Genomic DNA, 57,056 nt, shown 5'->3' on the forward strand with positions numbered 1-57,056 from the left:
GGCAGCCGCTTCTCGATGTCCTTCAGGGCTTTGGTACGGGACTTGGCGAAGTCTCGGATGATCTGCTGCTGCGGCACCGAGGCACCGTCGCGGAGCCACTGCGTCCCGGCGCGGGCTTCGGTGAGCATCTTGTCGAGCTGGGCTGGTCCGCACGTAAGCCTGTCGTCCGGGTGCGCGCGGTTGTGGGCGTGCACCGCGCGGGACTTGGCCACGCACTCGTTCCACACCCAGCGACAGCGGTCCCACTCGGCGAGCAGGGCGGTGCGTGCGGTCGACGACACACGCAGGCGGTAGGTGTACCGGGCATGCCCAGTATCCCCCAGAGCCTTCCATCGTGTCGTCATGGTGTCATTATATCACTGGATATACATCACAAATCCACTATTCTGGGGTCATGGATGAAGAGAAGCGCATCACGCTCCGACTGCCCGCCGACCTCCACGAGTGGCTGGCCGCCGAGGCCAAGTCCGCCCGTAGGTCCCTCAACTCCGAGATCGTCTACCGCCTGGAGGCCGAGCGCGACACCGCCGCATCTGACGCCGAATCGACCTGACTGCGTTTCGATTTCCCCTGCCCTGCTCCACAGGAGTCCGATTCCTCCCCGGCCTGAAGACCGGGGCATCCTCGGAGGAACCCGGTGACTGTTTCCCTGGAGGTCTCCGGCCTCGCCTTCGCCTACCCCGACGGCCATCAGGCCCTGTTCGGCGTGGACTTCTCGATCGAGCGCGGTGAGCGGGTCGCGCTGCTCGGGCCGAACGGCGCCGGGAAGACGACCCTCGTGCTGCACCTCAACGGCATCCTCGGCGGCGGCACGGGCACGGTGACGGTGGCCGGACTGCCCGTCGGCAAGCGGCACATGGCGGAGATCCGCCGCAAGGTCGGCATCGTCTTCCAGGACCCCGACGACCAGCTGTTCATGCCGACGGTGCGTGAGGACGTGGCGTTCGGGCCGGCCGCCGCCGGGATCAGGGGCGCCGAGCTGGAGGAGCGGGTGGACCGGGCGCTGGCACGGGTCGGCATGGCGGAGTTCAAGGAGCGCCCGCCGCACCACCTGTCCTTCGGCCAGCGGCGCCGGGTGGCCGTGGCGACCGTGCTGGCGATGGAGCCGGAGATCCTCGTCCTGGACGAGCCGTCCTCCAACCTCGACCCCGCCTCGCGCCGCGAACTCGCCGACATCCTGCGCTCGCTGGACGTGACCGTGCTGATGGTCACCCACGACCTGCCGTACGCGCTGGAGCTGTGCCCCCGCTCGCTGGTGCTCAGCGACGGGGTGATCGCGGCGGACGGGAAGACGGCGGAGCTTCTCGGCGACGACGAGCTGATGCGCGCCCACCGTCTGGAGCTGCCCTTCGGTTTCGACCCGCGTTCGGTGACGGCGGGCCCGGACCGTCCGTGACAATGGGCGCGTGACGAACGAGGAACCCCAGAGCTCCCTGCTCCTCGACGAGCAGCTGTGCTTCGCGCTGTACGCCGCCCAGCGCGCGGTGACGGCCGCGTACCGCCCGATCCTCGACGAGCTCGGTCTCACCTACCCGCAGTACCTGGTCCTGCTGGTGCTGTGGGAGCGGGGCGAGACCACGGTGAAGGAGCTGGCCGAGGCGCTGCGACTCGACTACGGGACCGTGTCGCCGCTGCTGAAGCGGCTGGAGGCGGCGGGGCTGGTGCGCCGGGAGCGCTCGGCGCGGGACGAGCGCTCGGTGCTCGTCGCGTGCACGGCGCGCGCGGAAGAGCTGAAGGAGCGGGCGACGGGCGTCCCCGGCGCGCTTCTGGAGTCGACGGGGCTCGATCTGGCGGCGGTCGCGCGGTTGCGCGAGGAGTTGTGGCAGCTCACCGAGAAGGCGCGCCCTCACCTGTAGTTACCCCCGGTCACTACCCCCTGGTAACCAAGCACCTCCCTACCGGCCGGTACCTTGTGCACGATGTAATTGGGGAGGAAGTGTGGGGGAGGTCCACGCCGTGACCGAGGGCGCCGAAGTCGACAGCCGTCCGACGAAGATCATGTATGTCGCCGAGGCGACCGCGCACGGCGGCCGGGACGGCTATGTCACCAGCCAGGACGGCCAGATCGAGCTGAAGGTGGCGATGCCCCCGGAGATGGGCGGCGACGGCAACGGCACCAATCCCGAGCAGCTGTTCGCGGCCGGCTACAGCTCCTGCTTCCACAACGCCCTGGTCCTCGTCGGCCGCCGGGCGGGCTTCGACCTGACCGGCTCCACGGTCGCCGCGAAGGTCGGCATCGGCCCCAACAAACAGCGCGGTTACGGCCTCGCCGTCGCCCTGAGCGTCTCCCTGCCGATCCTCGACGCGGACATCGCGGCCAAGCTGGTGGACGCGGCCCACGAGGTCTGCCCGTACTCCAACGCGACCCGCGGCAACATCGACGTAACGATCCTGCTCGGCTGACGGAACCAGGGAATCGCAGGCTGTTCCCGGGTGTTGCCCGCACTGTCGGAGGCGATCGGGAGGGGTGTGCGGACGTGGACGTGAACGGCGTGAACGGCACAGTGGCCGAGGGCTTCGAGCCGGTCAGGGAGGCGTTCGCGGGCAACTTCGAGCTGCTCGGCGACCGGGGCGCGGCGGTGACCGTCTACCGGGACGGGCACAAGGTCGTCGACCTGTGGGGCGGCACGCGGGACGTCGACGGCACGGCCGCCTGGGAGCGGGGCACCGCCCAGATCGTGCGCTCGGCGACCAAGGGCGTCGCCGCCGCCGTACTCCTGCTGCTGCATCAGCGCGGGGAGTTGGACCTGGACGCCCCGGTGGGCGTGTACTGGCCCGAGTACAAGGCGGCGGGCAAGGAGCGCACCCTCGTACGGCATCTGCTCGCGCACCGGGCGGGCGTGCCGGTGCTGGACCGGCCGTTGACGCCGGCCGAGGCCGCCGACCCGGCGCTCGGCGCGGAGGCGGTCGCGGCGCAGTCACCGGTGTGGGAGCCGGGCACCGACCACGGCTACCACGCGCAGACGTACAGCTGGCTGACAAGTGAGCTGGTCCACCGGGTGACCGGCCGCCCGATCGGGGAGTGGATCGCGACCGGGATCGCCGGGCCGGTCGGGGCCGACCTGTGGTTGGGGCTGCCCGCGGGCGAGGCGGGGCGCGTGGGCCGGGTGGGCCAGGTCGAGGCACCGGTGCGGCCGGGCGCGCTGCGGACCCGCCCCAAGCGGGCGGTCTCCGAGGCCTACGCCGACCCCGAGTCGCTGACCCGCCGCGCGTTCGCCGCGATCACCCCGCTGCCCGACGAGAACGACCCCGCGTATCGGGCGGCCGCCCTGCCCGCCTCCAACGGCATCGCGACGGCGGAGGGCCTGGCCCGCTTCTACGCCTCGCTCATCGGCGAAGTGGACGGCGGCGCACGCCTGTTCACCCCCGCGACCGTCGACCTGGCGCGCGGCGAGCAGTCGGCCGGCCCGGACCGCGTCCTGGTCGTCGGCACCCGCTTCGGCCTGGGTTACATGCTTCACGGCAGCGCCTCCCCCCTCCTCTCCCCCGGCTCGTTCGGCCACCCCGGACGAGGCGGCGCCCTCGGCTTCGCCGACCCGGACTCCGGCATCGCGTTCGGCTATGTGACGAACGGCTTCCGCAAGAGCGTGACGGCGGATCCGAGGGCGCAGGCGCTGGTACGGGCGGTGCGTGCCTCGCTCGCGTGAGACGCTGTGACGCTTTTCAGACGTTGATCGAGTGCGAGGTCCGGCCCGACGCCGAGTCGATCTCGTCGTGCGCCTTGGTCAGCAACCGCATCGCGAGATCGTTGAGCGCGCGGGCCCCGGCGATCTCCTCACCGACCCTCGGCTGATTGGAGTCGGTGCGGTGCCGCGTGGCGTGCCCGTGGGCCCGTACCTCGCTCCCGTCGGGCAGACGCACGAGCGCGGCCGCCCGCGTGTGCTGGTCGTCCTCCTGGAACTCCAGCTCGACATGCCATCCCACTGTGGTGTGCATCATGACGATCACCTCCGGAACACCTGTTTCCAGGGTGCTCCTGCCGTCGAGCGGACGCACCCACGCGTGCGGACGGCGGCGACTGATTTTTTGTCACCCCGCGCGCAGCATCAGCCCGATCCCGAGCACCAGCAGCCCCGCCGCCAGGATCCTCGGTGTCCCGAACCGCTCCTTGAAGAACACCGCCCCGATGGCCGCGCCCACGATGATCGACGATTCCCGCAGGGCCGCGACCGGCGCGAGTGCCGCCCGGGTCTGCGCCCACAGGACGAGCCCGTACGCGGCCACGGACAGCGCGGCGCCGAGCAGCCCGACCGCCGCGAAGGGACGCAGCGTGGCGAGGGTGTCCCCGCGCCAACGGCAGAGGGCGTACGCCGGGACGGCGAGGCCCTCGACGGCCATCAGCCAGGCGATGTACCCGGCCGAGGACCCCGAGGCGCGCACCCCGAGCCCGTCCACGACGGTGTACGAGGCGATGGTCAGCCCCGTCGCCGCCGCGGCCCCGATCGCGGCCCAGTTGGGCGGCTGTCCGCGCAGCCCCCAGAGGGCGACACCGGTGAGCCCGGCGCAGGACAGCGCGATGCCGGCGGCGGCCCAGCCGTCGGGCACCTCGTGGGCGAAGAGGGCGGCGAGCAGGGTGACGACGAGGGGTGCGGAGCCGCGCGCGATGGGATAGGCCTGCCCGAAGTCGCCGAGCCGGAAGGACCGCATGAGCAGCACGAAGTACACGATGTGGATGAAGGCGGAGCCGATGAGGTACGGCCACGCCCGCGCCGCCGGGACCGCCACGAACGGCACCATGGCGAGCCCGATCAGTGTGCCGCCCCCGGCGATCAGCGTGAAGCCGGCCAGCTTGTCGGTGATGCGGTGGGCGAGGGCGTTCCAGCCGGCGTGCGTGACCGCGGCGAGCAGGACGGCCGCGGCGACGGTCGGGGTCACGAGGCCCGCCCGTACACGGCCTCGACGGCGGATGTCGTCATGCTGAAACAGTAGCCATGTACATTGCCGCCGTGAGCCCCGCATCCCCCGGCGCGACCCCCGGCCACCTCGTCTGGCGCCTCGCCACCAAGTGGCGGACCTCCGTCGACCGGGCCCTCGCGCCGCTCAGCCTCACCCACGCCCAGTACGTCCTCCTCGCCTCCCTGGACGGGATGGAGCGGGAAGGCCGGCAACCCGGTCAGCGGGAGCTCGGTGATCACACCGGGCTCGAAGCGCTGTACGTGTCCAAGCTCGCCCGGTCGTTGGAAGCGGCGGGGCTGGTGGAGCGTAACCGGGACGCGGATGACACCCGGGTCGTACGGCTGGCCCTCACCGAGGAGGGGCGCGCGAAGGTCAGGCCGGCCATCGACGCCGTACAGGTGCTGCTCGATCAGCTGCTCGCTCCACTGGGCGGGCTGGACGACCCGCGTACCACGGACTTCAAGCGCACCCTCGTGGCCCTTCTGGACACTCCCCTCGGCTGAGGAGCCGGGCGTGAAAGAAGCCGGTGAAGGCAGCCCCGTCCCCACGGAAGCCCTCACCGGCCGGTCCTTCGTCGCGCCCTGTGCGCCGGGCGCCGAGTCGGTCAGGCGCCGACCAACTCCTTGTCGCGGTCCTCGTCCTGGGTACGCAGGCCCTCGCCCTCGACGTCGACGTTGGGCAGGACGCGGTCCAGCCACTTCGGCAGCCACCAGGCCTTCTTGCCGAGCAGCGCCAGGACCGCCGGGACGATCGCCATGCGGACGACGAACGCGTCGAAGAAGACAGCGATCGCGAGGCCGAAGCCAATCATCTTGATCATGGACTCGCTGGAGGAGATGAACCCCCCGAAGACGGCCATCATGATGACCGCGGCCGCGGCCACGACCCGGGCGCTGTGCCGGAAGCCGGTCACGATGGCCTGGCCCGGCGTCTCGCCGTGGACGTACGCCTCCCGCATCCGGGTCACGAGGAACACCTCGTAGTCCATCGCGAGACCGAAGACCACGCCCACCATGAAGATCGGCATCATCGACATGATCGGGCCGGTCTGTTCGACGCCCAGCAGACCGCTGAGCCAGCCCCACTGGAAGACCGCGACCACGGCACCGAGCGCGGCGAGCACGCTGAGCAGGAAGCCGAGGGCCGCCTTCAGCGGGACCAGGATGGAGCGGAACACCGCGATCAGGAGCAGGAACGCCAGGCCCACCACCAGAGCCAGGTACGGGATCAGCGCGTCGTTGAGCTTCTGCGAGAAGTCGATGTTCATCGCGGTGGTGCCGGTGACGAGAACCTTGCTCTCCGTGTCGGCACGGACGTCGGCGCCCTTGTCACGGATAGCGTGCACCAGGGACTCGGTCTGCGTCGAGGACGGCTTGGAATCCGGGATCACAGTGATCGTCGCGGTGTCGCCGGCCTTGTTGAAGACCGCCGGGGTCACCGTCGAGACGTCCTTCAGGCCCTTGATGTCGTCGGCCACGGTGGTCGCCGCCGCCTTGGGGTCGTCGCTGTCCTTGGCGTCGACCACGATCATCAGGGGGCCGTTGAAGCCGGCGCCGAACCCTTCGGAGAGCAGGTCGTAGGCGCGGCGCTGCGTCGTGGAGGTGGGCTGTGAGCCGTCGTCGGGCAGACCCAGTTCCAGTTGGGCGGCCGGGACGGCCATCGCGCCGAGGCCGACCACGCCGAGCAGCAGGACGGCGGCCGGACGGCGGACCACGAAGCTCGCCCAGCGCTCGCCCAGACCGGGCTTCCTCGGGGCGTCGGTGTCGTCCTTGCGGCGCTTCTCGCCCGCCGCCTTGACGCGCCGGCCGGCGTATCCGAGCAGGGCCGGGATCATGGTCAGCGCGATGAGGACCGCGACCAGGACCGTGCCCGCCGCCGCGAGGCCCATCTTCGTCAGCATCGGGACACCGACGACCGACAGTCCCGCGAGGGCGATCACGACGGTGAGGCCCGCGAAGACCACCGCCGAGCCGGCGGTGCCGGTGGCACGGCCGACCGCCTCCTCGCGGTCACGGCCGTCGGCCAGCTCGCCGCGGTAGCGGGAGACGATGAACAGCGCGTAGTCGATGCCCACCGCGAGGCCGATCATCAAGGCCAGCGTGGACGTGGTGTCGCCGAGGTCGAGTGCCTTGGCGAGGGCGGTGATGGTGGAGACCCCGATGCCGACGCCGATGATCGCCGTCAGCAGCGGCAGTCCGGCCGCGACCAGCGATCCCAGGGTGATGACGAGGACGACCGCGGCGATGGCGAGGCCGACGATCTCCCCGGCCACCCCCGGTTCGGCCCCGGCCTGCAGGGCGTCACCGCCGATCTCGACGGTGAGCCCGGCGTCCCGCGCCTTCTGCGCGGTGTCCTCGAGGACTTCGCGGGAGGAGTCCTTCAGCTCCATGCCGGAGACCTTGTACTTCACCGAGGCGTACGCGACCGAGCCGTCCTTGCTGACGGCGTGGGCCTGGTAGGGGTCGGCGACGGAGACGACCTCGGAGCCGTCGGCCAGCCCCTTCACCGTCTCCTCGACGGTCGCCTTGTTCTCGGCGTCGGTCATCTTCTCGCCCGCGGGCGCCTTGAAGACGACGCGTGCGGTGGCGCCGTCGGCGCTCATGCCGGGAAAGCGCTGCTCCAGCAGGTCGAAGGCCTTCTGGGCTTCGGTACCGGGGATGGAGAAGGACGTGTTGCCGGCGGCGGGGGCGCTCGCCGCGCCGACGCCCGCGAGGGTCAGCAGCGCCACCCACAGCAGGGCGACGACATGCCTTCGCCGGAAGGCGAGCCGGCCGAGTTTGTAGAGGAACGTGGCCACGAGGGCGTACTCCCGGTCAGGTCGTAGTGGGTCAGGGCAGGGGTGATCAACCCGGCGGGAAGGCAGGGGTGATCGGCCCGACGACGTGAGCGGTGACGTCAGGTGGGCGACCGCGGGGACGGTCGGACTGGGGGAGGGTCAGCTGGTGCGGACGCCGAGGGCGGGGAGGATGACGGCGTCGATGTACGAGGTGAGGAAGGCCTGCGTCGGCGGCTGGTCGTCGAGCAGCGCCCGGGTGGCGAAACCGCCGACCATCATGTGCAGCAGGAAGTCCAGGGCGGGACAGTCCGCGGCGACCTCGCCCCGGTCGATGGCCCGCTGGATCACCTGGCGGAATCCGCCCATCTCCGGTTCGACGAGCTGCGCGCGGAAGGCCTGCCGGAGGTCCGGATTGTTGTGCATCGCCATGGCGATGCCGCGCATCAGCGCCGAGTTCTGCTCGATGGCGCAGTCGTCCTCGCGCGTCATCAGGGTGTGCAGGTCGCCCCGGAGCGTGCCGGTGTCGATGTCTTCGACGGGTCCCGGCTTGTTGTGCCTGAGCGCCTTCACCACGAGTTCGGCCTTGCCGCCCCACTGGCGGTAGAGCGTGGCCTTGCTGGAGCGGGTCCGGGCGGCGACGGCGTCCATGGTGAGGGCGTCGTAGCCGACTTCGCGGAGCAGGTCGAGCACGGCCCTGTAGAGCTCGGCCTCGCGCTCGGGCGTGATGCGACTGCGACGCGTTGTCGCGACCTCAGTCATGACTCACCTTCCTGCTGCGTCCGGGGTCCCGGGTTGGTACTCCATGAAGATACCCCGCCCGCCAACGAAACGAAACGGTTTCGTACGTGTGCTGGATCACTGAGGTGAAGAGCCCATAAGTTGACCCGTCCGTTCCGCCGGAAAAGCATGGGGAGGTGAGCTATCTGCGCATGCCGCACCTGAACGGTGACCTGCTGTGCTTCGTCGCCGAGGACGACCTCTGGCTGACCACGCTCGACGACCCCGGCCGCGCCTGGCGGCTGACCGTCGACCGCACCAAGGCCGGCCACCCCCGCTTCTCCCCCGACGGCCGCCACCTCGCCTACACGAGCTGGCACAGCCTCGCCCCCGAGATCCACCTGGTGCCGGTCGACGGCGGCCCGGGCCGCCGGCTCACCCACTGGGGCAGCCCCGACACCCAGGTCACCGGCTGGACACCCCCCGACGCGGAGGGCAACGCCGACATCCTCGCCGTCGCCTCCCACGGCGAGCCCTTCTCGTACTTCACCTGGGCCTACAAGGTCACCACCGACGGCGACCCCGGCCGCAAGCTGCCCTGGGGCCCCGCCTCCGACATCCAGGTCGCCGACATCGCGGGCGAGCGCAAGACCCTGCTGCTCACCGGCACCCCACCGCACGAACCCGCCTCCTGGAAGCGCTACCGGGGCGGCGCCACGGGCCGGCTGTGGCTGCACGGCGAACGGCTCCTCGCCGGCCTCGGCGGCCATCTGCACTCCCCCCTCTTCGTCGGCGGCCGGATCGCCTTCCTCTCCGACCACGAAGGCGTCGGCAACCTCTACTCCTGCGCCCACGACGGCTCCGACCTGCGCCGACACACCGACCACGACGCCTTCTACGCCCGGCACGCCGCCAGCGACGGCACGCGCGTGGTCTACCAGTGCGCCGGCGACCTGTGGATCGTCGACGACCTGTCCCCCGAGTCCGTGCCGCGCCGGCTCGACGTCCGGCTGAGCGGGCCGCGCGCCGGGCGCCGCCCCCACCAGATCCCGGCCGCGCAGCACGTGGACGGCCTGTCGGTGGACGAGACAGGACGGGCCAGTGCCGTCGTCGTCCGCGGCAGCCTGTACTGGCTGACCCACCGCGACGGTCCCGCCCGCACCCTCATCGACACCCCCGGCGTCCGCATCCGGCTCCCGGAGATGCTCGGCGCCCGTGGCCAGGTCGCCTACGTCACCGACGCGGACGGCGAGGACGCCGTCGAGATCGCCCAGCTGCCCCGCGCGACCGGCGCCCGCGAGCCGCGCCGGCTGGCCCGCGGAAAGCTGGGCCGGGTCCTGGAGCTAGTCTGCGACCCCCAGGGCGAGCGACTCGCCCTCGCCTCCCACGACGGGCGGCTGCTGCTGCTCGGTACGGACGACGAGTCCGACGGCGAGGTGACCGAGCTGATCCGGTCGATCAACGGACCGGTGCGCGACCTCGCCTTCTCCCCGGACGGGGCATGGCTGACCTGGTCGCACCCGGGGATCGGACGGTCGCTGCGCCAAATCAAGATGGCGCGCGTCTCCACGGCCCCCGACGACGACTCCCTGGTGGTCGACGTCACCAACGGCCGCTTCGAGGACGAGAACCCGGTCTTCACCAGGGACGGCCGCTACCTCGCCTTCCTCTCCTGGCGCGGCTTCGACCCGGTGTACGACGTCCACACCGGCGACCTCTCCTTCCCGCTCGGCTGCCGCCCCTACCTGGTGCCCCTGTCCTCCGCGACCCCCTCCCCCTTCGCCCTGAACCCCGAGGGCCGCCCGGCCGCGGGCGGCCTGGACCCCGCCGAGGACGGAGAGGGCGGCGACGGCACGGTGACCGTGGAGGTGGAGGGACTGGAGAGCCGGGTGACACCGTTCCCGGTCGCCGCCTCCAAGTACTCGGCGCTGTACCCGGTCGCGGGCGGCGGGCTGGTCTGGTTGCGCTGGCCGATCTCGGGCGCGCTCGGGGAGACCTTCGCCAACCCGGACGACACCACCGGCCGCCCGACCCTGGAGGGCTTCAACATCACCAAGGCGAAGAAGTCCGAACTCGTCGAGCACCTCGACTGGTTCGCGGTCAGCGGGGACGGCACCCAGCTCGTCGTGGTCGACGAGGGCGACCTGCGGGCCGTACCGTCCACGGAGTCCGGCGACTCCGACAGCACCGTCTGGATCGACCTGCGACGCATTCTCCACCAGGCCGACCCGGGCGCCGAGTGGCGCCAGTCGTACGAGGAGGCCGGGCGACTGATCCGCGCCTACTTCTGGGACCCCGGGATGTGCGGCATCGACTGGGACGCGGTCCTCGACCAGTACCGGCCACTCGTCGAACGGGTCGCCTCCCCCGACGAGTTCGCCGACCTGCTGCGTGAGGTGCTGGGCGAACTGGGCACCTCCCACGCCTACGTCAGCGCCGCCCGCCGCAACGAGGGCCCGCAGCACTACCAGCGCCGACAGGGCCTCCTCGGCGCCAACTTCGTCCGCAGGGACGGCCGATGGGCCGTCCGCCGCATCCTGGCCGGCGACTCCTCCGACTCCAAGGCCCGCTCCCCGCTGGCCGGCACCGGCATTCGCGAGGGCGCGATCCTCACCCACGTGGACGGACGCCCCGTGGACCCGGTCACCGGCCCCTACCCGCTGCTCGCGGGCGCGGGCGGTACGACCGTGGAGCTCACGTTCGCCCCGGCGGACGGCGAGAACGGGCCCCCTCGCCGGGTGGCAGTGGTACCCCTCGTCGACGAGCGGCCGCTGCGCTACCAGGACTGGGTCGCCAAACGCCGTGCTGTCGTACGGGAGTTGAGCGGCGGCCGCTGCGGCTACCTGCACATCCCGGACATGGGCGGCTCCGGCTGGGCCCAGTTCAACCGCGACCTGCGCATGGAGGTCTCCCGGCCCGCGCTGATCGTGGACGTACGCGGCAACGCGGGCGGCCACATCAGCGAACTCGTCGTCGAGAAACTCACCCGCACCATCCTGGGCTGGGACCTCACCCGCGACGCCCAACCGGTGTCCTACACATCGAACGCCCCGCGCGGCCCCGTCGTCGCCCTCGCCGACGAAGCGACCTCCTCCGACGGCGACATGATCACCGCCGCCTTCAAACTCCTCAACCTCGGCCCCGTCGTGGGCCAGCGCACCTGGGGCGGCGTCGTCGGCATGACCGGACGCCACCAGCTCGGCGACGGCACGGTGATCACCGTACCCATGAACGCGGCCTGGTTCGACGCGTACGGCTGGTCCATCGAGAACAAGGGCGTCGCCCCCGACGTGGAAATCCTCCGCACCCCCCTCGACTGGGCCGAGGGCCGCCACGCCCAACTCTCCGACGCGGTCTACCTGGCCCTGGAACTCCTGGACTCCAACCCCCCGGCCACCCCACCCGACCACCACAACATCCCGAACAGAGCAAGACCAAAGCTCCCCCCGCGCCACTGAGGACGTGGGGCGACCTGGCGGCTCGGGGCGCCGGCAACTCCCTCAGGGGCGCGGGGAACTGCGCGACAAGCCCCCACAAACCCGCACCCGACAACGCGTCCCCCAATCCCAAGCAAAACGTGGGGCACCCTCACAAGAAGAGAGGGCACCCCACGCTTCACGGCTCAAGCCGAGCGCAGCGGCTAAGCGTCGTAGTCCTGCGCGAAGCGCTCCTCGTCCTCGCGCTGGTGCCGCTCGCGCTCACTGTCCTCCTCGCGGCGCCCGCGCTCGGGACGCTCACCGCGCTCCGGACGCTCGCCGCGCTGACCGGCACGCTCCCTGGCCTGGTCCATCTTCTCCCGGCCCTGCTCCTGCCGCTGCTCGGACTTCTCCTGGAACTTGTCCTTCATGCCCATGTGGGTTCACTCCCGTAGTGGGTGTCGGCTTGGCCCCTGGGTGGGACCTCGACCAGATTCACACGCCACGACTACCCACGCATTTCGATCAACTACGCTGCGTAGCGCGGGCCTCCTCATCGGCCGCCCCACCTGCGCCGACGAGTCCCGTACGCATCCCCTGAAGGCGGGGCGCGAACCGCTTCATCTCCCGCTGGCCGACCGTCCCGATGATGCCGGGGAGGTATCCGCGCACCCCCTGCATCCCGCGCAGCCACCACTGCCCGTACACATGGCTCGACCGCCGCTCGATCCCCGCCACGAGCCGGTCCACCGCGGGCCCCAGCGGATAGGTCTTGCCGGCCGGCCACGGCAGCCGCTGCCGCAGCTCCCGCATGACGTCCTCGCGGTCGGCCCCGCGCACCATGTCGGTGTCGGTCCACGACAGGTAACCCACGCCCACCTTCACGCCCTTGTAGCCGACCTCGGCGCGCAGACTGTGCGCGTACGCCTCCACGCCCGACTTGGACGCGCAGTACGCCGTCATCATCGGCGCCGGGGTGATCGCGGCGAGGGAGGCGATCTGGAGCAGGTAACCCCGGCTCTCCGTGAGCACCGGCAGGAACGCGCGGGCCGTCACCGCCGAGCCGATGAGGTTGACCTCGATCACCCGCCGCCACGCCTCCGGGTCGGAGTCGGCGAAGGGCCCGCCGGTCGCGACGCCCGCGTTGGCAACCACGATGTCGACCTTCCCGAACCGTTCCTTGACCTCGCCGGCGACCCGGGCCATCGCCTCGTGGTCGGTGACGTCGGCGTACCAGTGGGCACTGTCCGTGTGCAGCCGCTCGGAGACCTGCTTGAGCGCGTCCGGCTCCAGACCGACCAGCGCCACCATCGCGCCGCGCGCCGACAGCTTGCGGGCCAGCAACTCACCGACCCCGCGCGCCGCACCGGTGACGACCGCGACCTGCCCTTCGAGGCTCACCCTGCTCATGCGCCCTCCTTGATCCCTACGTAGGTGGTGCCGAGTTCGCGGACGATACGGGTCACCGTGCCGGGCGCCTCGACGGGTGTCATGTGGCCGGCCCCGGGGAGCTCGGTGAGCCCGACGCAGCGCGGCAGCGCGGCCACCAGCGCGCGGGCTTGCACCGGTGGCGTCAGCCGGTCTGCCGTGCCCACGACGACCGCCGTCGGCACGGTCAACTCCCGTACCGCGTGATCGAGGTCGAGCAGTTCGAGCACGGCCGCCCAGGCATGGCGGACTCGGCGCGGGCAGGCGTGCACGATCCGCGCGCACGCCTCGACCATGTGCGGGGCCGAACCCGGGCCCATGGTCCCGTACTTGAGGATCCGCCTGGCCAGGGGCGTGACCGGGCCGAGCGGCGCCCTCGACCCGAGGATGTGCCGGGTCAGCCAGGTCCGCAACCGCCCGGCCCGGATCGGCACCACGGTCGACTCGGCGACCAGCGCCGAACTGCCCGTGCTGCACAGCAGGACGGCCGCCGCGTGCTCCCGGAAACCGGGCCGCGCCGCGGCCGCCATCACCGTCATGCCGCCCATGGAGTGACCGGCGATCACCGCCTTCTCCCCCGGCGCGAGCGTCGCGTCCAGGACGGCCACCAGGTCGTCGGCCAGCGCGTCCGTGCTGCACACCGGGCTCACCGGGCTGCGTCCGTGGCCGCGCTGGTCGTAGGCGACGACCCGGTGGTCGACGGCCAGGTCACGGATCTGGGCCGCCCAGAACGCGGTCGAGCAGGTCCAGCCGTGCGCGAGGACGACGGCGGGCGCGCCTTCGGGGCCGTGCACCTCGACGTGCAGCAGGGCACCGTCGACGGAGACGGCGGTGAGCTCACGGGTGGGAGTGGGCGGGGCGTAGGGACCGGAGGAGACGGCGGAGAAGCGGCTCACGCGGTCACCGCTTCCCGGGGAACGGACACGCGCAGCACCTCGTACTCCGTGAGGTCCACCCGCCGGGTGGCCCGGCGGAACTCGCTCGTCGTCCCGGGCCAGATCGTCGTGTTGCGCCCACTGGCGTCCAGGTACCAGCTGGTGCAGCCGCCGGTGTTCCACACCGTGCGCTTCATCCGCCCCTGCACCCGCTGGTTCCAGGCGCGCACCGCGCCGGGGCGGGCGTCGAGGGCGGCCCGGCCGCCGAGGACGTCCAACTGCCGTACGAAGTCGGCCATGTAGTTCAGCTGGGACTCGATGATCAGGATCATCGAGGAGTTCCCGAGGCCGGTGTTGGGCCCGATGATCGACAGCCAGTTGGGGAAGCCGGCCGCCGAGGCACCGCGCAGGGCCTGCATGCCGTCCCCGCCCTGCCACGCCTCCGCGAGGGTGCGCCCATCCGCGCCGACCACCCGCTCGGCGATCGGCATGTCGGTGACGTGGAAGCCCGTGCCGAAGACGATGACGTCGGCCTCGGCCTCGCTGCCGTCGGCGGCGACGAGGGTGGAGCCGCGGACCTCGGCGAGACCACTGGCGACGACGTCGACGTTGGGCCGGGTGAGCGCCGGGTAGTACGTGCTCGACAGCAGGATCCGCTTGCAGCCGATGCGGTAGTCGGGGGTGAGCTTGGCGCGCAGGGCCGGGTCCTTGATCGCGCGGGCCATGTTCCCCCTGGCGAGTCGCTCCACGAAGCCGAGTGAGTCGGGGTGCTTGGTGAACGCCTGAACCTGCGCCTCCCGGATGCCCCACAGCAGCCCGCGCCGCAACCGGGTGGTCAAGGGCAGCCGGCTGTGCACCCACCGCTCGGCCTCGCCGATCGCCCGGTCCACGCGGGGCATCACCCACGGCGGGGTCCGCTGGAAGAGGGTGAGGCGGCCGACCTCGGGCTGGATGGACGGCACGATCTGGATCGCGGAGGCCCCGGTCCCCACCACGGCGACCCGCTTGCCGCGCAGGTCGTGGTCGTGGTCCCAGCGGGCGGAGTGGAAGACCTTGCCGGGGAAGGAGTCGAGGCCCGGGATGTCCGGAATCCTCGGGTCGGACAGCGGCCCGGTGGCGGAGACGACGACGTCGGCGCAGAGATTGCCGCTGCTGGTCTCGATGTCCCAGCACAGCCGTCCCGCGTCCCAGGTCATCCGCTTCACCTCGGAGTCGAAGCGGAGGTGCGAGCGCAGCCGGAAGACGTCGGTGACGTGCTCCAGGTAGGCGCGGATGTGTTCCTGGCCGGAGAAGGTGCGCGGCCAGTCCGGGTTGGGCGCGAAGGAGAAGGAGTACAGGTGGGACGGCACGTCACAGGCGCACCCCGGGTAGCTGTTGTCCCGCCAGGTGCCGCCGACGCTGCCGGCGCGTTCGAGCACGACGAAGTCCGTGACGCCCTCGCGGCGCAGCCGTACGGCGGCCCCGAGCCCCCCGAACCCGGACCCGATCACCGCCACCCGCACATGCTCGGTCATCCCGCCGCCTCCTTGCCCTGTGACTCTGCCAGTGAACGCTGGCGCAATGGGAGCGTAGGGCAGCGCCGTACCGATGGGTAGGGGTCGTGCGAGGGAAAGTAACCGGCGGTACGCGCCCAGAGACAGGCCCTAGGCTGCTGACGTGGCAGAAGACGGCGAACGACGCGAGTACCGCATGGAGGAGCTGGCCCGGCTGGCCGGCATCACGGTGCGCACCCTGCGCTTCTACCGCGAACGCAAACTGATCCCGCCGCCCCGCCGCGAGGGCCGTATCGCCTGGTACGACGACCACCACCTGGCCCGCCTGCGCACCATCTCCGCGCTGCTGGAACGCGGCCACACCCTGAACGGCATCGCGGAGTTGGCGGAGGCCTTCGACCACGGCCGGGGCGTCGGCGACCTCCTGGGCATGGACGTCCCCACCGAGGAGATCCCGGTCCGCCTCACCCCCGAAGAACTCGCCGACCACTACGCGGGCGAGGTCACCCCGGAGAACCTCGCCGCCGCGATGGAGCTCGGCTACCTGGGCATCGACGGCGAGGAGGTCGTCCACATCAGCCGCCGCCTCCTGGACGTCTCCTCCGCCCTGGTCCGCGAGGGCATCCCCCTCGCCGACATCCTCACCGCCGGCCGCCACGTCCGCGAACACGCCGACGCCCTCGCCGAACTCTTCACCGACCTCATCCTCCGCCACGCCCCCGAGGACGACGTCCAACGCCTCCGCCCCCTGGCCCGCAGCGTCATGGAGGCGGAACTGTCCCTGGCCCTGGACCGCAGGATGCGCAAGGCGCCCTAGAGGCCGTACACCACGGTGACCGGCGCGTGGTCGGACCACCGCTCCGCGTGCGTGGCCGCCCGCTCCACGAACCCCTTGACCGCCTTGCCGGCGAGACCCGGCGTGGAGAGGTGGTAGTCGATCCGCCATCCCGAGTCGTTGCCGAAGGCCCGCCCCCGGTACGACCACCAGGAGTACGGGCCCTCCGCGTCGGGGTGGAGAGCGCGGACCACGTCCACGTAGCCGCCCGCCTCCGGGGTGAGGACCTGGGTCAGCCACTCCCGCTCCTCCGGCAGGAAGCCGGAGTTCTTGGTGTTGCCGCGCCAGTTCTTGAGGTCGGCCTGCTGGTGGGCGATGTTCCAGTCGCCGCAGACGAGGACCTCGCGGCCGTCGGCGGCGGCGCGTTCGCGCAGGTCCTTGAGGTAGGCCTGGAACTCGCCCATGAAGCGGACCTTCTCGTCCTGGCGTTCGGTGCCGACTTCGCCGGAGGGGAGGTAGAGGGAGGCGACCGTGACGCCGGGCAGGTCGGCCTCGACGTAGCGGCCACTGTCGTCGAACTCGGCGGAGCCGAAGCCGACACGGACGGCGTCGGGTTCGCGACGGGTGTAGAGGGAGACGCCGGCGCGGCCCTTCGCGGCGGCGGGGGCGTGTACGACGTGCCAGCCCTCGGGCGAGCGGACGTGCTCGGGCAGCTGCTGCGGCTCCGCGCGCACCTCCTGAAGACACAGCACATCGGCGGAGGTGTCGGCGAGCCACTCCACGAAGCCCTTCTTCGCGGCGGCCCGCAGCCCATTCACGTTCACAGTGGTCACAGTCAGCACCAGCGGCACGATACAGGGGTCCCGGAGTCAGACTGGACAGTGTCCGGACTTCGAATCAGTACAGATGTACGATGATGCGCATGCATATACGCCGGGTCCCGTTCGACCACCCCGACGCCGTGAAGCTCAACGACGCCGTCCAGGCCGAGTACCACGTGCGCTACGGCGACGGCGGCGACGCCACCGTGCTCGCGCCCACGGACTTCGAGCCGCCGAACGGCGTGTACCTCATCGCCTACGACGAGGCGGGCCGGCCCGTCGCGACCGGCGGCTGGCGGCGCCAGGACGCCAACGGCGAGGGCAACGAGGACGGCGACGCCGAGCTCAAGCGCATGTACGTGATCGACGACATGCGCGGCCGCGGTCTCGCCCGGCGCGTCCTGGCCGCCCTGGAGGAGGACGCCCGCGCCGCCGGCCGCCTGCGCATGGTCCTGGAGACCGGCACCCAGCAGCCCGAGGCCATCGCCCTCTACAGCTCCAGCGGCTACGAACCGTGCGTCAAGTTCGGCTACTACCGCCACTACGAGGGCAGCCGGTGCTACGCGAAGCCGCTCAGCTCCTGAGGTAGGCGAGCACGGCGAGCACCCTGCGGTGCACGTCGTCCGCCGGTGGCAGGTCCAGCTTGGTCAGGATGGACCCGATGTGCTTGCCGACGGCCGCCTCCGACACCACCAGTTCCCGAGCGATCGCCCCGTTGGACTTCCCCTCCGCGACCAGCGCCAGCACCTCCCGCTCGCGCGGGGTGAGCCGGGCGAGCGGATCCCGGCGGCGGCGCAGCAGCTGTCGTACGACCTCCGGATCGACGACCGTGCCCCCGGCCGCGACCTCACGCAGGGCGTCCACGAACTCCTCGACCTGGCCGACCCGGTCCTTGAGCAGATAGCCGACGCCGGTTCCGTCGCCGGAGTCGAGCAGTTCGGCGGCATACGCCCGCTGTACGTACTGGCTGAGCACCAGCACCGGCAGCCCGGGCCGCTCCTCGCGCAGCCGTACGGCCGCGTGCAGCCCCTCGTCCTGGAACCCGGGCGGCATCCGTACGTCCGTCACGACGACGTCCGGCTCGTGCGCGGCGACCTCGGCGCGCAGCGCGTCGGCGTCGCCCACGGCGGCCACCACCTCGTACCCGAACCGGGTGAGCAGCGCGATGAGTCCGTCCCGCAGCAGCACGCTGTCCTCGGCGAGGACTACGCGGAGCGCTCGGCCCGCCCCGTCCTGGCCTCGTCCATCGGTTCTCCCCCCATTGGCCCGCAAGGCATCTCCACACGCAGCACGGTCGGTCCGCCCGGCGGGCTGGACAGCGCCAGTCTCCCATCGAGCACCGACACCCGGTCGGCGAGTCCGGTGAGGCCGCTGCCGCGGGCGCCGTCCGCGCCGCCGCGTCCGTCGTCGCGGACCTCGACCCGCAGCCGCCCCCGCTCATGGCGTCCCCGCACCCAGGCCCGCTCGGCGCCGCTGTGCCGGGCCACGTTGGCGAGGGCCTCGCAGACCACGAAGTACGCGGCGGCCTCCACCGACTCGGGCAGCCGCCCCGGCAGTTCTACGTCCACCTCGACCGGTACCGGCGAGCGGTCGGCGGCGTCGGCGACGGCGGCCTCCAGGCCGTAGTCGGCGAGGACCTTGGGATGGATGCCGTGGATCAGCTCGCGCAGTTCGGCGAGCGCCGCGCCCGCCTCCTCGTGGGCCTTGGTGAGTTGGTCGGCGAGCGGGCCGGGCGGGGCGTCGAGGCGGGCCAGGCCGAGGGTCATGGTGAGGGCCACGAGCCGCTGTTGGGCACCGTCGTGCAGATCCCGCTCGATCCGGCGCCGCTCCGCCTCGAACGCGTCGACCAACCGGATCCGGGAGCGGGTCAGTTCGACCACCCTCGCCCCCAACTCCCGCTCCGGCGGGGCGACCAGGAGCCGGGTCAGCGCGGCCCGTGCCCCGGCGGCGACGCCGAGGACGTACGCGCCCGCGGCCAGCAGCAGTACGCCGAGTGCGGCGGCGGCGAAGGCGGTCGGCCAGTCGGTGACCGTCCACTGCTTGAGCACCTTCGTCTCCTCGCCGTCGCCGACGGTGGCCATCAGGAGCGGGGTCGCGACGACCGACAGGGGCAGGAGCAGGGCGCCGGTGACCACGAGGGCCTCGGCCGGCCACAACAGGCAGGCCCACAGCAGGGCGTGGCCCAGTTCCCGCCAGGTCGCCTGCTCCCGCAGCCGGGTGGTGAGCCAGCTCCGAAGGCCGGGCGTGGCGGGTTCCGCGTGCGCTCCCCGCGCCGGCTCTCCGTCGACCAGTCGCAGCCGGCGCCGTTCCAGCGCGCCCACGGGCAGCCCGGCCAGCGCGGTGGCGACCAGCAGGGCCAGCCCCACGAGCACGACCGCCAGCACTCCGCCGGCGACGGCCAGGGCCACCAGCGCCACCAGCACGGCGACTCCGGCCACCACGCCCGTCAACAGGTAGGCGGCGGCGCGCCAGGGCCACGGCGACAGCAGGAAGGCCGGGCGGGACATGGCCTGCCACAGGGTGCGCGGGTGCATGCGGACCACCGTAGAAGGGCGGCCGGGGGCGGGCCATGGGTTCAGGGGGTGGGACGGAGGTATGCCTGGCCCTACCCCAAGTCTCGGTCCTGCCGCACTGATTGCGGACCGGGTCGCGGGGTTTCGTTGTGGCCATGAGAAGTCACGCCGCCCCGCCGCGGAACAGTCACGCCATCGAACTGCGCTCCGTGAGCCGGGCCCACGGCTCCGGCGACAGCCGCGTCATCGCGCTCGACCGGGTCTCCCTCGCGTTCCCGCGGGGCAGCTTCACCGCCGTCATGGGGCCGTCCGGCTCCGGGAAGTCGACCCTGCTCCAGTGTGCCGCCGGGCTCGACCGGCCCAGCTCCGGCTCCGTCCGCGTCGGCGACACGGAGCTGACGGGGCTGAGCGAGCGCGGGCTGACCCTGCTGCGCCGGGAGCGGATCGGCTTCGTGTTCCAGTCGTTCAACCTGCTGCCGTCCCTCACCGCCGAGCAGAACGTCGCCCTGCCGCTGCGGCTGGCCGGGCGGCGCCCCGCGAAGGCCGAGGTCCGTGAGGCACTGCGCCGGGTCGGGCTCGCCGACCGTGCCCGTCACCGGCCCTCCGAGCTCTCCGGCGGCCAGCAGCAGCGCGTGGCGCTCGCCCGGGCCCTGATCACCCGCCCGGAGGTCCTCTTCGGCGACGAACCGACCGGCGCGCTGGACACCCGGACCGGCCAGGACGTGCTGACCCTGCTGCGCGGCCTCGTCGACCGTGAGGGGCAGACGGTCGTGATGGTGACCCACGATCCGGTGGCCGCGTCGTTCGCGGACCGCGTGGTGTTCCTGGTCGACGGGCGGGTGGGCGGGGAGTTGGCGGGCGCGGGGGCGGAGGCGATCGCGGCGCGGATGGCGGAGGGACCGGCCCTCGCGTCGGGCGCTGCCCGGGAGGTCCCGTCGGACGCTGCCCGGGAGGTCCCGTCGGACGCTGCCCGGGAGGTCCCGTCGGACGCTGCCCGGGAGGTCGCGCCGGACGCTGCCCGGGAGGTCGCGCCGTGCTGAGCATCGCCCTGCGCACGCTGCGCGCCCGCTGGGTCACCTTCGTCGGCAGCTTCGTCGCGCTGTCGCTCGGTGTCGCGCTGATCGCCGTGATGGGGCTGGCGCTCGCCTCGTCCCAGGACGCGCCGGAACGCCGGCCGGAGCGGTTCGCGGCGGCCCCGGTCGTGATCGAGGGCCGGGACACCCTGCACGTCCCCACTCCGATCGGTGAGCGCACGTCGAGGCTGCCGCAGCCCCGGCCCGTCCCCCCGGCCGCCGTCGCCGCGCTGAAGAGGCTGGGCACGGTCACCGAGGACCGTTCGTTCCCCGTACGGGTCGAGGGCGGCCCCGGTGATCTGCTGGGCCACCCGTGGTCGGTAGCGCGGTTCGCCCCGTACGAACTCGGCGCGGGCCGTGCCCCGAGGGCGGCTGCTGAGGTCGTGACCACCGGTGGCTGGGCGTCCGTGGGTGAGCGGTTGCGTACCGCCCACGGCACGGTCCGGGTGGTCGGGACGGTCCCCGCGCGGGGTCTCGAGAACGCTGTGTTCTACGCGGACGCGCAGGCCGCCCGGCTCTCCCCGGTCAGTACGCGGCTCGTCGTGGACACGGCGGACGTCACCGCCGTACGCGCAGCCGTGAGGGGCAGCGACGGCGTGGGTGTCCTCACCGGTGGCTCCCGTCGCCTCGCGGACGCCGATCCCGATCGCGACGCCAGGTCCCTCACGGCGCTGAACGCCCTGTTCGGCACGGCGGGCGGGGTGACCGGGTTCGTGTCGGTGTTCGTCGTGGCCTCCACGTTCGCGTTCGCGGTGGCCCAGCGGCGCCGGGAGTTCGGCCTGCTGCGCACCGCGGGCGCCACGCCCGGCCAACTGCGCCGCATGGTCCTCGCGGAGGCGCTGTTCGTCGGCGTCCTCGCCTCGGCGGCGGGCTGTGTCCTCGGCGCGTACGGCGCCCCGGTGTTGGCAGGCCAGGTGGTCGACGGTGGTCTGGCCCCGGCCTGGTTCAGGATCGGCGACGCCGTGTGGCCGTACCACCTGGCGTTCTGGACGGGGCTGCTGGTGGCCCTGTGCGGTGCGGTCGCCGCGTCGTGGCGGGCGGGGCGGACGGGGCCGGCGCAGGCGTTGCGCGAGGCGTCCGTGGACCACGGCGCGCTGACCCGGGGCCGTCGGCTGTGCGGCGCGGCCCTGCTGGTCGCCGCCGTCGCGACCCTGGCCCACGCGCTGCTGACCGACCCGGGTGACCTGCTGCACCGCAAGACCTACGTCAGCCGCCCGATGCTCCTGATCACCGCGGTCGCGCTGCTCTCCCCGGCGCTGGTGCGCCCGCTGACCCGGCTGCTGGTGTGGCTGCCCGCCCGGCTGCCCGGCGCGCTCGGTCTGCTGGTCCGTGAGAACGCGGCGACCGGTGTCCGCCGTACCGCGGCCGTCGCGGCGCCCGTCCTCGTCACGGTGGCCCTCGCCGGCTCGCTGCTCGGGGCCACCGGGACGCTGAACGAGGCGCGGGCGCGGGAGGTGGCCCGCCAGGCGACGGCGGACTTCGTGGTGACCCCGGCTTCGGAGGGCTTCGACTCCGCGACGCTCACCCGCCTGCGGGGCACACGTGGTGCCGACGTCTCCGCCACCTCCCCGACCGCGGTCCACGTCCTGGAGGACGGTGTCGCCCTGGTCAAGTCCGAGGCGCGGGCGGCCGATCCGGGGCTGCTCGCCGCGACCGTACGGCTGCCGGTGACGGCGGGGCGGGTCGACGACCTGGACGACGACTCGATCGTGGTGAACGAGGAGTGGGCCCGGCACACGGTCGGGCAGCGGGTGGAGGTATGGCTCGGCGACGGTACGCGCAGGTCGCTGCGGATCGCCGCGGTGCTGGCCACCGGCACCGGTGACAACGGCGTCTACGTGACCCCTGCCAACGCGCTCGGCGCGCCGGTCGACCGGGTCGACGTGCGGGTGCGGGGCGGCGCGGACCGGGCCGCGGTGGCCACGGCGCTGCGCGAGGCGGCAGGGCAGCAGGGGCACGTCCTCACGAAGTCGCGGTGGGTGCGCTCGACTTACCCGGAGACCAACTCCACCACACGGCTGGGCCTGCTGCTGATCCTGGGTATCGCGCTGCTCTACACCGGCATCTCACTGGCCAACACCCTGGTCATGGCGACCTCCGACCGCGTCCGCGACTTCGCGGCCCTGCGTCTGGCAGGCGCCACCACGCCCCAGGTGCTGCGGCTGGTCGGCGCGGAGGCCCTGACGGTCGTCGCGGTCGGCGCGGTCCTGGGCGTGCTGGTGACGTTGCTCAACCTGCTCGGCATGGGCGCGGCACTCCGTCTGCTGTCCGCCCCGGCCCCGCTCGCCGTCCCCTGGCCGGCGCTCGGCGCGACCACCGCCGCGTGCGCCGTCCTCGCGCTCCTGTCGGCGACGGTTCCGGCGGCGCTCACCCAGCGTCGCGGCCGTCGTGTCTCCCCCTGACACGACGGAGCATGCTGCGTGGACCTGAGGGGATGTGAACCCCTGGCATGCCGAGCGCAACGGCACAAGGGGTTCAAAGCGTTGGCCTACGCATGCCTGTGCTTCGGTCTTGTCTGCGCTCTCACTCCGATCGGAGTTGTCGTCTGGGCGTCGTCCCTGTAGACGCAGGGGCAGGGATCTCTGGCCCTGTCGCCAAGGCGCCAGTTCCCCGCGAGCCGCGAGTGCTTCATGCCGTCCCGTAGTCTCGTAGATCCATACGACAAGGGGTGGGGGCGTTCACGCGATGGCGAAGCCGGTACGTGCAGCGGTCGGCGAGATATGGATCACTTGCCAGGTCTGCAAGGGGGACCTGTTCCGGGAGCGGGGTGTCCTGTTGAACAGCGCCGGCATGGAGTTCATGAAGTTGGCTTGGGCCGATGAGAAGGCCACTGGCCTTATCTGCTGGCGATGTGGGTACGTCCACCTCTTCGTCAACAGGGACATCAAACTTCACCAAGCGGACAAATAGCATAGATCGCCTGTCCGCGCTGCTCCGACGACCTGGACGCCATGGGCCGGCGTCTGCTCGGCTCCGCCTGGGTCGATGGCAGGCGGGACGGGAGCTCCCCGCGCACACGCTCCCGGAGATCTGCATCGCGGCTCTCCAGCGCAGGCAGAAGGAACGGGAGTTGGCCAAGCAGGCGGCCGGGCACTGCGCAAGCTGGGCAAGCACCTCGGGAAGCAAGATCCGGAGTAGTTGCTGTACTTCGCTGCTGTACGGAATGGCCAAAGCCCCGGTCGGGAATCCCGACCGGGGCTTTTGAGCTGCAGTGGACCTGAGGGGATTTGAACCCCTGGCCCCCTCGATGCGAACGAGGTGCGCTACCGGACTGCGCCACAGGCCCTTGCAACGAGTGAAACTCTAGCACCCCCGTCCGGGTGCTTGGAAATCCGTTCCGCGCCGACCAGGGGCGGAGCACCTGGCGGGCGCCGGGCGGGTGTCACTGTCACTCGTTGGCCGCGCGGGGCCGTTCGCCGTCCTCGTACTGGTCGAACAGGGGCGTGCGGCCGCGTTCGCGGGCCCGGCGGGCGGAGGCCGCGCGGCGGGCGTCGGTGCGGCCGTCCGCCGACGGCTTGTCCTCGGCGGACGGCGGCTCCCCGGGTTCCGTATGCGGCGCCTGAACCTCCGGCTCGGGAGCGACGGCACTCGACCGCGCCGAGCTCCACGCGTCCGGCGCGCCCAGGTCGACGTCGGAGGTGGCGCGCGGGGCGACCGGGGCGGTCACGTAGGTGGGCAGCGGGACCGGGACCGGCTCCCAGCTGTCTCCGTGGCCGGGCCGCCGCTGCCGTTCGCGCTGCTGGTCGACCCACTCGGCATGGTCGGTCTGCTCGACGAGGGCGCGCCGGTCGGCGGCGAGCGCCGACAGGCCGGGGTCCGTCTCCGGCTCAGGCCCCTCCTCGGGTTCGTCCACGACGTCGTCGGCGCCCGTGTCGAGGGTGGGGCGGCGGTGCGGCTGGCGGGCGCGCTCCCGCAGCCGCTGGGCGGCGACCTCGGCCCGGCGCCGGTCCATCTGGTAGGCGAAGCGACGGCGCTCCTGGGCGCGCAGATACGCGATGTACGTGCTGAGCATCACCGCGGGCACGCCCGGCGCCCACAGGAAGGCGAGGCCTCCGACGGCGGCGACGATCGCACCGAGTGTGAAGGCGAGGAAGAGCATCACAGTGGTGCGCCGACGGCGCGCGAGCACCTTGGAGCGCCGGGCGCGGGCCGCGTCCGCCTGTGCGGCGGCCGTGCGCCGGGGGGCGGGGACGCGCTTGCGTGCCGGTGCGGTGCCGGATCCGGCGGGCCGGCCGGTTTCCCCCGCGGCCGGCGCCGGGGACGGCGCCGGCCTGTGGGCCGGTCCGCGCGCGGCCCTGGCCGCCTGTTCCCGTTCCGGATCGTGTGCCGGTTCGGGCCGGCTCTGCTCCTGTGCCTGGACCGGCGCCTTCACCTGCGGACGGGTCGGAGGCACGGCGAAGGCCCGGACGTCCACCGAGTCGGTGACGGCGTCCGGCTTCCCGGCGTCCTGCTCCCCCTCCTCGGTGGAGCGCGCCCGCAGGTCCTTGGCGTATCGGCGCTCCATGCCCGCTCGTCCGGACAGGAGCCGGATGGCGGTGCTGAAGCGTTCCGTCGGACGGGCCTCGTTCAGCTCGTCCTGCCTACGGAGCCACATCGGCACCAAGTAGGCGGCCCAGGCCCCGACAATGACTGCGTAGATGAGGCCGCTGCTGCTCACGCCTCACACGGTAGAGGGGTTTGCGTGAGGCCATCCGCCAATTGAGCCGGTGTGTCGCACGATCTGGCTGATATTTCGAACTTTTTTTGTGACCGATGCGATCAGCAGGCTGCCGAGGGGGCGAATTCCATGCCACAAGATGGTCATCCGCCGATCAATATCGAACACTTATTCAATTACTTGCGCCGGGGGTGTTCTGCGAGTTCGAGGGGTGGGTGCGGCGCCAGCGGCTGAGCAGCCCTTCCGGCACCTCCTCCGCGGTGAGCGCGAAGACGAGGTGGTCGCGCCAGGCTCCGTCGATGTGGAGATAACGGGGGCGCAGGCCCTCCTCGCGGAATCCGAGTTTTTCCACGACCCGGCGGCTGGGCCCGTTCTCGGGCCGAATGCAGACCTCGATACGGTGCAGACCGACGGATCGGAAACAGTGGTCCACCACCAGCGCCACGGCCGTCGGCATGACCCCGCGGCCGGCCACCGACTCGTCCACCCAGTACCCGACGTGGCCCGAGCACATCGAGCCCCAGGTGATCCCGGCAACCGTCAACTGTCCCACCAGACGGCCCTGGTATTCGATGACGAACGGCAGCATCCGGCCCGCGTTCGCCTCGTTGCGCAGATGCCGGACCATCTGGCGGTAGGTCGGCCGGTGCGCGATCGGCCCGGCCGGCGTGGGCGGCGGGATGGTCGCCTCCCAGGGCCGCAGCCAGTCCCGGTTGCGCCGGTTGACCTCGCGCCAGGCCCGCTGGTCGCGCAGCTTTATCGGCCGGAGGAGGACATCGCCCTCCGCCAGTTCGACGGGCCAGGACGGGCTGTTCAGCTCGCACCCCCACTGCCGGTGCCGGGTCTGGGGTGGTCGCCGCCGCGCAGCTGGTCGACGGCGTGGACCAGCAGGGGCTCCAGGACGGCCAGCCCGTCCTTCACCCCGCCGGTGGAGCCCGGCAGATTGACGATCAGCGTTCCTCCCGCCACTCCCGCGAGGCCCCGCGAGAGGACCGCGGTCGGCACCTTCTCCCGACCGAACGCCCTGATGGCCTCGGCGATGCCCGGCACCTCGCGGTCGATCACCCGGCGGGTCGCCTCGGGGGTGCGGTCGGTGGGCGAGATGCCGGTGCCTCCGGTGGTGACGACCACGTCGTACCCGGCCTCGACGGCCGCACGCAGCGCGGCCTCCACGGGGTCGCCGTCCGGGACGACCTGCGGCCCCTCCACGGCGAACCCGAAGCGCCGGAGCCCCTCGGCGATCAGCGGGCCGCCCTTGTCCTCGTAGACCCCCGCGGCCGCCCGGTTGGAGGCGGTCACGACGAGTGCCCGGTACGGCACCGTGCTCATGCCCGGCTCCAGTCGCCCGACTTGCCGCCCGTCTTCTCCTCCACCCGCACGTCCGTGATGACCGCCCCCTTGTCGACCGCCTTGACCATGTCGATCACGGTGAGCGCGGCGACGGAGACCGCGGTGAGGGCCTCCATCTCGACACCCGTACGGTCCGTCGTCTTCACCGTGGCCAGGATCTCCACGGCGTCGTCCGCGACCGACAAATCCAGTTTCACACCGGACACCGACAGCGGGTGACACAGCGGGATCAGGTCCGGGGTGCGCTTGGCTCCCATGATTCCGGCGATCCGCGCGGTGGCGAGGGCGTCGCCCTTGGGTACGCCCTCCCCGCGCAGCAGCTCGACCACGCGGGGCGAGACCAGGACGCGTCCGCTGGCGCGGGCGGTGCGCGCGGTCACGTCCTTGTCGGAGACGTCGACCATGCGGGCCGCGCCCGCGTCGTCGATGTGCGTCAATCGATCCTGCGTACTCATGGCTGTGCGGCGCTCCCAGTCCAGGCCTGTTGTGCGCGCCACGGTACCCCCAACCAGGGGTGTCTAGCCGAGCAGGACCACCTCTACCTCGGCGCCCGGCTCGACCGACTCGACGTCCTCGGGGACCACGATCAGGGCGTCGGCGTGGGCGAGGGCGGCGACCAGGTGGGAGCCGGACCCGCCGACGGGGCGCACGGCGGCGTCCGCGTAGGTCCCGCGCAGGAACTGTCTGCGGCCCTTGGGGGAGGTCAGCGCCTTGTTCGCGGTGAGGGTCGCGCGCGTGGTGGGCCGGTGCACGTCCGTGAGCCCCATGAGGGTGCGGATCGCCGGACGGACGAACAGCTCGAAGGAGACGTACGACGACACGGGGTTGCCGGGCAGCGCCAGCAGTGGGGTGTGGTCGGGGCCGATGGAGCCGAAGCCCTGGGGCTTGCCCGGCTGCATGGCGAGCTTGCGGAACTCGATGCCGCTGCCCGCCTCGTCCTCGTCCCCGACGTGCGACAGCGCCTCCTTGACGACGTCGTACGCGCCGACGCTGACGCCGCCCGTGGTGACCACGAGGTCGGCGCGCACGAGCTGGTCCTCGATGGTGGAGCGGAGGGTCTCGGCGTCGTCGGCGACCGCGCCCACCCGGTAGGCGATGGCGCCGGCGTCCCGCGCGGCCGCGGTGAGGGCGAAGCTGTTGGAGTCGTAGATCTGGCCGGTGCCGAGCGCGTCGCCGGGCGGGACGAGTTCGCTGCCGGTGGACAGGACGACCACGCGCGGGCGCGGCCGCACCCGGACCGTGCCGCGGCCGATCGCGGCGAGCAGCGCGATCTGCGGCGGGCCGAGGACGGTGCCCGCCTCCAGGGCGCGGTCGCCGGCCTTCACGTCGCTGCCCTTGGCGCGCACATGCGCGCGTGCCTCGGCCGGGCGGTACACGCGCACCAGCCCGGAGGCGCCCTCGGGGGCGAGGCTGCGGGCGCGCATCCCGCTCACCGGGCCCTCGCCGAGGCCGCCGTCGGTCCACTCCACGGGGACTACGGTCTCGGCGCCGTCGGGCAGCGGGGCGCCGGTCATGATGCGGGCGGCCTGGCCCGGGCCGACGTGCAGCAGGCCGTTCCCGCCGGCCGCCACGTCCCCCACGACGTCCAGGACGGCCGGGAACTCCTCGCTCGCGCCGCCCACGTCCGCGACCCGCACCGCGTACCCGTCCATCGAGCTGTTGTCGAACGGGGGCAGCGAGAGGGGCACGGTGACGTCCTCGACGAGAACGCAGCCCTGGGCGTCGAGCAGCTGCAGTTCGATGGGCTCGAGGGGGCGGACGGTGGCGAGGATGTCCTCCAGGTGCTCGTCCACCGACCAGAGGTGGTCCTGACCCGTGGTGCGGGGCGCGGCGCTGCTCAACGTTGCTGCATCTCCTCGGTGACGTAACTGCGGAGCCAGGTCCGGAACTCCGGGCCCAGGTCTTCACGTTCGCACGCGAGTCTGACAATGGCACGCAGGTAGTCGCCACGGTCTCCGGTGTCATAGCGGCGGCCCTTGAAGACGACGCCGTGCACGGGACCGCCGACCTTCTCGTCGTCCGCGAGCCGCTGGAGGGCGTCGGTGAGCTGGATCTCGCCGCCGCGGCCCGGTTCGGTGGTGCGCAGGACACCGAAGATGCCCGGGTCCAGGACGTACCGGCCGATGATCGCGTAGTTCGACGGGGCGTCCGCGGGGTCCGGCTTCTCCACCAGGCCGCTCACCCGGACCACGTCGCCGTCCTCGGTCTCCTCGACGGCCGCGCAGCCGTAGAGGTGGATCTGCTCGGGCTCGACCTCCATGAGCGCGACGACACTGCCGCCGTGCCGCTCCTGGACCTCGATCATCCGCTGGAGCAGCGGGTCGCGCGGGTCGATCAGGTCGTCGCCGAGCAGAACCGCGAACGGCTCGTGGCCGACATGGGGGGCGGCGCACAGGACGGCGTGGCCGAGGCCGCGGGGGTCGCCCTGGCGGACGTAGTGCATGGTGGCGAGGTCGCTGGACTCCTGGACCTTGGCGAGCCGGCCGGCGTCGCCCTTCTTCTGCAGCGCCGACTCGAGCTCGTAGTTGCGGTCGAAGTGGTCCTCCAGGGGGCGCTTGTTGCGGCCCGTGATCATGAGGACGTCATCGAGACCGGCGGAGACGGCCTCCTCGACCACGTACTGGATCGCGGGCTTGTCGACGACCGGCAGCATCTCCTTGGGAGTGGCCTTGGTCGCCGGCAGGAACCGGGTGCCGAGGCCGGCCGCGGGAATGACAGCCTTGCTGATCCTGGGGTGCGACTGAGTCATGGCGGCAACCTTATCCGGTGCCTTTGCAGCGATTCTGTGGCTCCGGTTAATTGACCCTCATATGAGCGCATTGGAATGATAAGGGAGCAACAGGTGAGCCACTTCGGACCTGCGGCCGAGCCTGACAAGCGGATATTGCGGCGAGAGCTCCTCCAGGTGAGGGGCAGGTTGACGGCGGATGTCGTGCGAGCGGCGGCCACCCGGCTGGCCGAGCGTGCGCTGGAGCTGCCCGAGGTGGCGCACGCGCGCACGGTGGCGGCGTACGTCTCCGTGGGGAGCGAACCCGGGACGCTCGCGCTCCTGGACACGCTGCGCGCGCGGGACGTACGCGTCCTGCTGCCCGTGCTCCTGCCGGACCACGACCTCGACTGGGGCGTGTACGACGGTGCGGGCTCCCTGGAGCGGGTCCAACACGGCGGGAAGATGGCCCTCTTGGAGCCGGCCGGCGAGCGGCTCGGCCCGGACGCCGTGACCGGCGCCGACGTCGTGCTGCTGCCGGGGCTCGCCGTCGACCCGCGCGGGATGCGTCTGGGGCGCGGCGGAGGGTCGTACGACCGTGTCCTCGCGCGTCTGGAACGGGCTGGGGCGCGAACCGCGTTGGTGGTGCTGCTGTACGACTCGGAGGTCGTCGAGCGCGTCCCGGAGGAGCCGCACGACCGGCCGGTGCGGGCGGTGGTGACGCCCTCGGGGGTGCGCCGTTTCGGGTCGGCGTGACTGCTCCGCCCGGATGGGACGGAGCGGAACGGAAGGGGCCCTCCACGCGCGCGTGGAGGGCCCCTTCCGCATCAGTCGCCGCTCACGGCTTCAGCACGAGCGTGTCGCTGGTGCTCTTGTCGACCGCCTCGTCCGTGAAGGACCAGTCCAGCAGCTCGCCATCGGCCCACTTGTCCGTCTGGTCGGTGTAGTGGGCGCTGTAGGCGTGGCCGGAGGCGCCGGTGAGGTTGATCCACTTCGACTTGTCGAGGTCGTCGAGGTTGACCACCATCCGCATCGACGGCACCCACACGACGCCGTAACCGCCGGCCGCGTTCCAGCCGGTCGCGTTGACCGTCGCCTCGCCGCCGCTGAGCTTCCACGGGCCGCGGTTGAGCACGTACTGCAGGAAGCCGGGGCCCTCGGTGCCCAGGGTCTGGTTCTTCAGGAACAGCCGGTGCAGCCGGCCCCAGCTCCAGGTGTCGATGTCCTTGCCGAGCTTGGCGGTCAGCTCCCAGCGGGCGTCGATCATGGCGCGCTTGAACAGCTGGTCACGGTTGGTGGCCTCGGGGCGGGTGCCCACCTCGGGCGTCTTCCACCAGTCGCTGTTCTCGTCCGCCATGAGGTTGCGCACGACCTCGAACCAGCGGTCGCCGCCGTCCGGCTGTGCCTGGTCGGCGTCGCGCTCACCGCACTCGCGCACCTCCCCCGTGGACCCGTCGACCGGGCCGGTGCTGTCGACCTTCTTGACCCACAGGCACTGGCCCTTGACGCGCAGCTCCTTGGGGAGCTTGTTGCCGAAGGCGAGCTTGAGGATGTTGCGCCAGACCGCGTTGAAGTAGGCGGCCGCCGCCGAGTCGGCGTCCTGGGTGTAGTCCCAGCCCTCCAGGAGCTTCTGCGCCTCGCGGACGCCCTTGGCGTCGTCGACGTCGATCTTCAGCAGCTTGGGCACGAGCATCTTGGCGATCTCGCTGCTGTTGTCGAGCTGCATCTGGCGCATGTCGTCGGTGGAGATCTTGCCGCCGCCCTTGATCTTCGACTCGATCAGGTCGGTGATGCGCTGGCTGCGGGTGCCGTAGCCCCAGTCCGTGGTGAGCGTGTAGGGGTACTTGTCCTTGTCGATCACGGCCTGGTTGGCGGTGACGATGTAGCCGCGCTTCGGGTTGTACTCGTAGGGCAGCTCGTCCTGGTCGATGTAGCCGGTCCAGCGGTACTTCGAGTCCCAGCCCGGCGCCGGGATCGAACCGGTGTCGCCCTTCGCGCGCGTGGGGATCTTCCCGGGCAGGGTGTAGCCGATGTTGTCCTTGGTGTCGGCGTAGACCAGGTTCTGCGACGGCACGTCGAACAGCGCGGCGGCGTCGCGGAAGCCCTTGAAGTCGCCCGCCTTGTCCATCGCGAAGACGGCGTCCATGGAGGTGCCCGGCTGCAGTGCCGTCCAGCGCAGCGCGACGGCGTAGCCGTCGCCGCGGTCGGGTGCGGCGGTGTCGACGCCGGCCTTCTTGCCGACCTTCACGAGTTCGTCGTCGCGGTCGGACAGCAGGGGCATGCCGTCGGTGGCCTGCCGGACGACGATCTTCTTGGAGGCTCCGCCGGCGACCTTGATGGTCTCCTCGCGGCTCGTGAAGGGCTTGACCTTGCCGTCGTAGAGGTAGCCGTCGCCGGACAGCTTCTCCAGGTAGAGGTCGGTGACGTCGACGCCGGAGTTGGTCATGCCCCAGGCGATGTTCTGGTTGTGTCCGATGACCACACCGGGCATGCCGGCGAACGTGTAGCCGCTGACGTCGTACTGGCACTTGCTGGAGACGGTGCGGCAGTGCAGGCCCATCTGGTACCAGACGGACGGCAGCGAGGCCGACAGGTGCGGGTCGTTGGCCAGCAACGGCTTGCCGCTGATGGTGTACTTCCCGGCCACCACCCACGAGTTGGAGCCGATGCCGTTGCCGTTCACGCCGACGGCGTCGGGGACGTTCTCCAGGACGTCGTAGAGGCCCGAGAGCTGGCTCTGGAGCGCCGAGGAGGTACCGGTCGCACCGGAAGTGCCCGAGGTGCCCGTGCCGCTCGTGCCGGTCCCGCTCGTCCCGGAGGTCCCGCTCGTGCCGGACGTCCCACTGGTCCCGCTGGAGTCGCCGCTCGCCTCGAAGGTCTTGGTGAGCTCGTCGTACTGGCCCTGCTGGACGATCGTCTGGTTGCGGCCGTACGGGTACTCGGGGTACAGGTCGGCGATCTGCTTGGGGCCGAGGCGGCTGGTCATCAGGGCGCGGTCGATCTCGTCCTGCATGTTGCCGCGCAGGTCCCAGGCCATCGCCTTCAGCCACGCCACGGAGTCGACCGGGGTCCACTCGGTGGGCTTGTAGTCGTTGCTGAAGCCCAGGGCGGCGTACTCCAGCGAGACGTCCTTGCCGTTCTTGCCCTTGAGGTAGGCGTTGACTCCCTTGGAGTAAGCCTGGAGGTACTTCTTGGTGGAGGGCGACAGCTTCTTGTCGTACTCCTCCTTGGCGACGCGGTCCCAGCCCAGGGTGCGCAGGAACTCGTCGTTCTTGACCTGGCCCTTGCCGAACATTTCGGACAAGCGGCCGGAGGTCATGTGCCGACGCACGTCCATCTCGTAGAACCGGTCCTGCGCCTGGACGTAGCCCTGCGCCATGAACAGGTCCTCGTCGGAGGAGGCGTAGATCTGCGGGATCCCGTAGCCGTCACGCTTCACGTCGACCGGTCCGGACAGGCCGTCGAGAGTGATCGAACCCTTGGTCTGGGGGAAGGAGGCACGGACGGTGCTGATCGACCAGTAGGCCCCGTACGCGATGCCCCCGATGATGGCCAGTACCAGGACGAGGACGATCAGACGGGCTTTGCGCCCCTTTTTCCTGCCGGACTTGCCGGGCTTGTGACCCGTTGAGGCGGTGGTGTTGGGGGGCATCGCTGTCCTTGCTGTCCTTACGCGAGCGGCAGGCGGGCTATGACTTCGAATGAGCGCTGGAGCAACCATAGGCGCAGGGCCCCGTGCCACTTGACGCGGAGTCGGGAACCGACGCGGACGGACGTTCGATCTTGCCCGGCGGAGTGTCAAGAAATCGTCAAGAGTTAGGTAAGGTAACGAAGTAGTTGGGTGCCGGGGGCCTCGACTTCGTGTCCTATGTACATGAGCGTTCACGCGCGTGTGTGCCATGCGTGAACCAGGGAAGGGAACGGCCGCTGACTGTCCACCACCTCAACCAGCTTCTGCTCGTCTGCTCGCTCGTCCTGCTCGTCGCCGTGGCAGCGGTCCGGATCTCCTCGCGCAGCGGGCTCCCCAGCCTGCTCGTCTACCTGGGCATCGGCGTCCTCATGGGCCAGGACGGCATCGGCGACATCCACTTCGACAACGCCGAGATGACCCAGGTCATCGGATACGCGGCCCTGGTCGTGATCCTGGCCGAGGGCGGTCTGGGCACGAAGTGGAAGGAGATCAAACCGGTCCTGCCGGTCGCCTCCGCACTCGCGCTGGTCGGGGTCGGGATCAGCGTCGCGGTCACCGCCGCGGGCGCGCACTATCTGGTCGGGCTCGAGTGGCGGCAGGCGTTCATCATCGGAGCGGTGGTCTCCTCGACGGATGCCGCGGCGGTCTTCTCGGTGCTGCGGAAGGTCCCCCTCCCCGCGCGCGTGACCGGCACGTTGGAGGCCGAGTCCGGCTTCAACGACGCCCCCGTGGTCATCCTGGTGGTCGCCTTCTCCATGGCAGGTCCGGTCGAACACTGGTACGTGCTGGTGGGCGAGATAGCGCTGGAGCTGGCCATCGGCGCGGCCATCGGTCTCGCGGTGGGCTGGCTGGGCGCCTGGGGCCTCAGGCACGTCGCCCTGCCCGCCTCCGGCCTCTACCCCATCGCCGTCATGGCCATCGCGGTGACGGCCTACGCGGCGGGCGCGATGGCGCACGGCAGCGGCTTCCTGGGCGTGTACCTCGCCTCCATGGTCATGGGCAACGCGAAGCTGCCGCACTGGCCCGCCACGCGCGGGTTCGCCGACGGGCTCGGCTGGATCGCCCAGATCGGCATGTTCGTGCTGCTCGGCCTGCTGGTCACCCCGCACGAGCTGGGTGACGACGTGTGGCCCGCACTGGTCATCGGCCTGGTGCTGACCATGGTGGCCCGCCCCCTGAGCGTGGTGTTCTGCCTGGTGCCGTTCCGGCTGCCGTGGCAGGAGCAGGCCCTCATGTCGTGGGCCGGGCTGCGCGGCGCCGTGCCCATCATCCTGGCGACCATCCCCATGGTGGAGGGCGTCGACGCCAGCCGCCGGATCTTCAACATCGTCTTCGTGCTGGTCGTCGTCTACACCCTGATCCAGGGGCCGACCCTGCCGTGGCTCGCCCGCGAGCTGCGCCTCGGCAAGGAGCCCGAGGCCGCCGACCTGGGCATCGAGTCGGCGCCCCTGGAGCGGCTGCGCGGACATCTGCTGTCCGTGGCCATCCCCGAGGGCTCGAAGATGCACGGCGTCGAGGTCCACGAGCTGCGCCTGCCGGCCGGGGCCGCGGTCACCCTCGTCGTCCGCGATGGAAAATCGTTCGTCCCGCTGCCGACGACCGTGCTGCGGCGCGGTGACGAGTTGCTCGTGGTCGCCACGGACCCCGTCCGGGACGCGGCCGAGCGCCGGCTGCGCGCGGTGGGCCGCGGCGGAAAGCTGGCGGGATGGCTGGGGATGAACGGGGCGGAGACGCGCTGAGATGCACTGAGACGCACTGAGACGCACTGAGACGCACTGAGACGCACTGAGACGCACTGAGGGATGCTCGGGCGAGGCTCGTCAAGGACGCGTTTCGTACGGTTCGCACCTCCGGTAATCCCAGGCGGGCGTGGCCATGGTGCTCATTTTCACAGGTGTACGGGGCGGTGATCCGTATACGATGAAGGCGCACCTTGATCGAACCAACTCTGCCTGACGCAGAGCTGGCGCGACCGTATGGCGGCCGGACCACCCCGACGGGGCGCCGGCATCTACCGCAGTTCCGCGCAAGAGGACAGCTCTCGGCGCTCCCGTGCACCGGGACCGCGCTACCAGGTGGCAGAAAGGCACGGCCGTGGCATCCACGGTCACCACCGAGGCGGCGGGGAACTCGTCGGCCTCCTCCCGCCCGGGATACGGGCAGTTGCTGCGCACCCGCGGCGCCTGGACGTTCCTGCTGCCGGGCTTCGCCGCGCGCCAGCCGTTCGCGATGCTCACCATCTCCATCGTGCTGCTCGTCCAGCACACCACCGGTTCCTACGGCGCCGCCGGCGCGGCCGCGGCGGTCACCGGTGTCTCCATGGCGCTGTTCGCGCCCTACAGCGGCCGCCTCGCCGACCGCTACGGCCAGCGCGCGGTGCTGGTCCCGGGCGTGCTGGTGCACACGCTGGCAGGTCTCACCCTGACGGCGCTGGCCCTGGCGCACGCCCCGCTGTGGGCACTGTTCGCGGCGGCCGTCCCCACCGGCGCCTCGGTACCGCAGATCGGGCCCATGGTGCGCGCCCGCTGGGGCGTGACGCTGAAGGACTCGCCCCTGATGACCACGGCGGCCGCTTTCGAGTCCGTCACCGACGAGCTGACCTTCGTCGTCGGCCCGCTCCTCGCGACCGCCCTGTGCACGGCCGTCACCCCGGCCGCGGGCCTGGTGACGGAGGCCATGCTGACCCTGGTCGGCGGGCTGCTGTTCGCCGCGCGGAAGAGCACGCAGCCCGCCGTCACCGCCGACGGCCACGCGCGCGTGGAGCACGTCTCCGCCCTGCGCGTGCCGGGCGTGCGCGTGCTCGCCGTGACGTTCCTCGGCATCGGTTCCGTCTTCGGCGGCATGCAGGTCTCGCTGGCCGCGTTCACCGAGTCGATCGGCCGACCCGGCCTCAACGGCGTCCTCTACGGGATCTTCGCCGCGGGCAACATGCTCTCCGGCCTCGTCTGCGGCGCCGTCGCCTGGAAGGCGGCCCCGCGACACCGGCTGCTCGTCGGATACACCGCCCTCGCGGTGACCGCGTCCGGCCTGTGGGCCGCGCACTCGGTGCTCGTCCTCGCCGGACTCGGCCTCCTGGTCGGCATGTGCATCGCGCCCGCCCTGATCACCGGCTACACCCTGGTGGAGAACCTGGTCCCGGCCGGGGCCCGTACCGAGGCCTTCACCTGGCTGACCGGAGCGGTGGCGCTGGGCCAGGCGGCCGCGGTCACCGTCGCCGGGCAGCTGGAGGACCGCTTCTGGGGCGGCGCCGGGTTCCTGGTCCCGACGGGCGGCACGCTGCTGGCCCTGGCGACCCTGCTGGCACTGCGATCGCGGCTGGTCACACCGCCCCGGACGCGCACGGTCGCACGTGGCGTCGGTCACCGCGAGCCGGTGGCAGTGGACTGATTCTCAGGAATACGTCACTATGGAGCCTCGTTAGCACTCATTGAGTGAGAGTGCCAGGAGGAGACAGTGCCCACCTACCAGTACCAGTGCACCGAGTGCGGCGAGGGCCTCGAGGCGGTGCAGAAGTTCACCGACGACGCCCTGACCGAGTGCCCCAATTGCGGTGGCCGCCTCAAGAAGGTGTTTTCCGCGGTCGGCATTGTCTTCAAGGGATCCGGCTTCTACCGCAACGACAGCCGCGGCTCCTCGTCGAGCAGCGCGCCGGCGTCCAAGTCGTCGTCGGAGTCGAAGTCCTCGGACTCCAAGTCCTCGGACTCCAAGTCCTCGGACTCCAAGGCGTCGGGGTCGAAGTCGTCGGACTCGAAGTCGTCCGGGGCCGGCACCTCGTCCAGCAGCAGCTCCGCCGCGTAGGACCGCTCAAGGACAGACCTGCTCAGGACCCTGCCGTCGTAGGACGGCGGGGTCCTCGGCGTCTGTGAAGTCGTTCTCCAGTTCGGTCTTCGGCGGCTAGTGTGCTGGTCATGGCGAACGCAGAGATCGGTGTAATCGGCGGCTCCGGCTTCTACTCGTTCCTCGAGGACGTGACGGAGATCCAAGTGGACACCCCCTACGGGGCTCCCAGTGACTCCCTCTTCCTCGGCGAGGTCGCCGGCCGCCGGGTCGCCTTCCTGCCCCGGCACGGACGCGGTCACCATCTGCCGCCGCATCGCATCAACTACCGCGCCAACCTGTGGGCACTGCGCTCCGTCGGCGTCCGCCAGGTGCTCGGCCCGTGCGCGGTGGGCGGTCTGCGTCCCGAGTACGGACCGGGCACACTCCTGGTCCCGGACCAGCTGGTCGACCGTACGAAGTCCCGGACCGGGACGTTCTTCGACGGCATGCCGCTGCCCGGCGGCAACGTGCCGAACGTGGTCCACGTGTCCCTCGCCGACCCCTACTGCCCCACCGGCCGGGCGGCCGCGCTGAAGGCGGCGTGTGGCCGGGACTGGGAGCCGGTGGACGGCGGCACGCTGGCCGTGATCGAAGGGCCGCGGTTCTCCACCCGTGCCGAGTCGGTATGGCACCAGGCCCAGGGCTGGTCGGTGGTGGGCATGACCGGTCACCCGGAGGCCGCGCTCGCCCGTGAGCTCGAGCTCTGCTACACCTCCCTGACCCTCGTCACCGACCTGGACGCGGGCGCCGAGACCGGTGAGGGCGTCTCGCACGACGAGGTCCTGCGGGTGTTCGCCGCGAACGTCGACCGGCTGCGGGGTGTCCTCTTCGACGCGGTGGCCGCGCTGCCGTCGACCGAGGAACGGGACTGCCTGTGCGTGAACGCGCTGGGCGGGATGGATCCAGGGTTCGAGTTTCCGTAGGGCCTGAGCAGGGCTGACGCGGGCTACAGGAAACCGGAACGACTCGTTCGGGTGAGGGAGTTGTCCACAACCCGTCGGTAGTCCACGCGTCTCGGCGGGCGGCGGCGCGAAGCCTCATCGTGGGCTTCGCAGGCCGTTCCCTCGTCCCAGGCGGTGATTCCCGTGCCCCTCACTCCCTCTCCCTCTTACGCCCCCTCCCCCTACCCCTCCCTCTTCTCATCCCCTGCCGCCTCGCCCGCCGTACGTCCGCCCGGTGCCGAGGCTCCCGCCACCTGCGAGGTGCCGCACTTCGCCCCGGTGCGGGTGCGCGGCGGGCGGCAGCGGATTCGACGGCTGCTGGGGAACCGGCGGCGAGCCGTGGCGGCCGGGCTCGCCCTGACCGCCGCCGCGCTCGTCGCGGCGGGGCCGACGGAACGGGGAGAGGCGGACCGGGCCCGTGGGCATCCGGAATCACAGCCTCCGACGCACACCGCCTCGCTCGCGGGTGACCGCGCGCCCGAGCGCCGTGCCGTTGAGATGGTGACCGCACCGGTGCGCATCGCCGACGCCGCCACGGTCCGGCTGTTGCGGTCCGGGGACCGGGTCGACGTCATCGCCGCCGGTCAGACGGCGACGGGCGGCGACGCCCAAGTGGTCGCCCACGGGGCGCTGGTGACGAAGGTGCCGGAGGCCGCGGACAGCGCCGCCGGCGACGGGGCGCTCGTCGTGCTCTCGGTGCCACGTGCCACGGCGGCCCGCCTGGTCGGCGCCGGCGCCACGGCCCGGTTGGCGGTGACGCTGTGCTGAGGCTCTGGTTTTGGACACGGCCTCGACAGTCGTACGTAGGTTGCGGAACTGTTTGTTCCCGATCCCCTGTCCATGCGTGCGAGGAGTGTCCCCGAGGTGGCCGACAAGAAGAAGGATCCGAACATCCTGCAGGGCTTCAAGGCCTTCCTGATGCGCGGGAACGTCGTCGATCTGGCAGTAGCGGTGGTCATCGGCGCCGCCTTCACCAACATCGTCAACTCGGTGGTGAAGGGTGTGATCAACCCGCTGGTCGGAGCGATCGGCACGAAGAACCTCGACGGCTACAGCTCGTGTCTGGAATCCCCGTGCAAGGTGGCGGCGGACGGCACGGTCACGAAGGGCGTCCCGATCCTGTGGGGCAGCGTCCTCGGCGCCACGCTGACGTTCGTGATCACCGCGGCGGTCGTCTACTTCCTGATGGTGCTGCCGATGTCCAAGTACCTGGCGCGGCTGGAGACCCGCAGGAAGGCGAAGGAGGGCACACACGAGGTCATCGAGGTGACCGAGCTGGAAGTGCTGAAGGAGATCCGCGACGCGCTGGTCGCCCAGCGCGGGCCGGGTCAGGACCAGCGGTAGCGCGAGCGCCTCACAGGTGGTGGGGCGGCTTCTCGTCGAGGAAGCGCTTGAGGTCGGCGGCGCTGTCACCGTCCGGCCTCGGCCGCTCGCCCCAGCCCCGGTCGGTGTCGTCCGAGGACTGCGCGTCCAGCGGGTCGTCGAAGATCAGCGCGGCCTTCGGGTCGCGCGGCTCGGGGGTGGGAGCGGTACTCATGGCACCAGGGTACGGCGCCGTGATCCCCGGCAATCCGATCACGAGCGTTCGCCCCGGTTGTCTGCTGTGCTGGACCCATGACGTCCAGCCCCGCCCCCTCGTCCGGCGCGCCCGCGCACCACACCCCGCTGCGCCGGCTCACCGCGCGCGGCCGCGGCGAGGCGCACCGGGTGGCCTCGCCGCTGGAGCTCTTCTTCGACCTGTGCTTCGTGGTGGCCATCGCGCAGGCGGGCGCCGAGTTGGTGCACGCCGTGGCGGAGGGGCACGCGGGCCAGGGCATCCTCGACTACGCGATGGTCTTCTTCGCCATCTGGTGGGCGTGGATGAACTTCACCTGGTTCGCCTCCGCCTACGACAACGACGACGTCCTCTACCGGGTCGTCACCCTGATCCAGATCGCCGGCGTGCTGGTGCTCGCGGCCGGTGTGTCCCGTGCCTTCGAGCGGCACGACTTCCTCGTCGTCTGGCTCGGCTACGTGATCATGCGGCTGGCGATGTCCGCCCAGTGGCTGCGGGCCGCGCGGTCCGCGCAGGACGAGGAGCGGACGGCGGCGCGACGGTACGCGGTCGGCGTGCTGCTGTGCCAGATCGGCTGGCTGGGGCTGGTCGTCCTGCCGGAACCGGCCCGGGCCTGGGTGTTCCTCGTGATGGTGGTCCTGGAACTGTGCGTGCCGGTGTACGCGGAGAAGGACTTCTCGACCTCCTGGCATCCGCACCACATCGCCGAGAGGTACGGGCTGTTCACGATCATCGTGCTCGGCGAGACGATCGCCGCGGCCACGGTGGCCGTGAAGTCGGCGGTGGACGAGCACGACGCGCTGGACGAGCTGCTGCCGATCGCCGCGGGCGGTCTGCTGATCGTGTTCTCCGCCTGGTGGATCTACTTCGCGGTGCCGATCCACGGGCATCTGCGCTCCAACGCGCAGGCGTTCCTGTGGGGATACGGCCACTATCCGATCTTCGCCTCGGCGGCCGCGATCGGCGCCGGCCTGGAGGTGGCGGTCGAGGAGACGGTCGGTCAGGCGCACCTGTCCACTTTGGCCGCGTCGGCTGCCGTGACCCTGCCGACGGCGCTGTTCCTGCTGACCCTGTGGGCCCTGCACGCCCGCCACTTCAAGAGGGGCATCAGGCAGCAGCTGGTGTTGCCGGTGGCGGTGCTGCTGGTGATCTGCTGCACCTTCCTGGGGGACTGGGCGGTGCTCGCGGCGGGTGTGGTGTCCGCGCTGGCGGTGGTCGCGGGAGAGACGCTGCGGGCCCGCACGGACGCAGCACCGCACAAGGCGAGGGCGACCGCTCCGGCGGCGTGACGCCCAGCGGTGCGGTGCGGCGCGGGAGACTGGCGGGCATGACAGTTGACGCTCTGACGGATGTCGCCGGGGTGCGCGTGGGACATGCCTCGCGCAGCGGTGACGGTTGGCTCACCGGCACCACGGTCGTGCTCGCCCCGGAGGGCGGGGCGGTCGCCGCGGTGGACGTGCGGGGCGGAGGTCCCGGCACCAAGGAGACCGACGCCCTGGATCCGCGCAACGTGGTGCGGAAGGTCGACGCGGTCGTCCTGACGGGCGGCAGCGCGTACGGGCTCGACGCGGCGTCCGGGGTGATGGCCTGGCTGGAGGAGCAGGGGCGCGGGGTGCGCGTCGGGGTGGATGCGGCGCACGTCGTGCCGGTGGTGCCCGCCGCCTGTGTCTTCGACCTGGGCCGGGGCGGCGACTTCCGGGCCAGGCCGGACGCGGCCACCGGTCGGGCGGCGGTCGAGGCGGCCGCGGCGGACGCACCGGGGGCGCGGGTGCCCGAGGGATGTGTGGGTGCCGGTACGGGGGCCGCGGTCGGGCCGCTGAAGGGCGGAGTGGGCAGCGCGAGCACCGTCCTCGACTCGGGGATCACGGTGGCGGCGCTGGTGGTGGCCAACGCGGCCGGATCGGTGCTCGATCCGGAGACGGGGGTGCTGTACGGGGAGTTGTTCCAGGCACGCCTGGAACGGCCGGAGGCGCGGGTGCACGAGGCCGCGCGGCGGCGGCTGGCCGAGGTGGCGGCGAGGAACCCGGTTCCCCCGTTGAACACCACGCTCGCCGTGGTCGCGACGGACGCGGATCTGTCCAAGGCACAGGCGCAGAAGCTGGCCGGCACGGCACACGACGGTATCGCGCGTGCCGTACGGCCCGTGCATCTGCTCAATGACGGGGACACGGTGTTCGCGCTGGCCACGGGGGCTCGTCCGCTCGCGGCCGGGGACCCGCTCGCGCTGAACGAGGTCCTCGCGGCGGGGGCGGACATGGTGACGCGGGCGATCGTGCGGGCGGTGCGGGCGGCGGAGCCGGTGGCCGGGCCGGGCGGGGAGTGGCCGTCGTACGAGGAGCTGTACGGGCGGCCGTAACTCCGCCTTCGACGCGGGCGATTGTCCCGGTTCTGTCACTGATGCCGTTTCGGGCGGTCGGCGGGAACCTCACCGGCCGCCGGTCCCCTCTTTGTCCACGGAACGGAGCGGACCACCCACATCACACGAACCTGGAGCAGCCCGTGACAACGCCTGACATAGCAGCGCGGCGTGCGCTGGCGTCCTGTGCCGCCCTGTTGGTCGGCGCACTCACCCTCACCGCCTGCGGCGGCAGCGCGAACGCCAAGGGCGATGACAAGGGCGGCAAGGGCTCGGCCGCGGCCGCCGGCGCGGAGATCGCCATCTCGGCCAAGGACGGCTCGACCGGCGCGTCGATCAACACGACCGGCGTGAAGGTCAGCGACGGCCGGCTGACCGAGGTGACGATGACGGTGGCGGGCACCGGGCACGCCGTGCCGGGGGCCATCTCCGCGGACGGCGGCTCGTGGAAGCCGAAGGAGCAGCTGGAGCGCGGGACGAAGTACGAGATCTCGGCGACGGCGAAGGGCGCGGACGGCAGGGCCACGTCCGCCCGTTCGGCCTTCACCACGATCAGCAAGGCGAACAGCTTCATCGGGACGTACACGCCGGACAACGGCACGACGGTCGGCGTGGGGATGCCCGTGTCGTTGACCTTCGACAAGGCGATCAGCCACAAGAAGGCCGTCCAGTCGCACATCACGGTGACCTCCAGCGGTGGGCAGCAGGTGGTGGGGCACTGGTTCGGGGCGCAGCGGCTCGACTTCCGGCCGCAGGAGTACTGGAAGGCCGGCTCCAAGGTCACGATGAAGATCGACCTGGACGGTGTGAAGGGCGCGAACGGCATCCAGGGCGTGCAGAAGAAGACCGTCACCTTCAGCATCGGCCGGTCGCAGGTCTCCACGGTCGACGTCGACACGCAGACGATGACGGTGGCGCGGGACGGCAGGACGATCCGTACGGTGCCGATCTCGGCCGGTAGTCCGCAGTTCACGACGTACAACGGGCAGATGGTGATCTCCGAGAAGTACCAGCAGATCCGGATGGACAGCAGGACGGTCGATCTCGCCAACGCGTACGACATCCCGGACGTTCCGCACGCGATGCGTCTGACCCAGTCGGGGACCTTCATCCACGGCAACTACTGGTACAACAAGGGCAACCCGCCCTTCGGCCACGAGGGCACCAGCCACGGGTGCGTGGGCCTTCAGGACGTGCGGGGCGCACAGGGGGACACGCCCGCCAAGTGGTTCTACGACAACTCGATGATCGGTGACGTGGTCATCGTGAAGAACTCCCCGGACAAGAAGGTGGCGCCCGACAATGGGCTCAACGGCTGGAACCTGCCGTGGAGCGAGTGGGTGGCCGGGAGCGCCGACTGACCGGATCAAGTCATGTTCGACGGGCCGAACTTGACGGGGCGACGGGCCGTGCGGGAACTTTTCGCACGGCCCCGGCGTTTTCAATGACGTACGTTTTCTCGGTTCCCGGACACGATGTCCGACCGAGGGGCTACGGTATGCACCCACAAGGTGACATGCAGCAACGCCGGGAGAAACCTTGAGCGTTCCGTACGAGACGGCAGCGTACGAACCACCCGAGTCGCCCGAGTCTCCGGAGGAGCACCTCGCGCGGCTCCTCGGCCGCGCCCTGAACAGCTTCGAACTGCCCGACGAGACGCTGTGCCGGCTGGACTGCGCGCTGGCGCACGACAGCTCACTGCACTCCGCGCACCACAGCGCGGGTCTGCACCGGGAGACCTACCGGCACACCTGGCTGCTCGCCGACGGCTCGGCCGTCACTCTGTGGGAGCTGGTGCACAACACCGGGCGGGGCAGCGAGCCGCAGCACGAGGTGTACGTCGACGAGGAGGAGCTGCGCGCGGCCACGGCGCGGCTGCCGCTGCCGCCGGACGCCCCCGACTTCGAACTGCCGGTGACGGTCCAGCTCTCCCCCGCGTTCCAGCCCCGGCACTCCTACGTGCCCGACGAGTCCGCGGACCACGGCCGCCGGCTGCTGCGCCGGGCGGAGAACGCGGACCGGCCCGGCGCCGACACCGCCGCCCTGCTGGCCACGGCGTTCGCCTACCAGATCACCCAGGCCTTCGGACGCCCCTGCCGGGCCGGCCGTATCGGGCTGGGCTTCTCGCTCTACGAGCACGCGTTCCTGCTGGCCGACGGCCGGGAGATGTCCCTCTGGGAGGTCGAGCACACGGCGACGCCCGACGGGCGGCACATGTGCGAGGTGTACGACACGGAGGACGCGGCACGCGAGGCGATGGAGCGGCGGGCCGCGCAGGTCTCCTGAGGCGCCGCGGGCATCCGCGCCCCCGAGGGGCCGCCGTGCTAGCCGCGGTCGTTCAACTGCCGTATCAGGACCGCGAAGGTGTCCCGTTCCGCCGGGGTGAGTTCGACGGCCTCGCGGTGGGGGCCGGTCTGCCGTTGGTCCGGGACGGCGTACAGGGCGGCGGAGCCGGTGTGCCAGACGGTGACCTCGGCGCGGGCCCGGCGCAGCATGCGGATCAGGCCGACCAGCCAGGCGACGGAGACCAGGGCGAGGAAGGCCACGCCCGTCAGCTGGAGGATCGAGACGTGCTGAGGCATGCGTCCCAGTAGACACCACGGCCCGGGACTTTGGCCCCGGACCGTGATGTATCTCGCAGGTGGTGTGAACGACTCACACCGCGTCAAAAGCGCGCAGAGCGGTGGCCCTCAGGCGGCGACCGGCTGCTTCGCCTGCGACGCCGAGCCGGCCGCACCGTCCTGCGCGGCTCCGGCGGCCGTGGTGCCCGCGGCCGGCTTGCGCAGGCCCTTGAGGACGACGACCAGCGCGGTGGTGACCCCCACGCCCGCGGCGATGGCGACCAGGTACAGGAACGGGTTGCCGATCAGCGGGACCACGAAGATGCCGCCGTGCGGGGCGCGCAGGGTGGCGCCGAAGGCCATCGACAGGGCGCCGGTGATCGCGCCGCCGACCATCGAGGACGGGATGACGCGCAGCGGGTCGGCGGCGGCGAACGGGATCGCGCCCTCGGAGATGAAGGAGGCACCCAGGACCCAGGCGGCCTTGCCGTTCTCGCGCTCGGTCGGCGTGAAGAGCTTGCCGCGCACGGTCGTCGCCAGCGCCATGGCCAGCGGCGGGACCATACCGGCCGCCATCACCGCGGCCATGATCTTCATCGCGGAGTCGCTCGGGTTGGAGACGGCGATCCCGGCGGTGGCGAAGGTGTACGCGACCTTGTTGACGGGGCCGCCGAGGTCGAAGCACATCATCAGGCCGAGCAGGGCGCCGAGCAGGACGGCGTTGGAGCCGGTGAGGCCGTTCAGCCAGTCGGTCAGACCCTTCTGCGCCTCGGCGATGGGCTTGCCGATCACGACGAACATCAGGAAGCCGACCACCGCCGAGGAGATCAGCGGGATCACCACCACCGGCATGATGCCGCGTACCGCCGCCGGGATCTTAACGCGCTGGATCGCCAGCACCACACCACCGGCGATCAGACCGGCGGCCAGACCGCCCAGGAAGCCCGCGTTGATGGTCACCGAGATCGCACCGCCGACGAAGCCGGGCACGAGGCCGGGCCGGTCGGCCATGCCGTAGGCGATGTAACCGGCGAGGACCGGGACCAGGAACCCGAAGGCGACGCCGCCGATCTGGAAGAGCAGCGCGGCCCAGCTGTCGGTCTGGGTCCACACGAAGTGGTCCATGACCGACGGCGCCTTGTTGATCTTGTAGCCGCCGATCGCGAAGCCGAGGGCGATCAGGAGTCCGCCCGCGGCGACGAACGGGACCATGTAACTGACGCCGGACATCAGCCACTTGCGCAGCTTGGTGCCGTAGCCCTCGGTGGAGTCTCCGGCGCGCTCGACGGGCGTCGCACCCGGAGCGCCGGCGGTGACCTCGCCGCGCTCGGCCTTGCCGCGCACCTCGCTGATCAGCTCTCCGGGCCGGTTGATGCCGGCCTTCACACCGACGTCGACGGTGGGCTTGCCGGCGAAGCGGTCCTTCTCCCGTACGGGCACGTCGTGAGCGAAGATCACGGCGTCCGCGGCCGCGATGACCGCCGGGTCCAGCCGGGTGAAGCCCGCCGAGCCCTGGGTCTCCACGACGAGTTCGACACCCGCCTCGCGGCCGGCGTTCTCCAGCGACTCGGCCGCCATGTAGGTGTGGGCGATGCCGGTGGGACACGAGGTGACGGCGACGATCCGGAACGGCCGCTCCTCCGCGGCCTGCTCCTCGGTGGCGGCCGGGGCCGCGACCGTGGCGGCGTCGGCGGAGGCCGCCGCCGACGCCGCCACGGAGTCTTCGGAACGCGCCGTTTCGGCTTCGGTGGACCCGGCGTCTGCGGGCTCGTCCCCGCGGATCAGCGCGGCCGCCTCGGCCGCCGCGTCCACGGACCGCAGCGCGGCGGTGAACTCGGCGTTCATCAGCTGCCGGGCCAGCGACGAAAGGATCGTCAGGTGGGCGTCGTCGGCGCCGGCCGGCGCGGCGATCAGGAAGATCAGGTCGGCGGGGCCGTCCGCCGCGCCGAAGTCGATCCCGGCTGTGCTGCGCCCGAAGGCGAGCGTCGGCTCGGTGACGTACTCACTGCGGCAGTGCGGGATGCCGATGCCACCGTCGAGGCCGGTGGGCATCTGTGCTTCGCGCGCGGCCACGTCGGCGAGGAAGCCGTCCAGGTCGGTCACCCGGCCCAGGGCCACCATGCGCTCGGCGAGGGCACGCGCCGCCGCTTCCTTGGTATCGGCGGACAGGTCGAGGTCGACCAGGTCCGCGGTGATCATGTCGCTCATCGCGGGCTCCTTCGCACGCGTATCGCCCGGCAGGGGGGATGGGCGGGAGAGGGGACGGGGGTGCTGTGGGGGGTGACGAGAGGGGTGGGGGTGGGGGCGAGGGCGTGGGGGATGGCGGGTAACACGGAGCCTCGCCACTCCGGGGCAGCTGACCGAGCGGTCGTGGCCCGGCGAACGGCCGCGGCTGAGCAAGCGGTCGTAGCACGACCAACGGCCGCGGCTGACCGAGCGGCGGCTGAGCAAGCGGCCGTAGCACGACCAACGGCCGCGGCTGAGCAAGCGGCCGTAGCACGACCAACGGCCGCGGCTGAGCAAGCGGTCGTAGCTGAGCGGACGTTCATGCCACCGGCTCCTTCAGTACGCGGTCCACCGGCACCCGGGCCGTGACCGTCACCGCCGCGAGGTCCAGGTCGCCCGGCTCCGGCATCACGCTGCCGGGCAGCTGCACGGCGGCCGCGCCGTGCGCGACGGCGGAGGCGAGCGCGTCGGGCCCGCTGCCGCCGGCGATCAGGAAACCGGCGAGCGAGGAGTCGCCGGCGCCGACGTTGCTGCGTACGACGTTTACCCGCGCGCTGCCGAACCAGGCGCCGTCGGCGTTCACGAGCAGCTGCCCATCGGCGCCCAGGCTCGCCAGGACGGCACCCGCGCCCATCGCGCGCAGCTGCTCGGCCGCCTTCACGGCGTCGCCCACGGTGGCCAGCGGGCGCCCGACGGCCTCCGCGAGCTCCTCGGCGTTCGGCTTCACCACGTCGGGCCGCTCGCGCAGCGCCGCGAGGAGAGCGGGGCCGGAGGTGTCCAGGGCGATACGCGTGCCGGCGGCGTGCGCACGGGCGACCAGGTCGGCGTACCAGGACGGCGCGAGGCCCCGGGGCAGGCTGCCGCAGCAGGCGATCCAGGCGGCGTCGCGGGACTGCTCGCGCACGGTCTCCAGGAGCAGTTCCTGCTCGGCGTCGGACAGCTCGGGTCCGGGAGCGTTGATCTTCGTCAGGACCCCGTCGGACTCCGCGAGCGCGATGTTGGAGCGGGTGGCCCCGGCGACCGGCACCGGCGCGACCTCGATGCCCTGCGCGTCGAGCAGGTCGGCGACGAGTGCGCCCGGCGCACCACCCAGGGGCAGGACGGCGACCGTGCGCTGCCCGGCGGCCGCGACGGCGCGCGAGACGTTCACGCCCTTGCCGCCGGGGTCCATGCGCTCGCCGGTGGCGCGGATGACCTCGCCGCGGTCGAGGGACGGGACCTCGTAGGTGCGGTCCAGGGACGGGTTCGGGGTGACGGTGAGGATCATGCGCGCACTACTTCCGTGCCGCCGCGCTCGATCGCGACGGCGTCTTCGGGGGACAGCCCGCTGTCGGTGATCAGCAGGTCCACGTCGCTCAGGCCGGCGAAGCGGGCGAAGTGCTCCTGGCCGTGCTTGGCGGAGTCGGCGAGCAGCACGACCCGGCGGGCGGCGGCGACGGCGGCCCGCTTCACGGCGGCCTCGGCGAGGTCGGGGGTGGTCAGACCGTGTTCCGCGGAGAAGCCGTTGGCCGCCACGAAGAGGACGTCCGCCCGGATCTCCCCGTACGCCCGCAGCGCCCAGGCGTCCACGGCGGCGCGCGTACGGTGCCGTACGCGCCCCCCGACGAGGTGGAGCTGCATGCCGGGGTGGTCCGCGAGGCGGGCCGCGATCGGCAGGGAGTGCGTGACGACGGTGAGTTCGGCCTCCAGCGGCAGTGCGGCCGCAAGGCGCGCGATCGTCGTACCGGCGTCGAGGATCATGGTGCCCTCGGTGGGCAGCTCGGCGAGGGCCGCCTTGGCGATGCGGTCCTTCTCGTCGGCGGCGGTCGACTCCCGCTCGGCGATGTCCGGCTCGAAGTCGAGCCGCCCGACCGGGATGGCCCCGCCATGCACCCGGCGGACCAGGCCGGCGCGGTCGAGGGCCTTCAGGTCCCGGCGGATCGTCTCCGCCGTGACCTGGAACTCCTCGGCCAGCGACACGACATCCACCCGACCGCCGTCACGGGCGAGCCGGAGAATCTCCTGCTGCCGCTCCGGTGCGTACATGTCCGTTCGCCTCCGACCGATGCCCGAACTTGTGGTTTCGGTGGGAGGCTACGCCCGGATTTCCGGAAAGTAAACAGGTTCGGGCTTCACTCGGACATGAACGGACTTCACGGCGGGACTTCACGGTGGGCCCCGGTGCGCCCCGGTTGGCCTCAGCCCACCAGTTCGGACGTCCGCTTCCCCGCCGGAAGCGGCTCCTCGGCCGCGCCCTCGATGTGCTGGGCCGGGCGCTTGGGGAGGGCGAACATCACGACGAAGATGGTGACGAGGACCGCGGCGACCCAGCCGAGGGCGTGCTTGAAGGCGTTGACGAACTCGGGGCCGACCCGGTCCGGGGCCAGGTTGTCGTCGATGACGCCGAAGAAGACCACGGAGACCAGGCCCAGGCCCAGGGCGTTGCCCATCTGCTGGACGGTGTTGATGAGGCCGGACGCTGAGCCGGCGTGTTCGCGGGGAACCTCGGAGAGGACCGCGTCGGTGAGCGGGGCGACGATCAGGCCCATGCCGGCGCCCATCACGACCAGCGGGAGAGCCATCTGCCAGGAGGTGATGGACATGCCGTACCGGTCGGACTCCCAGATGTAGAGCAGGACACCCGCCGCCATCAACAGCGCGCCCGCCTGGAGCACCTTGCGGCCGAAGCGCGGGACCAGTTTCTGGACGGACAGTCCGGCCGCCGTGGAGACGGCGATGGAGAAGGGCACGCCCGTCAGGCCCGAGCGCAGGGCACTCCAGCCGAGGCCGATCTGCATGTACAGCGTCCAGACCAGGAAGAAGACGCCGAGCCCGACGCCGAAGACGGTCTGCACAGCGATGCCGGCCGCGAAGCTCTTCACCTTGAACAGCGACAGCTCGATCAGCGGCGAGCCGTCCCGGGCCGCCTTGCGCCGCTCGTACGCCACCAGCCCCGCGAAGACGACGAGCGAACCGGCCATCGAGAGGTACCCCCACAGCGGCCAGCCCAGCTCACGGCCGCGGGTGAGCGGGTAGAGCAGCATCAGCAGGCCGAGGGTGACCAGGGCGACCCCGACGAGATCCAGTTTCAGCGCCCTCGGAGCCTTGGACTCGGTGATGAAGCGGGTGCCGAGGACCAGGCCCAGGATGCCGACGGGCAGGTTGATCAGGAAGATGGGCCGCCACTCGAGGCCGAAGAGGTTCCACTGCGTGAGCAGTGCGCCGAGCAGCGGTCCGGAGACCGCGCCCAGGCCGACGATCGCGCCGAAGAGCCCGAACACCTTGCCGCGCTCGTGCGCCGGGAAGGTGGCGTGCACGATCGACAGCACCTGCGGCACCATCAGCGCCGCCATCGCGCCCTGGAGGATACGGGCGGCGACCAGCATCTCCGGGTTCGCGGCGAGGCCGCAGAGGGCGGAGGCGAGGGTGAAGCCGCCGATGCCCGCGAGGAACAGGCGCTTGCGGCCGTGGATGTCGCCGAGGCGGCCGCCAGTGATCAGGCCCGCGGCGAAGGCGAGGGCGTAGCCGGCGGTGATCCACTGGATCTGGCTGAAGGAGGCGCCGGCGTCGCGCTGGATCGACGGGATCGCGATGTTCACGATGGTGACGTCGACGAGGTCCATGAAGGCGGCGGTCATCACGATCGCGAGGGCGAACCAGCGGCGGCGGTCGCCCGGGGTGTCCGTTTCACCCCGGCCGGCGGTGGTGCGGATGGTGTCCGTTGAGGTCATGGGACGAAGTTAGAACGCCAATAGGTCTGATCGTGACCTACTTGTGCGCGATTCTCACTCTCATGACAACGGACACTCCGGCTCGACTCCTGCAGCTACTGTCCCTGCTCCAGACGCCCCGTGAATGGCCCGGCGGTGAGCTCGCCGATCGGCTCGGGGGGTCCCGCCGTACCGTGCGTCGGGACATCGACCGGTTGCGGGAGCTGGGGTATCCCGTGCAGGCGAGCATGGGGGCCGACGGGGGGTACCGGCTGGTGGCCGGCAAGGCGATGCCGCCGCTCGTGCTGGACGACGAGGAGGCGGTGGCGATCGCGGTGGGGCTGCGGGCGGGGGCCGGGCACGCGCTGGAGGGGGTGGACGAGGCGTCGGTGCGGGCGCTGGCCAAGCTGGAGCAGGTGCTGCCGTCCCGGCTGCGGCACCGGGTGACCACGTTGCAGGCCGCGACCACGCCGCTGACCAGTGGGGACGGGGCGAGCATCGCGCCCGAGACGCTGACCGTCATGGCGGGGACGGTGGCGGGGCGGGAACGGTTGCGGTTCGCCTATCGGGCGGGGGACGGGAGTACGTCGCGGCGGCTGACCGAACCGTATCGGCTGGTGTCGACCGGGCGGCGCTGGTATCTCGTCGCGTACGACCTGGACCGGGCGGACTGGCGGACGTTCCGCGTCGACCGGGTGAGCGAGCCGTTCGCGACCGGGGCTCGGTTCACTCCACGAGAGGTGCCGGAGGGGGACGCGGCGGAGTATCTGCGGCGGTCGATCCGGCGGCGGCAGGACGCGGGCGAGGCGGAGTACGACTTCGAGGTGGTCTTCCGGGCCTCGGCGGAGGTGGTCTCGGCGCGGCTGTGGGGGGCGCTGGGGACCCCGGAACCGCTGGAGGGCGAGGGAGAAGGGGGCGAGGGAGAAGGGGGCGAGGAGTCGTGCCGGCTGCGGGGGCGGACGGCGGAGCCGGTGGAGTGGCTGGCGGTCCGGCTCGCGATGGTGGGGTGCGAGTTCTCCGTACGGGGGCCTGCGCAGTTGGCGGAGCGCGTACGGGAGTTGGGGGCGCGGTTGAGCCGAGCTGGGGGTGGAGGGTGAGGCGGCTCGGGGTGGCCGCGGCACGTGCTCGGCAGGGCGTGCGCGGGGTGTGGGTGGGTGCGTGGCAGAATCGGGCGTTCGGGTGGGTCACCCCGTGGTTCAGGTACGGGGTGGCCCGCCCTTTGGTGTGCCGCGGGAGAAGTAGAGCCGGGCTCCGGCGCCCGGGGGGGGGAGAGCGCCGGAGCCCGGCTCGGGGAAAGTCCCGGCGCCGGGGGGATTGCGTCGGGACTTGGTCTTGGGGCCCGGGTGGAGGTCCCGGGAGGGGGAGGAACTGGCCTTTCGTGGAGTCTTGTTCCCGGAGACCAGGGTTTGAAGCGGCCTTACCTCGCCATGTTTACGCGGGCTTTGCCACCCGGCGCACGCCCTCGGCGCGGCATCGTCCGCCGGACCACCGCCCGCACCGCCGGCCTACGCACTGGAGACCTGCGCACCACCGGCCTGCGCACTGGAGACCTGCGCACCACCGGCCTGCGCACCAGCGACCTGCGCACCACCGGCCTGCGCACCAGCGACCTGCGCACCACCGGCCTGCGCACCAGCGACCTGCGATCTGGCGGATGCGCTCGCGGGTGAGGCCGTGCTCCTTGCCGACCTCGGTCAGCGTGCGTTCCCGGCCGTCCTCGATGCCGTACCGCATCTTGATGATGGAGGCCGTGCGCTGGTCGAGGCGGCCGATGAGGTCGTCGAGGCCCTCGCTGCGCAGCAGGGTGAGGACGGACTGCTCGGGGGAGACCGCCGACGTGTCCTCCAGGAGGTCGCCGAACTGCGTCTCGCCCTCGTCGTCCACCGACATGTTCAGCGAGACCGGGTCACGGGCCCAGTCGAGCACGTCGATCACGCGCTCCGGCGTGGAGCCGAGCTCCGCGGCGATCTCCGCGGGCTCCGGGTCGCGGCCGTTCTCCCGGTTGAACTCGCGCTGTACGCGGCGGATCCGGCCGAGCTCCTCCACGAGGTGGACGGGCAGGCGGATCGTGCGGGACTGGTCCGCTATCGAGCGGGTGATCGCCTGGCGGATCCACCAGGTCGCGTACGTCGAGAACTTGAAGCCCTTGCGGTAGTCGAACTTCTCGACCGCGCGGACCAGGCCGGCGTTGCCCTCCTGGATCAGGTCGAGCAGGGGCAGGCCGCTGCGGGGGTAGCGGCGCGCCACGGCGACGACCAGGCGGAGGTTGGAGCGGATGAAGACGTCCTTGGCCCGCTCGCCCTCGGCGACCAGGGCCTCGAGCTCCTCACGGGTGGCGTCCGCCTTGGACTCCTCGTACCCGTCGAGGACCTGGCGCGCGAATACCCCCGCTTCGATGGTCTGCGACAGCTCGACCTCCCTGGCGGCGTCGAGCAGCGGCGTGCGCGCGATCTCGTCGAGGTACATGCCGACCAGGTCGCGGTCGGCGATCTCGCCGCCATGGGCGCGAACACTGCTTGCCGAGTCGACCGTCTCGCCGGAGGCGGACTGACGACGGGCGACGGCACGGGTTGCCATGCGTGCTCCCTTGCGATTGGTGGGTGGTCAGCGGGTGGTCCCTCGGACGCCGGACACCTGTCTGTTGTCTTCAGCGCTCGGAGCGCTCTATGACTCCTCAACGCTCCGGACTCTTGTCGAGTGCCCTGCATCCGAAGGAAACAACGACTGGAATCAGGACAGAATTCCCGCCTGCCCCCCGATTCTTCTGATCATGCAGTACCCTGTCCGGCCACATGAGGAGGAGCGATGCCGCCCGAGCGGGCAGAGGTGCAGGTCAGGCCAGGAGTCGAGGCGGACCTCGACGCCCTCACGGATCTCTACAACCACTACGTGCGTGAGACGTCCATCACATTCGACACTGCGGCCTTCACGGCGGAAGAACGCCGCCCTTGGCTGCTCTCCCACCCTGAAGACGGGCCGTACCGGCTGATGGTTGCCAGGGACACGGACTCACAGGAGATCCTGGGCTACGCCACATCCAGCCCTTACCGGCCGAAGGCCGCGTACTCGACCTCGGTGGAGGTCACGGTCTACGTCGCCCCGTACGCGGGCGGGCGCGGCATCGGCACGCTCCTGTACAAGGCGCTCTTCGAGGCGCTCTCCGGCGAGGACGTGCACCGCGCCTACGCGGGCATCGCACAGCCGAACGAGGGGTCCGTCCGGCTGCACGAGCGCTTCGGCTTCCGCTACGTCGGCACGTACCACGAGGTGGGCCGCAAGTTCGGCCGCTACTGGGACGTCGCCTGGTACGAGAAGAAGCTCTGAGCTGTTCTCCGGCAGCCCCAGCCGATCCGCGGCGACCGCCTCGGTCGAAGTGGAGCAACCGTCTCGGCCGAACTGGAGCGTCCGTCTCAGCCGAACTGGAGCGACCGCTTCGCCAGCCCCATCCAGAAGCCGTCGATCACGGACTTCTGTGCGTCGAGCTCCCCGTCGGCCTCCGCCGCGCCCATGGTGACGAACAGGGGGGCGAAGTGCTCGGTGCGCGGGTGGGCGTAGCGGCCGGCCGGGGCCTTGTGGAGGAAGTCCAGCAGGCCGTCCCAGTCGCGGGTCTCCAGGGCGCGGCGGCCCCAGTCGTCGAACTCCGCGGACCAGCTCGGCACGCCCGGGCCGGTGTGGCGCAAGGCGGCCAGGTTGTGGGTGAAGAAGCCGGAGCCGACGATCAGCACACCCTCGTCGCGCAGCGGCGCGAGCTTGCGGCCGATCTCCATCAGCCGCACCGGGTCGAGGGTCGGCATGGAGACCTGGAGCACCGGGACGTCGGCCTCGGGGAACATCTCGACGAGCGGCACGTACGCGCCGTGGTCGAGGCCGCGGTCCGGTATGTCCTGGACGGGGATGCCGGGGGCGCGCAGCAGCTTGCGCACGGATTCGGCCAGTTCCGGCGCGCCGGGGGCTCCGTAGCGGACCTGGTAGTAGTGCTCGGGGAAGCCCCAGAAGTCGTAGACGAGGGGGACGGTCTCGGTGGCGCCGAGGGCCAGCGGGGCCTCCTCCCAGTGGGCGGAGACCATCAGGATCGCCTTGGGCCGCGGCAGGTCGGCGGACCACTTGGCGAGCTGACCGGGCCAGATCGGGTCGTCCGCCAGCGGCGGCGCGCCGTGACTGAGGTACAGGGCGGGCATGCGCTCCTGGGTTGCGGCGGACATGGCGGCGACTCCTTCCGGAGGTGGGTTCGAGGGAGGCCCTGAACGTTGCTTGAAACCTAAAGCATTACCCCATGCACACTACAGCCACTTAGTTCAAGTTTCAAGGACGTAGCCTTTACAGTGGGATACATGAACACGGCATCCGCATCCGCTGAAGAGCCGCAGTGGCTCACCGCCGAGGAGCAGCGCGTCTGGCGCTCCTACCTGCACGCCACCACTCTCCTCGAGGACCATCTCGACCGCCAGCTCCAGCGTGACGCGGGCATGCCGCACATCTACTACGGCCTCCTCGTCAGCCTCGTCGAGGCTCCGAAGCGCCGGCTGCGCATGACGGAGCTGGCGATGAAGTCGAAGATCACCCGGTCCCGGCTCTCCCACGCCATCGCCCGCCTGGAGAAGAACGGCTGGGTGCGGCGCGAGGACTGCCCCTCCGACAAGCGCGGTCAGTTCGCCGTGCTGACGGACGCCGGCCTGGAGGTGCTGCGGCGTACCGCGCCGGGGCATGTGACCGCCGTACGGCAGGCGCTGTTCGACCGGCTGAGCCCGGAACAGCAGAAGTCCCTCGGCGAGATCATGCAGATCGTCGCCGAGGGACTTCAGCCCAACGAAGCGGGTGCGGACCTGCCCTGGCTGCGCTGAGCGCGCGGCCGGGGCAGGTCCTGGGAACCGTAAGGACGAGACGTCCCCTTCCTCGTCCGTACGGAGGGCCCGAAGGGGTACGGCCGAGAGGCCGCCGTCAGTGGGCGACCACCGGCACCGGCACCTCGTCCGCGGCCTCGGCCCCGGAACCGGTCACGGCGGTGGTGCCCGGCCGACCGGCGTTGATCAGGGTCAGGGCGATGCCCGCGGCCACCACGAGGATGCCTACGGCGAACCAGATCGCGCTGGTGTAGCCCTGCACCATGCCCTCCAGCTGGACCAGCTGCTGCTGGGGCTTGGAGGCCGCCGAGCCGATGTGGTCCTTGATGTACGACGTCGTCGCGGAGGCGGCGATCGTGTTCAGCAGGGCGGTACCGATCGCGCCGCCCACCTGCTGCGAGGTGTTGACCATCGCGGAGGCGACACCGGCGTCCCGCGCCTCGACGCCCTGCGTGGCCAGGGCCATGGCCGGCATGAACGCCGTACCCATGCCGAGGCCGAGCATCAGCATCGCCGGCAGCAGCAGGGCGGCGTAGGAGGAACCGATCTCCAGCTGGGTCAGCAGGAGCATGCCCACGGCGGCGACCAGGAAGCCGGGGCCCATCAGCAGCCGGGGCGCGACCCGGGTCATCAGCCGGGCGCCGATCTGCGTGGACCCGGTGATCATGCCCACGATCATCGGCAGGAAGGCGAAGCCGGTCTTCACCGGCGAGTAACCCTTCACGACCTGGAGGTAGTAGGTCAGGAAGAGGAACAGACCGAACATCGCGATGATCGCCAGGCCCAGCGAGAGGTAGACACCGCCACGGTTGCGCTCGGTGACCACGCGCAGCGGCAGCAGCGGGGCCTTGACCTTGGACTCGACGAGCACGAAGGCGAGCAGCAGGACACCGGAGGCGACGAACATGCCGATGGTCAGGGAGTCGCTCCAGCCCTCGGACTCGGCGCGGGTGAAGCCGTAGACGAGAGACACCAGGCCCAGGGTGGACAGGATCACGCCCGGGACGTCGAGCGGCGAGCGGTTGCGGCCGCCCTCCGGCTCACGGATGACGAAGTAGGCGCCGGCCGCGGCGACGATCGCGAACGGGATGTTCACGAAGAACGTCCAGCGCCAGTCCAGGTACTCGGTGAGGAAGCCGCCGAGGATCAGACCCACGGCACCGCCGCCACCGGCGATCGCGCCGTAGATGCCGAACGCCTTGGCGCGCTCCTTGGCGTCGGTGAACATCACGGCGAGCAGGGAGAGCGCGGCGGGCGCGAGCAGTGCGCCGAACGCGCCCTGGAGCGCGCGGGCGCCGAACATCATCGCCTCGTTGGTGGCCGCGCCGCCCAGCGCGGATGCCGCGGCGAAGCCGCCCAGGCCGACGACGAAGGCGCGCTTGCGGCCCCACAGGTCGGCGATACGGCCGCCGAACAGGAGGAGTCCGCCGAAGGCGAGGGCGTAGGCCGTGACGACCCACTGCCGGTTGCCGTCGGATATGCCCAGGTCCTGCTGGGCGGAGGGCAGGGCGATGTTCACGATGGTCGCGTCGAGGACGACCATCAGCTGGGCGAGCGCGATGAAGACGAGCGCTTTCCAGCGGTTGGCGTCCGGGACGCCTGGAGCCTTTACGGCTGTTTCAGACATAGGGGTACCCACTTCGGGACTTCGTGACGGAAGAAGACGTCCTGAAGGACGGCTCCGGGGGACGGCTCGTCGGCCTCGGCGGCCGTGAGCTGTGTGTGGTGACTTGGAGAGTGGCGACTTGGAGAGTGGCGACTTGGAGTGTGGTGACTTGGAGTGTGGTGACTCGGATGTCGCGCTGAACTGATCGGTCAGGCCTGGCGCAGATCCTCCAGGGTCGTCGCCGTGCCCGGCAGGACAGAACGGGCCGGGGCCC

52 protein-coding genes, 1 tRNA gene and 2 pseudogenes (1 of these 55 running past the window's edge) are annotated in these 57,056 nt (G+C 71.4%); 25 read left to right on the forward strand and 30 right to left on the reverse strand.

Features of this window, described 5'->3' with window-relative positions; genetic code table 11:
* Window positions 1-344, reverse strand: a pseudogene (locus tag IG99_RS38640) (RNA-guided endonuclease TnpB family protein); the annotation flags it as partial.
* On the opposite strand from IG99_RS38640, the gene IG99_RS46705 reads away from it, so the two are divergent.
* The 5 genes from IG99_RS46705 (at window position 335) to IG99_RS38665 (ending at window position 3,647) form a co-directional block, all read left to right on the forward strand.
* Complete coding sequence (locus IG99_RS46705) at window positions 335-553, forward strand: toxin-antitoxin system HicB family antitoxin (RefSeq protein WP_394298074.1); 219 nt, start codon at window positions 335-337, stop codon at window positions 551-553. The pseudogene IG99_RS38640 and the gene IG99_RS46705 sit on opposite strands and share 10 nt — an antisense overlap.
* 84 nt (window positions 554-637) lie before the next feature.
* The gene (locus IG99_RS38650; RefSeq protein WP_037682733.1) at window positions 638-1,396 is read left to right on the forward strand and encodes an energy-coupling factor ABC transporter ATP-binding protein; all 759 of its coding nucleotides are present in this window, start codon (window positions 638-640) and stop codon (window positions 1,394-1,396) included.
* A 10-nt stretch (window positions 1,397-1,406) separates the two neighbouring features.
* On the forward strand, window positions 1,407-1,856 hold the full coding sequence (locus tag IG99_RS38655; protein WP_037682734.1) for a MarR family winged helix-turn-helix transcriptional regulator: 450 nt from the start codon (window positions 1,407-1,409) through the stop codon (window positions 1,854-1,856).
* Window positions 1,857-1,956: 100 nt separating this feature from the next.
* Window positions 1,957-2,403, forward strand: coding sequence for an organic hydroperoxide resistance protein (locus IG99_RS38660; RefSeq protein WP_037682828.1), 447 nt, complete (start codon window positions 1,957-1,959; stop codon window positions 2,401-2,403).
* Between the two features lie 74 nt (window positions 2,404-2,477).
* Entirely contained in the window at window positions 2,478-3,647 is a 1,170-nt protein-coding gene (locus IG99_RS38665) for a serine hydrolase domain-containing protein (protein ID WP_037682736.1), read from the forward strand.
* A 16-nt stretch (window positions 3,648-3,663) separates the two neighbouring features.
* Here IG99_RS38665 and IG99_RS38670 read toward each other — a convergent pair whose 3' ends face one another.
* Window positions 3,664-3,939: a DUF1876 domain-containing protein gene (locus IG99_RS38670; protein ID WP_037682831.1), complete on the reverse strand. Its 276-nt coding sequence runs from the start codon at window positions 3,937-3,939 to the stop codon at window positions 3,664-3,666.
* 90 nt (window positions 3,940-4,029) lie between these two features.
* Entirely contained in the window at window positions 4,030-4,875 is an 846-nt protein-coding gene (locus IG99_RS38675) for an EamA family transporter (RefSeq protein ID WP_037682740.1), read from the reverse strand.
* A 71-nt stretch (window positions 4,876-4,946) separates the two neighbouring features.
* Between IG99_RS38675 and IG99_RS38680 the strand changes: the two genes are divergently transcribed.
* Window positions 4,947-5,399: a MarR family winged helix-turn-helix transcriptional regulator gene (locus IG99_RS38680; RefSeq protein ID WP_037682834.1), complete on the forward strand. Its 453-nt coding sequence runs from the start codon at window positions 4,947-4,949 to the stop codon at window positions 5,397-5,399.
* Between the two features lie 101 nt (window positions 5,400-5,500).
* On the opposite strand, the gene IG99_RS38685 is transcribed toward IG99_RS38680, so the two are convergent.
* Window positions 5,501-7,693, reverse strand: coding sequence for an MMPL family transporter (locus IG99_RS38685; RefSeq protein WP_037682741.1), 2,193 nt, complete (start codon window positions 7,691-7,693; stop codon window positions 5,501-5,503).
* Between the two features lie 138 nt (window positions 7,694-7,831).
* Entirely contained in the window at window positions 7,832-8,431 is a 600-nt protein-coding gene (locus tag IG99_RS38690; protein ID WP_037682742.1) for a TetR/AcrR family transcriptional regulator, read from the reverse strand.
* A 155-nt stretch (window positions 8,432-8,586) separates the two neighbouring features.
* Between IG99_RS38690 and IG99_RS38695 the strand changes: the two genes are divergently transcribed.
* Window positions 8,587-11,847 (forward strand): S41 family peptidase, encoded by a 3,261-nt coding sequence (locus IG99_RS38695; protein ID WP_037682744.1) that lies wholly within the window; start codon window positions 8,587-8,589, stop codon window positions 11,845-11,847.
* A 182-nt stretch (window positions 11,848-12,029) separates the two neighbouring features.
* On the opposite strand, the gene IG99_RS38700 is transcribed toward IG99_RS38695, so the two are convergent.
* From IG99_RS38700 to IG99_RS38715, 4 genes are all read right to left on the reverse strand, one after another.
* Window positions 12,030-12,242, reverse strand: coding sequence for a hypothetical protein (locus IG99_RS38700; protein ID WP_037682746.1), 213 nt, complete (start codon window positions 12,240-12,242; stop codon window positions 12,030-12,032).
* An 88-nt stretch (window positions 12,243-12,330) separates the two neighbouring features.
* Window positions 12,331-13,215: an SDR family oxidoreductase gene (locus IG99_RS38705; RefSeq protein WP_037682747.1), complete on the reverse strand. Its 885-nt coding sequence runs from the start codon at window positions 13,213-13,215 to the stop codon at window positions 12,331-12,333.
* Window positions 13,212-14,129, reverse strand: coding sequence for an alpha/beta fold hydrolase (locus tag IG99_RS38710; protein ID WP_037682750.1), 918 nt, complete (start codon window positions 14,127-14,129; stop codon window positions 13,212-13,214). Before IG99_RS38710 ends, IG99_RS38705 begins: the two co-directional genes overlap by 4 nt.
* Complete coding sequence (locus IG99_RS38715) at window positions 14,126-15,622, reverse strand: flavin-containing monooxygenase (RefSeq protein ID WP_037682751.1); 1,497 nt, start codon at window positions 15,620-15,622, stop codon at window positions 14,126-14,128. Before IG99_RS38715 ends, IG99_RS38710 begins: the two co-directional genes overlap by 4 nt.
* A gap of 175 nt (window positions 15,623-15,797) precedes the next feature.
* Here IG99_RS38715 and IG99_RS38720 point away from each other — a divergent pair, with 175 nt between their 5' ends.
* Window positions 15,798-16,418 (forward strand): MerR family transcriptional regulator, encoded by a 621-nt coding sequence (locus IG99_RS38720; RefSeq protein WP_037682754.1) that lies wholly within the window; start codon window positions 15,798-15,800, stop codon window positions 16,416-16,418.
* On the opposite strand, the gene IG99_RS38725 is transcribed toward IG99_RS38720, so the two are convergent.
* Window positions 16,415-17,218, reverse strand: coding sequence for an exodeoxyribonuclease III (locus IG99_RS38725; RefSeq protein WP_037682837.1), 804 nt, complete (start codon window positions 17,216-17,218; stop codon window positions 16,415-16,417). The two genes, IG99_RS38720 and IG99_RS38725, sit on opposite strands and share 4 nt — an antisense overlap.
* A gap of 80 nt (window positions 17,219-17,298) precedes the next feature.
* Between IG99_RS38725 and IG99_RS38730 the strand changes: the two genes are divergently transcribed.
* Entirely contained in the window at window positions 17,299-17,781 is a 483-nt protein-coding gene (locus IG99_RS38730; RefSeq protein WP_037682756.1) for a GNAT family N-acetyltransferase, read from the forward strand.
* Here the strand turns inward: IG99_RS38730 and IG99_RS38735 are convergent.
* The gene (locus IG99_RS38735) at window positions 17,771-18,385 is read right to left on the reverse strand and encodes a LuxR C-terminal-related transcriptional regulator (protein WP_037682758.1); all 615 of its coding nucleotides are present in this window, start codon (window positions 18,383-18,385) and stop codon (window positions 17,771-17,773) included. The genes IG99_RS38730 and IG99_RS38735 overlap by 11 nt on opposite strands.
* A gap of 17 nt (window positions 18,386-18,402) precedes the next feature.
* Window positions 18,403-19,731, reverse strand: coding sequence for a sensor histidine kinase (locus IG99_RS38740; protein ID WP_037682839.1), 1,329 nt, complete (start codon window positions 19,729-19,731; stop codon window positions 18,403-18,405).
* Window positions 19,732-19,865: 134 nt separating this feature from the next.
* Here IG99_RS38740 and IG99_RS38745 point away from each other — a divergent pair, with 134 nt between their 5' ends.
* On the forward strand, window positions 19,866-20,750 hold the full coding sequence (locus IG99_RS38745) for an ABC transporter ATP-binding protein (protein ID WP_078948173.1): 885 nt from the start codon (window positions 19,866-19,868) through the stop codon (window positions 20,748-20,750).
* Window positions 20,744-23,185: an FtsX-like permease family protein gene (locus tag IG99_RS38750; protein WP_037682761.1), complete on the forward strand. Its 2,442-nt coding sequence runs from the start codon at window positions 20,744-20,746 to the stop codon at window positions 23,183-23,185. Before IG99_RS38745 ends, IG99_RS38750 begins: the two co-directional genes overlap by 7 nt.
* A gap of 810 nt (window positions 23,186-23,995) precedes the next feature.
* Here IG99_RS38750 and IG99_RS38760 read toward each other — a convergent pair.
* The 7 genes from IG99_RS38760 to galU all read right to left on the reverse strand — a co-directional run bounded on the left by IG99_RS38760 (window position 23,996) and on the right by galU (window position 29,539).
* Window positions 23,996-24,069: transfer RNA gene (locus IG99_RS38760), tRNA-Ala, on the reverse strand.
* A 102-nt stretch (window positions 24,070-24,171) separates the two neighbouring features.
* Window positions 24,172-25,440, reverse strand: coding sequence for a divisome protein SepX/GlpR (gene sepX / locus IG99_RS38765; protein WP_037682763.1), 1,269 nt, complete (start codon window positions 25,438-25,440; stop codon window positions 24,172-24,174).
* Window positions 25,441-25,612: 172 nt separating this feature from the next.
* Window positions 25,613-26,257, reverse strand: coding sequence for a GNAT family N-acetyltransferase (locus tag IG99_RS38770; RefSeq protein ID WP_037682765.1), 645 nt, complete (start codon window positions 26,255-26,257; stop codon window positions 25,613-25,615).
* Entirely contained in the window at window positions 26,254-26,769 is a 516-nt protein-coding gene (locus IG99_RS38775) for a MogA/MoaB family molybdenum cofactor biosynthesis protein (RefSeq protein ID WP_199815704.1), read from the reverse strand. The genes IG99_RS38770 and IG99_RS38775 overlap by 4 nt, the downstream gene beginning before the upstream one ends.
* The gene (gene moaC / locus IG99_RS38780) at window positions 26,766-27,245 is read right to left on the reverse strand and encodes a cyclic pyranopterin monophosphate synthase MoaC (RefSeq protein ID WP_037682767.1); all 480 of its coding nucleotides are present in this window, start codon (window positions 27,243-27,245) and stop codon (window positions 26,766-26,768) included. Before moaC ends, IG99_RS38775 begins: the two co-directional genes overlap by 4 nt.
* 63 nt (window positions 27,246-27,308) lie before the next feature.
* Window positions 27,309-28,631, reverse strand: coding sequence for a molybdotransferase-like divisome protein Glp (gene glp / locus IG99_RS38785; RefSeq protein ID WP_037682771.1), 1,323 nt, complete (start codon window positions 28,629-28,631; stop codon window positions 27,309-27,311).
* Entirely contained in the window at window positions 28,628-29,539 is a 912-nt protein-coding gene (gene galU, locus IG99_RS38790; protein ID WP_037682773.1) for a UTP--glucose-1-phosphate uridylyltransferase GalU, read from the reverse strand. Before galU ends, glp begins: the two co-directional genes overlap by 4 nt.
* Before the next feature lie 75 nt (window positions 29,540-29,614).
* On the opposite strand from galU, the gene IG99_RS38795 reads away from it, so the two are divergent.
* Entirely contained in the window at window positions 29,615-30,253 is a 639-nt protein-coding gene (locus IG99_RS38795) for a 5-formyltetrahydrofolate cyclo-ligase (protein WP_078948174.1), read from the forward strand.
* Between the two features lie 82 nt (window positions 30,254-30,335).
* On the opposite strand, the gene IG99_RS38800 is transcribed toward IG99_RS38795, so the two are convergent.
* Window positions 30,336-33,149, reverse strand: a complete 2,814-nt coding sequence (locus IG99_RS38800) for a penicillin acylase family protein (protein WP_037682777.1) — start codon at window positions 33,147-33,149, stop codon at window positions 30,336-30,338.
* Between the two features lie 251 nt (window positions 33,150-33,400).
* Here IG99_RS38800 and IG99_RS38805 point away from each other — a divergent pair, with 251 nt between their 5' ends.
* The 6 genes from IG99_RS38805 to mscL all read left to right on the forward strand — a co-directional run bounded on the left by IG99_RS38805 (window position 33,401) and on the right by mscL (window position 39,292).
* A complete protein-coding gene (locus IG99_RS38805) occupies window positions 33,401-34,927 on the forward strand; it encodes a potassium/proton antiporter (RefSeq protein ID WP_107056133.1) in 1,527 nt (508 codons plus the stop codon).
* A gap of 355 nt (window positions 34,928-35,282) precedes the next feature.
* Entirely contained in the window at window positions 35,283-36,575 is a 1,293-nt protein-coding gene (locus tag IG99_RS38810) for an MFS transporter (RefSeq protein WP_037682783.1), read from the forward strand.
* Window positions 36,576-36,641: 66 nt separating this feature from the next.
* Entirely contained in the window at window positions 36,642-36,986 is a 345-nt protein-coding gene (locus IG99_RS38815) for an FmdB family zinc ribbon protein (RefSeq protein WP_037682785.1), read from the forward strand.
* A 110-nt stretch (window positions 36,987-37,096) separates the two neighbouring features.
* Window positions 37,097-37,930, forward strand: a complete 834-nt coding sequence (locus IG99_RS38820; protein WP_037682788.1) for an S-methyl-5'-thioadenosine phosphorylase — start codon at window positions 37,097-37,099, stop codon at window positions 37,928-37,930.
* A 162-nt stretch (window positions 37,931-38,092) separates the two neighbouring features.
* Window positions 38,093-38,716: a CpaB family protein gene (locus IG99_RS38825; protein WP_078948175.1), complete on the forward strand. Its 624-nt coding sequence runs from the start codon at window positions 38,093-38,095 to the stop codon at window positions 38,714-38,716.
* A 72-nt stretch (window positions 38,717-38,788) separates the two neighbouring features.
* Window positions 38,789-39,292, forward strand: coding sequence for a large conductance mechanosensitive channel protein MscL (gene mscL, locus IG99_RS38830; protein WP_037682792.1), 504 nt, complete (start codon window positions 38,789-38,791; stop codon window positions 39,290-39,292).
* A gap of 10 nt (window positions 39,293-39,302) precedes the next feature.
* On the opposite strand, the gene IG99_RS38835 is transcribed toward mscL, so the two are convergent.
* Complete coding sequence (locus tag IG99_RS38835) at window positions 39,303-39,485, reverse strand: hypothetical protein (RefSeq protein WP_037682794.1); 183 nt, start codon at window positions 39,483-39,485, stop codon at window positions 39,303-39,305.
* A gap of 77 nt (window positions 39,486-39,562) precedes the next feature.
* On the opposite strand from IG99_RS38835, the gene IG99_RS38840 reads away from it, so the two are divergent.
* The 4 genes from IG99_RS38840 (at window position 39,563) to IG99_RS38855 (ending at window position 44,145) form a co-directional block, all read left to right on the forward strand.
* Window positions 39,563-40,792: a low temperature requirement protein A gene (locus IG99_RS38840; protein ID WP_037682795.1), complete on the forward strand. Its 1,230-nt coding sequence runs from the start codon at window positions 39,563-39,565 to the stop codon at window positions 40,790-40,792.
* 38 nt (window positions 40,793-40,830) lie between these two features.
* Complete coding sequence (locus IG99_RS38845; protein WP_037682796.1) at window positions 40,831-41,859, forward strand: P1 family peptidase; 1,029 nt, start codon at window positions 40,831-40,833, stop codon at window positions 41,857-41,859.
* Between the two features lie 143 nt (window positions 41,860-42,002).
* Window positions 42,003-43,220 carry a L,D-transpeptidase gene (locus IG99_RS38850; RefSeq protein WP_037682798.1) on the forward strand — a complete coding sequence of 406 codons (1,218 nt, stop codon included), beginning with the start codon at window positions 42,003-42,005 and terminating at the stop codon, window positions 43,218-43,220.
* A gap of 178 nt (window positions 43,221-43,398) precedes the next feature.
* Window positions 43,399-44,145: a DUF6227 family protein gene (locus tag IG99_RS38855; RefSeq protein ID WP_037682799.1), complete on the forward strand. Its 747-nt coding sequence runs from the start codon at window positions 43,399-43,401 to the stop codon at window positions 44,143-44,145.
* 38 nt (window positions 44,146-44,183) lie between these two features.
* Here IG99_RS38855 and IG99_RS38860 read toward each other — a convergent pair whose 3' ends face one another.
* The 5 genes from IG99_RS38860 to IG99_RS38880 all read right to left on the reverse strand — a co-directional run bounded on the left by IG99_RS38860 (window position 44,184) and on the right by IG99_RS38880 (window position 50,356).
* The gene (locus IG99_RS38860; RefSeq protein ID WP_037682802.1) at window positions 44,184-44,441 is read right to left on the reverse strand and encodes a hypothetical protein; all 258 of its coding nucleotides are present in this window, start codon (window positions 44,439-44,441) and stop codon (window positions 44,184-44,186) included.
* 108 nt (window positions 44,442-44,549) lie between these two features.
* Window positions 44,550-46,628, reverse strand: a complete 2,079-nt coding sequence (locus IG99_RS38865) for a PTS fructose transporter subunit IIABC (RefSeq protein WP_037682804.1) — start codon at window positions 46,626-46,628, stop codon at window positions 44,550-44,552.
* Window positions 46,629-46,965: 337 nt separating this feature from the next.
* Complete coding sequence (pfkB, locus tag IG99_RS38870) at window positions 46,966-47,913, reverse strand: 1-phosphofructokinase (protein ID WP_037682806.1); 948 nt, start codon at window positions 47,911-47,913, stop codon at window positions 46,966-46,968.
* On the reverse strand, window positions 47,910-48,671 hold the full coding sequence (locus IG99_RS38875; RefSeq protein WP_037682807.1) for a DeoR/GlpR family DNA-binding transcription regulator: 762 nt from the start codon (window positions 48,669-48,671) through the stop codon (window positions 47,910-47,912). Before IG99_RS38875 ends, pfkB begins: the two co-directional genes overlap by 4 nt.
* Before the next feature lie 152 nt (window positions 48,672-48,823).
* Entirely contained in the window at window positions 48,824-50,356 is a 1,533-nt protein-coding gene (locus IG99_RS38880) for an MFS transporter (protein WP_037682808.1), read from the reverse strand.
* Window positions 50,357-50,418: 62 nt separating this feature from the next.
* Here IG99_RS38880 and IG99_RS38885 point away from each other — a divergent pair, with 62 nt between their 5' ends.
* Window positions 50,419-51,432, forward strand: coding sequence for a helix-turn-helix transcriptional regulator (locus IG99_RS38885; protein ID WP_037682842.1), 1,014 nt, complete (start codon window positions 50,419-50,421; stop codon window positions 51,430-51,432).
* A gap of 547 nt (window positions 51,433-51,979) precedes the next feature.
* Here the strand turns inward: IG99_RS38885 and IG99_RS38890 are convergent.
* A pseudogene (locus tag IG99_RS38890) lies at window positions 51,980-52,912 on the reverse strand (sigma-70 family RNA polymerase sigma factor); the annotation flags it as partial.
* A gap of 228 nt (window positions 52,913-53,140) precedes the next feature.
* Here IG99_RS38890 and IG99_RS38895 point away from each other — a divergent pair.
* Window positions 53,141-53,659: a GNAT family N-acetyltransferase gene (locus IG99_RS38895; RefSeq protein ID WP_037682809.1), complete on the forward strand. Its 519-nt coding sequence runs from the start codon at window positions 53,141-53,143 to the stop codon at window positions 53,657-53,659.
* Window positions 53,660-53,745: 86 nt separating this feature from the next.
* Here the strand turns inward: IG99_RS38895 and IG99_RS38900 are convergent, their stop codons facing one another.
* Complete coding sequence (locus IG99_RS38900) at window positions 53,746-54,537, reverse strand: dioxygenase family protein (RefSeq protein WP_037682810.1); 792 nt, start codon at window positions 54,535-54,537, stop codon at window positions 53,746-53,748.
* 129 nt (window positions 54,538-54,666) lie between these two features.
* On the opposite strand from IG99_RS38900, the gene IG99_RS38905 reads away from it, so the two are divergent.
* The gene (locus tag IG99_RS38905) at window positions 54,667-55,176 is read left to right on the forward strand and encodes a MarR family winged helix-turn-helix transcriptional regulator (RefSeq protein WP_037682813.1); all 510 of its coding nucleotides are present in this window, start codon (window positions 54,667-54,669) and stop codon (window positions 55,174-55,176) included.
* Between the two features lie 97 nt (window positions 55,177-55,273).
* Here the strand turns inward: IG99_RS38905 and IG99_RS38910 are convergent, their stop codons facing one another.
* Window positions 55,274-56,803: an MFS transporter gene (locus IG99_RS38910; protein ID WP_037682815.1), complete on the reverse strand. Its 1,530-nt coding sequence runs from the start codon at window positions 56,801-56,803 to the stop codon at window positions 55,274-55,276.
* A 188-nt stretch (window positions 56,804-56,991) separates the two neighbouring features.
* Window positions 56,992-57,056 carry the 3' end of a TetR/AcrR family transcriptional regulator gene (locus IG99_RS38915; protein ID WP_037682818.1) on the reverse strand. Its footprint extends 580 nt past the window's final position, so 65 of the gene's 645 nt are visible here — the last part of the coding sequence; its start codon lies off the right edge, out of view; the stop codon is at window positions 56,992-56,994.

Origin of the sequence: Streptomyces griseus subsp. griseus (assembly GCF_000720255.1) — a bacterium.
Taxonomy (GTDB): Bacteria; Actinomycetota; Actinomycetes; order Streptomycetales; family Streptomycetaceae; genus Streptomyces; species Streptomyces griseus_I.

What these genes read in the sequence shown, in the direction of transcription:
- IG99_RS38670 (WP_037682831.1), bottom strand. Translation starts at nt 3,939, where the DNA reads ATGATGCACACCACAGTGGGATGGCATGTCGAGCTGGAGTTCCAGGAG.
- IG99_RS38690 (WP_037682742.1), bottom strand. Translation starts at nt 8,431, where the DNA reads ATGACTGAGGTCGCGACAACGCGTCGCAGTCGCATCACGCCCGAGCGC.
- IG99_RS38700 (WP_037682746.1), bottom strand. Translation starts at nt 12,242, where the DNA reads ATGGGCATGAAGGACAAGTTCCAGGAGAAGTCCGAGCAGCGGCAGGAG.
- IG99_RS38705 (WP_037682747.1), bottom strand. Translation starts at nt 13,215, where the DNA reads ATGAGCAGGGTGAGCCTCGAAGGGCAGGTCGCGGTCGTCACCGGTGCG.
- IG99_RS38715 (WP_037682751.1), bottom strand. Translation starts at nt 15,622, where the DNA reads ATGACCGAGCATGTGCGGGTGGCGGTGATCGGGTCCGGGTTCGGGGGG.
- IG99_RS38720 (WP_037682754.1), top strand. Translation starts at nt 15,798, where the DNA reads ATGGAGGAGCTGGCCCGGCTGGCCGGCATCACGGTGCGCACCCTGCGC.
- IG99_RS38730 (WP_037682756.1), top strand. Translation starts at nt 17,299, where the DNA reads ATGCATATACGCCGGGTCCCGTTCGACCACCCCGACGCCGTGAAGCTC.
- IG99_RS38740 (WP_037682839.1), bottom strand. Translation starts at nt 19,731, where the DNA reads ATGCACCCGCGCACCCTGTGGCAGGCCATGTCCCGCCCGGCCTTCCTG.
- IG99_RS38745 (WP_078948173.1), top strand. Translation starts at nt 19,866, where the DNA reads ATGAGAAGTCACGCCGCCCCGCCGCGGAACAGTCACGCCATCGAACTG.
- IG99_RS38775 (WP_199815704.1), bottom strand. Translation starts at nt 26,769, where the DNA reads ATGAGCACGGTGCCGTACCGGGCACTCGTCGTGACCGCCTCCAACCGG.
- moaC (WP_037682767.1), bottom strand. Translation starts at nt 27,245, where the DNA reads ATGAGTACGCAGGATCGATTGACGCACATCGACGACGCGGGCGCGGCC.
- galU (WP_037682773.1), bottom strand. Translation starts at nt 29,539, where the DNA reads ATGACTCAGTCGCACCCCAGGATCAGCAAGGCTGTCATTCCCGCGGCC.
- IG99_RS38795 (WP_078948174.1), top strand. Translation starts at nt 29,615, where the DNA reads ATGATAAGGGAGCAACAGGTGAGCCACTTCGGACCTGCGGCCGAGCCT.
- IG99_RS38800 (WP_037682777.1), bottom strand. Translation starts at nt 33,149, where the DNA reads ATGCCCCCCAACACCACCGCCTCAACGGGTCACAAGCCCGGCAAGTCC.
- IG99_RS38820 (WP_037682788.1), top strand. Translation starts at nt 37,097, where the DNA reads ATGGCGAACGCAGAGATCGGTGTAATCGGCGGCTCCGGCTTCTACTCG.
- mscL (WP_037682792.1), top strand. Translation starts at nt 38,789, where the DNA reads ATGCGTGCGAGGAGTGTCCCCGAGGTGGCCGACAAGAAGAAGGATCCG.
- IG99_RS38835 (WP_037682794.1), bottom strand. Translation starts at nt 39,485, where the DNA reads ATGAGTACCGCTCCCACCCCCGAGCCGCGCGACCCGAAGGCCGCGCTG.
- IG99_RS38840 (WP_037682795.1), top strand. Translation starts at nt 39,563, where the DNA reads ATGACGTCCAGCCCCGCCCCCTCGTCCGGCGCGCCCGCGCACCACACC.
- IG99_RS38845 (WP_037682796.1), top strand. Translation starts at nt 40,831, where the DNA reads ATGACAGTTGACGCTCTGACGGATGTCGCCGGGGTGCGCGTGGGACAT.
- IG99_RS38860 (WP_037682802.1), bottom strand. Translation starts at nt 44,441, where the DNA reads ATGCCTCAGCACGTCTCGATCCTCCAGCTGACGGGCGTGGCCTTCCTC.
- IG99_RS38865 (WP_037682804.1), bottom strand. Translation starts at nt 46,628, where the DNA reads ATGAGCGACATGATCACCGCGGACCTGGTCGACCTCGACCTGTCCGCC.
- pfkB (WP_037682806.1), bottom strand. Translation starts at nt 47,913, where the DNA reads ATGATCCTCACCGTCACCCCGAACCCGTCCCTGGACCGCACCTACGAG.
- IG99_RS38875 (WP_037682807.1), bottom strand. Translation starts at nt 48,671, where the DNA reads ATGTACGCACCGGAGCGGCAGCAGGAGATTCTCCGGCTCGCCCGTGAC.
- IG99_RS38880 (WP_037682808.1), bottom strand. Translation starts at nt 50,356, where the DNA reads ATGACCTCAACGGACACCATCCGCACCACCGCCGGCCGGGGTGAAACG.
- IG99_RS38885 (WP_037682842.1), top strand. Translation starts at nt 50,419, where the DNA reads ATGACAACGGACACTCCGGCTCGACTCCTGCAGCTACTGTCCCTGCTC.
- IG99_RS38895 (WP_037682809.1), top strand. Translation starts at nt 53,141, where the DNA reads ATGCCGCCCGAGCGGGCAGAGGTGCAGGTCAGGCCAGGAGTCGAGGCG.
- IG99_RS38900 (WP_037682810.1), bottom strand. Translation starts at nt 54,537, where the DNA reads ATGTCCGCCGCAACCCAGGAGCGCATGCCCGCCCTGTACCTCAGTCAC.
- IG99_RS38905 (WP_037682813.1), top strand. Translation starts at nt 54,667, where the DNA reads ATGAACACGGCATCCGCATCCGCTGAAGAGCCGCAGTGGCTCACCGCC.
- IG99_RS38910 (WP_037682815.1), bottom strand. Translation starts at nt 56,803, where the DNA reads ATGTCTGAAACAGCCGTAAAGGCTCCAGGCGTCCCGGACGCCAACCGC.